Here is a 57,065-nt window from a genome sequence, read left to right as displayed (position 1 = left end):
AGTCGGGGCTGCTCGGCTCCCCGGGCGGCGAGTGGACGTGGCTGGTCGACCCGCTCGACGGCACCAACAACGTGGCCATCGGCCTGCCCGCCTACGTGGTCGGGCTGGCGCTGTGCCGGGAGGGCCGCCCGCTGGTCGGCGTGGTGCACGATCCGGTGACGGCGCGGACCTGGTCGGCGATCCGCGGGCGCGGCGCGCTCGCCTCGTCCGGGTCGCGGCTGTCGGCCGCCTACCGGCCCTCGCCGCACGGCCCGCTCCTGGCTTGGACCCAGGGGTATGCTGTGAGCAGGAAAGACGCGAAGGCGCGCCTGCTCAAGGCGGCCCTGGAGCTGAGCGCCAGGCGGGTGCTGCAGCTCTGGGCGCCACTGCTGCAGTGGGCGATGCTGGCGCGCGGCGACATCGACGGGATCGTCGGCTACCGCGCGGAGGCGGTCGACCTGCCGGCCGGGGCCCTGATCGCCCGGGAGGCGGGCATCGAGATCCGGGCGCTGGACGGCGGGCCGTTCGAGGAGACCATCGACGGCCCGGCCGAGAACCGCAGTTTCGTGGCCGCACACCCCAAGGCCCTGCCCGGACTGCTGGCACTCCTCGGGTGATCACCGGGAAAAATCTTGAAATTGCAAGTGGTTTCCGGCTATGACTTCCACCTACTGATGACGTCTATACAGAAGGTGCTTGGAAGCGGCACCGCAGGGAAAGGAGAGATCACCATGCTGACCGATGTGACCGTATGCGAGCCGGTGCGGGTGCTCTCCGCCCTTGCCGCGCAGCCCTCCGAGATTCTGATGAACACCCTGGCGGTCCCGGATACCGGCCGGGAAGAGCAGGCGGTGCCCGCATGACCGGCGAGCGCAAGGAGTGGGCGCATCCGTGGTTCGCTGCCGTGGTGGGGCCGCGGCCGTCTGAGGAGGTCCCGGAGGAGGACGAGCGCCGTAAGCGCCGCCGCCAGCCCCGGGTGCTGAAGGTCCGCCGCACCATGTGAGCGGGTGCCCGCCTCCTCGGCGGGCTATCCGAAGGTCACCAGCGCCCAGGTGGTGGTGACCAGACCGACGACGGCCAGGCCCGCCCCGGTGAGCAGGAAGCGGCGCATCGGCACCCGCACGCCGTGACGGCGGCACGACTCGAACCAGAGCAGGGTGGCCAGCGACGCCCACGGCGTGATCACCGGCCCCACGTTGGTGCCGACGAGCAGGGCGAGCAGCTGCCCGCGGTCGCCCGCGGGCACGACCTCCTCCACGGCTTTGTACGCGGGCAGGTTGTTGATGACGTTGGACAGGCCCGCGCCGACGGCGGCGGTCCGGTACGGGTCGCGATCGGTGCCGAGCAGCCAGTTCATCAGGTCGGCCAGCCCGTAGCGGCTGAGCGTGGGCACGACCAGGAACAGCCCGGTCACGAAGATCAGCAGCTGCCACGGGACCAGGTTCAGGCTGAGCCGGGTGCGGTCCCGTACGGCGAAGGCGGCCACCACGATCAGCGCCGCCGCGCAGGCGGCGACGCCCACCTCCACGCGGGCCAGCAGGGCCCCGATGAACAGCACGCAGGCGGCCGAGGCGGCGCCGAACAGCACGCGGTCGCCGACGGGCCGCAGCTCCGGCGGGGTGTAGCGCAGGTCGCGGCGCTCGCCGCGGCGCCAGAAGAACACCCACAGGAACGCCATCGTCACCAGGATCGAGACGAGCTGCGGCGCCCACATGCGGGCGGCGAACTCGACGGGTGACAGCCCGATCTCGCCCATCGCGAGCAGGTTCGTCAGGTTGGACACGGGCAGCAGCAGGCTGGCGGTGTTGGCGAACCAGATGGTGGTCATGGCCAGGGGCAGGGCGGCGATGCCTGCCCGGGCGGCCAGGGCGAGCATCACGGGGGTGAGGAGGACCGCCGTCGTGTCCAGATTCAGAAATATCGTGATAAACGACGCAAAACCCGTACAGAGCAGGAAGAGCGCGAAATAGTTGCCGCGGCCGAGCACCGCCATCCTGGCCGCGATCGCGTCGAAGACCTGGGCCTCCTTGGTCAGCTCGGCGAGCACGATGATGCCGACCAGGAACACCAGCAGCGGCCCGATCTCCGCCAGGCTCTCCGCGGCGTCGGCGAGCGGGAGCAGCCCGGTCGCCACGAAGAGCAGGCCGAGCACCAGCAGCCCGATCCTGATCCAGTCGAGCACGCCGAGTTGACGCAGCACGAGCACGATGATCGCACATGGGCTGCGAAAGCCCGACGCCGCACGGGATACTGGAGAGATGCGTGACGGCAGGCCGACCCAGATCTTCGTCAGCTACTCCCCCGCCGACACGGCCTGGGCGACCTGGATCGCCTGGGAGCTGGAGGCGGCCGGCTACCGCACGATGATCCAGGCGTGGGACTTCGTGCCCGGCACCAACTTCATCGACTTCATGGACCGCGGCGTCAGCGAGGCCCAGCTCGTCGTGGCCGTGCTGTCGCGCAACTACCTCGGCTCCCGCTATGGGCGGATGGAGTGGCAGGCGGCGCTGCGGGCCGACCCCGACAACCCGTCCAGCAGGCTGGTCACGATCCGGCTGGAGGACGTCCGGTTGGAGGGGCTGCTGTCCACGATCACCTGGGTCGACCTGCTGGGCGTCACCGACCCGGGGCAGGCCAGGGCGCTGCTGCTGGGCCGCGTCCGCGAGGCGCTGGCGGGCCGGGCCAAGCCGGAGGCCGCGCCCGCGTTCCCCGCCTCGGTCCCGGCGGCCGGTCCGCTGCCCTCGCTGCCGCCGCCCGGCGAGCGGTCGCGGGCGCGCCGCACCCCGGTCTCGCCGCCGGCGTTCCCCCCGGCCACCGGCCCCCGCCCGGCCCGCGAGTCCGTCACCGTGCTCCACATCGGCGGGCCGCGCTTCGGCCGGGCGCTGCCCGACCCCGGCGAGCCGTTCACGCCCGAGGACATGCAGGCGCGCATCTGGGCCGACCTGACCGCCATGTACGACCGGGGCATGCCGCGGCCCGACCTGATGGTGGTCGGCGGCGACCTGACGGAGTCGGGCAGCCTCGGCCAGTTCGGGCAGGCCACCCGGTTCGTCACCGACCTGCGGCTGCTGGTCGGGCTGGAGCCGCACCGGTTAGTGGTCGTGCCGGGCCCGCGTGACGTGACCAAGGCCGCGGCCGCCGCCTACTTCATGACCTGCGAGGCCGACGACGTGAGCCCGCAGCCCCCGTACTGGCCGAAGTGGCGCCACTTCGCCGGCCTGTTCGAGGAGGTCTACCAGGGGCTGGACGACCGGGTGTTCGACGGCGGGCAGCCGTGGACGCTGTTCGAGGTGCCGGACCTGAAGGTGGTGGTGGCCGGGCTCAACTCGACCATGGCCATGAGCCATCTGGAGCGCGACGCGTACCCGATGCTGGGCGAGGCGCAGGCGGCCTGGTTCGCCGAGCGGCTGCGCCCGTACGAGGAGCGGGCCTGGCTGCGGCTGGGCGTGCTGGGCCACCCGCCCGCCGCGCTGCACGACGCGGCCGCCTACGACCGGCTGCTGGCGCACCGGCTCAACCTGCTCTTCCACGGCGGCGCGGCGGGCGACGGGCCCGCCGTCGCGGCGCCGCGCTCCGGCCGCCACCAGGTCGTGGAGATCACCGCCCGAGGGACGCGGACGTGGCTGCCCGAGAGCGGCGAGCCGGAGCGGGCCGCGCGCGTCTGGCGGGCCGCCCGCGCCACCTTCTCCGGCGAGCCGGAGGCCGCGCCGCCCTCCGAGACCGACGGCGGCGGCCCCGGCGCGCGCCCGCCGAGCCCCGTGGACCTGCTGCTCGACCGGATCACCGAGGTGTGCGAGGCCAGGCACGAGCGGGCCAGGATCCGGCGGCTCCGCGACCACTTGGTGGTCACCCATCCCGAGGACGGGTTCGTCCGCCAGACGCTCATCGGCGCGCACGTCGGCGAGGTGACGGCGGAGGACGCGGCGGCCTTCGTGCGGCAGGCGCACGCCACCGAGCTGGCGGCCGAGCTGGTCTACCAGGGGCCTCCCCCTCCGCGCGGCCTGCGCGAGGACCTGATGCGGCGCGGCGTCCGGCTGCGCAGCTTCACCGAGTTCCAGGGGCTGCTCGACCTGTCCGGCTACGTGGCCGAGCAGACGGCCCGGCTGGCCGCCGACCGCCGCTACCCGCCCGAGCTGTACGTGCCGCAGCGCTACCGGGAGCTGGACCGGCCGGGCGGCCGGGTCCAGGACGGGCTGACCGACGAGCTGATGCGGCTGCTCTCCGCCGACCACGGCCGGTTCCTGCTGCTGCTCGGCGACTTCGGCCACGGCAAGACGTTCGCGCTGCGCGAGCTGGCCCGGCGCATCCCGGCCGAGCTGCCCCACCTGACGCCGATCTTCATCGAGCTGCGCGCCCTGGACAAGGCCCACTCGGTCGACGGGCTGGTGGCCGCCCACCTGGCCAACCACGGCGAGGAGCTCATCGACCTGAAGGCCTTCCGCTACCTGCTGCGCCAGGGGCGGATCGTGCTGCTGTTCGACGGGTTCGACGAGCTGGTCACCCGGCTCACCTACGACCGGGCCGCCGACCACCTGGCGACCCTGCTGGCCGCGGCGGAGGACAAGGCGAAGATCGTGGTCGCCAGCCGTACGCAGCACTTCAAGTCGCACAGCCAGGTGCTGACCTCGCTCGGCGAGATGGTCGGCGTGCTGCCGCAGCGGCGGGTGCTCGGCGTGGAGAACTTCACCCGCGACCAGATCCGCTCCTACCTGGCCAACCGGTTCGCCGCCGGGGACGAGGCCGCCGCCCGCATGTCGCTGATGGAGGGCCTCGAGGACCTGCTGGCGCTGGCCAGGAACCCGCGCATGCTGAGCTTCATCGCCGACCTGGACGCCGACCGGCTGCGCACGGTCGCCGACGCCCGCCACACGATCAGCCCCGCGCTGCTGTACGAGCAGATCCTGGAGACGTGGCTGGCCTTCGAGGAACGCCGGGCCGGGGTGCCCGGCTCGGCGGCGCCGCTGACCAAGGACGAGCTGTGGCAGGTGGTGACGGCGCTGGCGCTGCGGCTGTGGGAGACCGGCGAGTCGCTGCTCGGCGTCGACGAGCTGACCGAGATCGCCGGGACGCTGGCCGATCTGGCGGGCGGCCAGCTCTCCCCCGCGCACACCGCGTACACGATGGGGTCGGGCAGCCTCATGGTCCGCACCGAGGAGGGCATGTTCGGGTTCATCCACGCCTCGGTGATGGAGTGGCTGATCGCCCGGCACGTGGCGGCGACGATGGACGCGCCGGTGGCGCTGTCGCGGCGGCCGCTGTCGTCGCTGACCGTGGAGTTCCTGTGCGACCTGGCGGACGTGCGGGCGCTGCGCGCGTGGGTGGCCGACCCGCCCGAGGGCGACGTGGCACGCGCCAACGCCGTCAAGATCGCGGCCCGGCTGCGCACCCCGGCCCGGGCCGACCTGCGCGGCGCCAACCTCAAGGGCGAGGACCTGTCGGCCCGCGACCTGCGCGAGGTGGACCTGACCGGGGCCGACCTGACCGAGGCCACCCTGGTCGGCGCGAACCTGTCCCGCGCGGTGCTGCGCGACGCCCGCCTGACCGGCGCCCGGCTGGACGGCGCGGTGCTCGCCGGGGCCGACCTCACCGGCGCCGACCTGTCGGGCGCGCGGCTGGCCAGGGCCGACCTGAGCGACGCCGCCGCCTCCGGTGCCCGCTGGCACCGGGCCGCGCTGATCGACGTGCGCGGCACGCTGCCGCACCTGCCCGGCGCCGCCGTGGTGCCCGGCCAGCCGGTCGAGACCCAGCTGGCGCCGTCCGAGATCGGCGTCCCGTACGGCTTCCACTTCCAGACCAGCCGGCTGCCCGAGCCGATCGCCTACAGCCCCGACGGCGCGACGATCGCGATCGGCAACGAGGACGGCGGACTGCTGCTGTGCGCGGGCGGGCTGCCGGTGCGCACGCTGCAGGGGCACGCCGGGCGGGTGTACGCGGTCACCTTCGCCGGAGACCTGCTGGCGAGCGGCGCGAGCGACGGCACCGTGGTGCTGTGGGACGCGCTGACCGGCGCGCGGCTGCGCACGCTGCCCGGCCACCCCGACGGCGCCTGGCCGGTACGGTTCAGCCCGTCGGGCGAGCTGCTGGCGGCGGGCGGCGGCGACGGCGTGGTCCGGGTCTGGCACACCGCGACCGGCGAGCCGGTGCACGAGCTGGCCGGGCACCGGGCGCCGATCTACACCGCCTCCTTCGGCGGGCAGGCGCTGGTGACGGGCGACGCGGCCGGCGTCGTCCGGGTTTGGGACCTGGCGAGCGGGGAGATCGTCACCACGCTCGACGGGCACCGCGGCGCGGTCTACCGGGCGGTGCACGCCCCCGGCGGCGGCCTGCTGGCGACCGGCGACGAGGCGGGCACGCTGCGGCTCTGGGACACCCGCGGGTGGGAGCCGCGGCACGCGTTCACCGGCCACCGCGGCAGCATCTACTGCGTCACGTTCTCCCCTGACGGCTCGCTGGTGGCCACCGGCGACACCTCGGGCGACGTGCGGCTGTGGGAGACGTCCGGCGAGTTCCGCGGCCTGCACACCACCCACGCGGCGGCCGTCTACCAGGTGGCGTTCTCACCCGACGGGCGGACGCTGGCCACCGGCGACTCCGACGGCGTGGTGCGGCTGCAGCCGGTGGGCGGCACGCACCGCACCGAGCTGACCGGCCACCGCAGCTCGGTGTGGCCGTTCGCGTGGCGGCCCGACGGCGGGCAGCTCGCCACCAGCAGCAACGACGGCACGGTCCGGCTGTGGGACCCGGAGTCGGGCCAGTGCCAGCGGGTGCTGCGCGGCCACGGCAGGCGCATCACCTACGCACGGTTCAGCGCCGACGGCACGATGCTGGCGACCAGCGGCAACGACGGCGTGGTCCGCGTCTGGGAGCCGCGCACCGGGCGGAAACTGCGCGAGTTCACCGGCTCGTCCGACCGGCTCGTCTCCGCGCTGTTCTCCCCCGCCGCACCGCTGCTCGCCGCCGCCAGCAACGACGGCGGCGTGCACTTCTGGAACGTCACCACCGGAGAGTACGAGCGCGAGCTCAACACCGAGACCGACCACGTGTGGGCGGAGGCGTTCAGCCCCGACGGCACCATGCTGGCGACCGCCAACGACGACGACAGCGTGCGGATCTGGTGGCGCTCCACGGGCCGGCTGGTGGCCAACCTGGCCGACCACCGCGGCCGGGTCCGCTCCATCGCCTTCAGCCCCGACGGCCGCTACGTCGCGACCGGCTGCGACGACCGGCGGGTACGGATCTGGCACGTGGAGTCCGGCGGCCGGGTGGCCACCCTCGACGGGCACACCGACCGGGTGTACGCGGTGGCGTTCGCGCCCTCGGGCCGACTGCTGGCCAGCGCGGGCAACGACGGGCGGGCGCTGCTCTGGGAGCTGCGGCCGGGCCAGCCGTGGCACCCCGTGCTGAGACACACCCTCACCGGCGGGGCGGGCCGGCTGTGGAGCGTCGCCTTCGACGCGACCGGCGAGCGGGTGGCGACCGGCGGCGACGACCTGACCGTGCGCGTGTGGGACGCGGAGTCGGGGCGGCCGCTGCACCGGCTCGACGGGCACTCGCGGCGGGTCTGGTCGGTCGCCTACAGCCCCGTGGAGGACCTGCTGGCCACGGCCGGAGACGACGGGGTCGTCATCCTGTGGGAGGGCGGCAAGCGGCTGGTGACGCTGCTCGGGCTGCCCGAGGGGTGGGCGGCGCTCGCCCCGGACGGGCGCTACAAGGTGCAGGGCGACCCGGCGGGGCAGTTCTGGCACGTGGTCGGCATGGCGCGGTTCGAGCTGGGCGAGCTGGACGCCTACCTGCCGGGGGTGCGGCAGGTGCCGCTGGACGAGCCCTTCTAGCCGTGTTGTCCTGTATCTAACCTCTGTGGTCAGTACATCTAGCCGTGGGCCGCGCGCTTCAGCAGCTCGGCCCAGACCTCCTCGACACGGGCGTCGAGGTCGTCCAGCGACCCCTCGTTGGGGATCACGAGGTCGGCCACGGCCAGCCGCTCCTCGCGGCTCGCCTGGGCGGCGATGCGGGCCTTGGCGTCGGGCTCGGCCATGCCGCGGTGCTCGGCCAGCCGGGCGATGCGCACCTCGTCGGCCGCGTCGACCACGATGACGACGTCGTACATGGGGGCGAGGTTGTTCTCGGCCAGCAGCGGCACGTCGTAGACCACGATCGCGTCGCCGGGCGCCTCGCTCTGCAGCTGCGCGACCCGCTCCCCCACCAGGGGGTGGACGATCGCGTTGAGCTTGGCCAGCTGCTCCTGGTCGGCGAAGACGATCGCGCCGAGCTTCTCCCGGTCGAGGGAGCCGTCGGGGCGGATCACCTCCTCGCCGAAGGTCGCCTGGACGCGGGCCAGGCCGGGGGTGCCCGGTTCGACGACCTCGCGGGCGATCTTGTCGGCGTCGATGACCACGGCGCCCCTGGCCGACAGGCGCTTGGCCACCTCGCTCTTGCCCGAACCGATGCCGCCGGTGAGCCCAATCTTCAGCACAGCCCGCAGCCTACCCGGGGGTCAGTGGGACCTCCATCAGAGGGCGAGCACACGGGGGCGGCCAACGGTCAGTCAGGACGGCCTCCATAGAGGGCGAGCACGCGGGGATGGTCGGCGGTCAGCGGCGGAGGTGGACGAGGGTGAGGTGGTCGTCCATGCGCTCGCGCCGGGTCTCGCGGTAGCCCAGGCGGCGGCAGAGGCGCAGGTTGCCCTCCGACAGGTGGCCGGTGGACAGGTCGAACGCCGCCGCCTCCGGGACCTGCTCGTGCAGCGCCGTCAGCAGGGCGGTGCCGACCCCCCGCCCCTGCCGGTCGGGCGCCACGACGAGGCGGCCCACCAGGCAGGTGGCGCCGGACAGGGTGCCGCGCACCGAGCCGACGATCCGGCCGTCCTCGACCGCCTTGAGCGTGACGCCGGTCTCGATGGCCTTGCGGACCTGCTGGACGGACTCCACCAGCGGCGGGATGAACGGGTCGCCGTAGAGCTGGGCCTCGGCCACGTACGCCGCCCGCTGCAGGGTCAGGATCTCGCCGGCGTCGTCCGCCAGGGCCCGCTGGATCTCCACGCCGAGCACCCTACACGCGCCCCCAGCCGCCGTGACCGGCCTTCGGAGGGCGAACGGGGGTGAAGCATGCGTAAGGCCCCGCACGGTGCCGTGCGGGGCCTTACGGACGTGCTGGAGCCCGTTTTAGCTCTGGCCGCCCGCGAGCTTCTCGCGGAGGGCCGCCAGGGCCTCGTCGGAGGCGAGGGCGCCGCCGGCCGGGGCCGACTGGCCCTGCTGCTGCGACTCGCCGTAGGAGGTGGGAGCCGCCTCGCCGGCCTCCGCCTCGGCCTTGCGGGCCTCCTCGATCTGCTTGCGGTGGGCCTCGTAGCGCGCCTGGGCCTCGGCGTACTGCCGCTCCCACTCCTCACGCTGCTTGTCGAAGCCCTCGAGCCACTCCCCGGTCTCCGGGTCGAAGCCCTCGGGGTAGATGTAGTTGCCCTGCTCGTCGTAGGTGGCCGCCATGCCGTAGAGCGTCGGGTCGAACTCGACGTCGGCGCCCACGCCCTCGTTGGCCTGCTTCAGCGAGAGGCTGATGCGACGGCGGTCGAGGTCGATGTCGATGATCTTCACGAAGATCTCGTCGCCGACCTGGACGACCTGCTCCGGGATCTCCACGTGGCGCTCGGCCAGCTCGGAGATGTGGACCAGGCCCTCGATGCCCTCCTCGACCCGGACGAACGCGCCGAACGGCACCAGCTTGGTGACGCGGCCCGGCACGACCTGGCCGATCTGGTGGGTGCGGGCGAACTGCTGCCACGGGTCTTCCTGGGTCGCCTTGAGCGACAGGGAGACGCGCTCGCGCTCCATGTCGACGTCGAGGACCTCGACCGTGACCTCCTGGCCCACCTCGACGACCTCGGACGGGTGGTCGATGTGCTTCCAGGACAGCTCGGACACGTGGACCAGACCGTCGACGCCGCCGAGATCGACGAAGGCGCCGAAGTTGACGATCGAGGACACGACGCCCTTGCGGACCTGGCCCTTCTGGAGGGTGTTGAGGAAGGTCTGGCGGACCTCCGACTGCGTCTGCTCCAGCCAGGCACGGCGGGACAGGACCACGTTGTTGCGGTTCTTGTCGAGCTCGATGATCTTGGCTTCGAGCTCGCGGCCGACGTACGGCTGGAGATCGCGGACCCGGCGCATCTCGACCAGGGAGGCCGGCAGGAAGCCCCGCAGGCCGATGTCGAGGATGAGGCCGCCCTTGACGACCTCGATGACGGTGCCGGTGACGATGCCGTCCTCGTCCTTGATCTTCTCGATCGTGCCCCAGGCGCGCTCGTACTGGGCGCGCTTCTTGGACAGGATCAGACGGCCCTCCTTGTCCTCCTTCTGGAGGACGAGGGCTTCGACGTGTTCGCCGACTTCCACGACGTCAGCGGGGTCGACATCGTGCTTGATCGAAAGCTCACGCGAGGGGATGACACCCTCGGTCTTGTAGCCGATATCGAGAAGGACCTCGTCTCGATCGACCTTGACGACGGTGCCCTCGACGATGTCGCCGTCGTTGAAGTACTTGATGGTCTCGTCGATCGCGGCGAGGAAGGCTTCCTCGGACCCGATGTCGTTGACCGCTACCTGCGGGGTGCTCGAGGTGGCCTCAGTGCTGGACGTCATGTGTGGAATTGCTCCGAACGCGGACAGGATGTCGATGTGGCGGACGCGCGGCAGGCCCTCTTCCGCATCAAGCCGAGGAATTACGACATCGACGTGACCGAGCGCGAGCCCGCTCCGTCTGAGGCGCGCGCGGGCCCACAGCGCAGCGATCAGCATATGAGACCAACGCGCCGAGGTCAATCCGGCCGGCACATCCGTCACGGCTGGTAGGCGTTGACCTTCAGGCCTCGTTTCGATCCGATCTTACCCCTAAGCCGCGAGGGGATGGAGATCCGCCTCGGGTCGCCGTCGGATACGTAGCGCTCGCCGGGGTTCTTGTTGAGCCACTCCAGCCAGTACTGGGAGCACCATTTCCGGCATTCCCCCTTCTTGTCGTTGCTCTGGATCCGCTGGATCGCGCCGCGGTCGAATTTTTTCGCGTACGGCGAAACCGACGGCTCCGCGCCGGCCAGGAAGACCCCGTCGAAGTCGTACCGGGTGCCCTTCCACTCCCCCTTGCGGGCGGTCTTCTTCTGGCGGGGCATGGACCCGTACGGCAGCGCCATCGTCTTGGCCGGGCCGGCGCCGAGCCGGACGAGCAGGCGCTCCAGCCTCGCGATGTGCTCGCGGACGGACTTGGCGGGCAGCGCCCTCAGGTTGGGGTGCCCCCAGGTGTGGTTGGCCACCTCGAACCCGTTGGCGGTCAGCCAGCGCACCGCGGCGGCCTGCTCCGCCTCCGTCTGGAGCCCGAACGGCGTGTGGTTGATCCAGAACGTGGCGACGGGCCGGAAGTCCGGGTACTTGGCCGCGGTCTCCAGGATGATCGCCACCGCGGTGTCGGGCTTGACGTTGCCCTGGGCGTCCAGGCCGAAGTGGCTGGGGTGCCCGTCGTCGAAGGTCAGCACGACGGGGAACTTGCCGGGCGGCACCGGGATGTCGCCGGTGGCGAACTCCCGGGCGCTGATCGGCACGTACCCCTGCCGGGCCAGCTTCTCCAGCTCCTTGCGGAACTGGCCGGGGGTGCGATCGATGGAGGCCCGGCGCTTCTTCACGATCCGGTGGTACATGAGGACCGGGATCTTGCCGAGCTCGTTGGCCTTGACCTCGCGGGCGGACTCGGGGGTGGCGACGATCCCGGGCGGCCGCGCGGGCTCGGTGGCGGTCGGCTCCGGGGTGGCGGGCGGAGCCGAGGCGGCAGGCCTCCGGGGCGCCTCGGGCTCTCCCGGGATCACTAAGAGCCCGACCACCGCCACCACCACGACCAGGACGTTCGCGATGCCGATGATCCGCGCGAGGGTAGATGTGGACCGCACAACACTCCCGTGCAACTCATGGGACAAACCCACAGAGTAGTGCAGAACCACCCCAGTCCCTCGAACACCACCAGTGCCCAGGAACCCCCCGAAACAGGGCGGAGGTCAGTGACTCACTGCCTCCCCCGTACGGCCTGCCCCCAACGACACCCGCGGGTAACCGGCGGCGTTCACCCGAACACCACCCGGAACCGAGGTCAGTGACCCGCGTCCTCCCACGTGCGGCCCACCCCGACCGACACCTCCAGCGGCACCCGCAGGTGGTAGGCGGCGTTCATCTGGTCGGTGACGAGCTGCCGGAGCGCCTCCAGTTCGCCGGGCGCGACCTCGAACACCAGCTCGTCGTGGACCTGGAGCAGCATCCGCGAGGCCAGCCCCTCCTCGCGCAGCGCCTGCCGCACGTTGAGCATGGCGACCTTGATGATGTCGGCCGCCGACCCCTGGATGGGTGCGTTGAGCGCCATCCGCTCGGCCATCTCCCGGCGCTGGCGGTTGTCGCTGGTCAGGTCGGGCAGGTAGCGGCGGCGGCCCATCATGGTCTCGGTGTAGCCGTTGGCCCGCGCCTGCTGGACGATCTCCTGGAGGAAGTCGCGCACGCCGCCGAACTCCTGGAAGTACTCCTCCTTGAGCGCGCGGGCCTCGGCGACCGGGATGTTGAGCTGCCCGGAGAGCCCGAAGTCGGAGAGCCCGTAGGCCAGCCCGTAGTTCATCGCCTTGATCCGCGCCCGCAGCTCGCCGTCGATCTGCTCGGGCGGCAGGTCGAAGACCCGGGCCGCGGTCGCCTTGTGGAAGTCGTGGCCCGACTCGAAGGCGGCGATCAGCGACTCGTCGGCCGACAGGTGGGCCATGATGCGCAGCTCGATCTGGCTGTAGTCGGCAGTGAGCAGCGTCTCGTAGCCCTCGCCCACGACGAAGCCCTGCCGGATGCGGCGGCCCTCGGTGGTGCGGATCGGGATGTTCTGCAGGTTGGGCTTCTCGGACGACAGCCGCCCGGTGGCGGCGATGATCTGGTTGAACGTGGTGTGGATGCGGCCGTCGTCGGCGATCTCCTTGATCAGGCCCTCGACGGTGGTGCGGAGCTTGGTCTGGTCGCGGTGGCGCAGCATGATGACCGGCAGCTCGTGGTCGGTCTGGGTGGCCAGCCAGGCGAGCTGGTCGGCGTCGGTGCTGTAGCCCGTCTTGATCTTCTTGGTCTTGGGCAGGCCGAGCCGGTTGAACAGGATCTCCTGCAGCTGCTTGGGCGAGCCGAGGTTGAACTGCTCACCGACGACCCGGTGGGCCTCCTCGACGGCCTGCTTGACCGCCGCGCCGAACTCGGCCTCCAGGGAGGTGAAGTAGTCACGGTCGACGGCGATGCCTGCCCGCTCCATCTCGGCCAGCACGGTCAGCAGCGGCAGCTCGACGTCGGTGAGCAGGTGCGTGCCGCCGCGGCCGGACAGGAAGGCCTCCAGCGCCTCGGCCAGCTCGCGCACCACGTGGGCGCGGAGGGCCAGGTCCTTGGCGGGGGCGTCCTCGTCGTCGCCGAACAGCGCGGCCTGGCCGTTGGGCTCCTCCTCGGCCCGCAGCTCGCGGTGGAGGTAGCGCCGGGCCAGGTCTTCGAGGGCGAACGTGCGCTGGCCCGGCATCGCCAGGTAGGCCGCCAGCGCGGTGTCGCAGGTGAGGCCGCGCAGGTCGAGGCCCTGCGCCCAGAGGGCCAGGAGCGGGCCCTTGACGTCGTGGGCGGCCTTGGGCCTGGACTCGTCGGCCAGCCAGGCGCGCAGCGCCGCCTCGTCGGCCTCGGTCAGCTTGGCCGGGTCGAGGTGGGCGGCGGTGCCGTCGGGCGAGGCCACCGCGATGGCGTCGACGCGGCCGGTGCCGCTGCCGTAGGAGCCCCGGAAGGCCAGGCCCGCGCGGCCCTCGGGCATCACGGAAAGCCAGCCGGCCACCTGGTCGGGGCCGAGGATCACGGTCTCGACCTCGAAGCCCTGCTCGGGCTCCTGCTCGCCGCTGCCGAGGGTCTTGAAGACGCGCTCGCGCAGCTCGCCGCGGATCTGCAGGGTGTCGAAGAGCTTCTCGAGCTCCTCGCGGACCCACGCGCCCTGGCGCAGCTCGGCGGGCTCGGCCTCGATGGGCACGTCGCGCATCAGCTCGGTGAGCCTGCGGTTCATCAGCACCTGGGCGACGTGCTCGCGCAGCCGGTCGCCGACCTTGCCCCTGACCTCGTCGACCCGGTCGACCAGCTCGGTGAGCGAGCCGTACTCGCGCACCCACTTGGCGGCGGTCTTCTCGCCGACGCCGGGGATGCTGGCGAGGTTGTCGCTGGGGTCGCCGCGCAGGGCGGCGAAGTCGGGGTACTGGCGCGGGCTCAGGCCGTACTTCTCCTGCACCGCCTCGGGGGTGAAGCGGGTCATGTCGCTGATGCCGCGCCGGGTCATGAGCACGGTGACGTCGTCGTCGACGAGCTGCAGCGCGTCGCGGTCGCCGGTGACGATGAGCACGTCCATGCCCTCTGCCGAGGCGCGGGTGGCCAGGGTGGCGATGAGGTCGTCGGCCTCGAAGCCCGCCTTGGACAGCCGGGGGATGTGCAGGACGTCGAGCAGCTCGTAGATGAGCTGCATCTGGCCGCGGAAGTCCTCGGGCGTCTCGGCCCTGTTGGCCTTGTAGGCGGCGTACTCCTCGTGCCGGAACGTCGGCTCGGAGCGGTCGAAGGCCACCGCGATGTGCGTCGGCTGCTCGTCGCGCAGAATGTTGGTCAGCATGGACGTGAACCCGTAGACCGCCTCGGTGTGCTGACCGTCGGTGGTCATGAGGTTGGCGTCCTTGAGCGCGTAGAAGGCGCGGTAGGCCAGGGAATGCCCGTCGAGCAGCAGCAGGCGCGGGCGGCTGGGGGTCACTTCACTCTTCGGCACACACGCAGCCTAGTCTGCGTCTGCGACAGAAAACCCGAGCTGGAAAGAGTGGAGGCGTCACCTTGACGCAGATCGACCCCTCGGCCGACGCCGCGGCCCTCCTCGACCTGATCCAGGCCAACATCGGCGCGCTGCCCGAGCGGATGGGCATCGAGTTCGTCGAGGCGACGCCGGAGCGGGTCGTGGCCCGGATGCCGGTGGAGGGCAACACGCAGCCGTACGGGCTGCTGCACGGCGGCGCCTCGGTGGTGCTCGCCGAGACGATCGGCTCGACGGGAGCGGCGCTGCACGCCGGGCCCGGCAGGATCGCGGTCGGCGTGGAGATCAACGCCACCCACCACCGCTCGGCGACGTCGGGGTACGTCACGGGCGTGGCCACCCGCCTGCACGGCGGCAGGACGCTGGCCAGCTACGACATCGAGATCACCGACGACGAGGGGCGGCGGGTGTGCACCTCGCGCCTCACCTGCATGCTGCGCGACGCGTAAGCACCTTGTAAGTACCTCGGGTGACTTTGCCCGGCCCTTTGCGCATGCCCCCCACGGGTCGCTACCGTTGTCGGGTCGGAGCCCGCGGGGAGGCCGAGTAGATAACAGGTGAGGCCGGGGAAGCCTTGCATGGCCCCAAAGGCCCCCGCGGGCTCTTTCCTTCCCCTTTTTCGGTCGTTACCTGTCCGTGACCATCGGTTGCCAGGTGCATCCCCTCATTTAGCCCCTGACCTGCTGCTTGTTTGCTCACATGAGTGACACGCACGTGTCACTAAATGGTGACAAAGATTACTTAACCGGGCGTATGCGAAATAAGCTCCCGCCACAGCATCCCAGTTGTGCCTGCGATGCCCGCGTGTCGAGATGGAGGGGCACAACCCCGCCTTGACCTATCTGAGGGAGCACCATTGCGCAGAGCCGTGATCGCGTTCACGGCCTTCCTGGGTGGACTCATCCTGCTGCTCGCCGCTCCGGCCCTCGCGGCCGAACCGGAACAGAGCCTGAAGGGAACACTCACATTCCAAGGCCAGCCTGTGAACGGCGTCAAGATCGTGGTGACCACCGAGAACGGACAACCCGTTCAAGAGGTCACCAGTAGCGCTCAAGGCACGTGGGAAGTGCCGATCGACGAACCAGGCAAGTACAAGGTCACCCTGGACACCTCCACGCTCCCGCCGGACGTGGCCGTCAGAGGAGACAACAACGAGCGGACCCCGACGGTGTACGCGGGCAACCCCACCACCGTCCTGTTCGCCCTGACGACCAAGGCCGAGGACGGCACGGCCGCACCCCCCGAAGGAGGCGGCAGCAGCGCGTTCTGGCAACGCGCCGCGCAGCTCACCTTCGAAGGGTTCAACCTGGGGCTGATCATCGCCCTGGCGGCGCTCGGCCTGTCGCTCGTCTACGGCACCACCGGGCTGACCAACTTCGCCCACGGTGAGCTGGTCACCCTGGGAGCCCTGCTCGCCTATCTCATCAACGTCCCCTTCGGCCTGCACATCATCCCGGCCGCCGTCATCGCGGTCATCCTCGCGGGCGGGCTCGGGTACGCGCAGGACCGGTTCTTCTGGGGGCAGCTCCGCAAGCGCGGCACCGGCATCATCGCCGCGATGATCATCTCGATCGGCGTGGCGCTGTTCATGCGGTACCTGTTCCTCATCCTGTTCGGCGGCGAGACCGAGTCGTACGCCCAGTACAACGCCCAGGCGGGCATCCAGATCGGCCCCATCTTCGCCACCCCGAAGAACCTCATCTCGATGGCCATCGAGATCAGCGTGCTCATCGTGGTCGGCATCGCCTTGCTGCGCACCCGTACCGGCAAGGCCGCCCGGGCGGTCGCCGACAACCCGGCGCTGGCCGCCTCGTCCGGCATCAACGTGGACCGGATCATCCGCATCATCTGGACCGGCGGCGGCGCCATCGCCGCGCTGGCGGGCATCATGCTCGGCCTGTCGCAGAACCTGAAGTTCACGATGGGCCAGGAGGTCCTGCTGCTCATCTTCGCCGGCGTCACGCTCGGCGGACTCGGCACCGCCTTCGGCGCGCTCGTCGGATCGATCATCGTCGGCCTGTTCATCCAGGTCTCGACGCTGTGGGTGCCACCGGAGCTCAAGAACGTCGGCGCGCTGGGCGTGCTCATCCTCGTGCTCCTCTTCCGGCCGCAGGGCATCCTCGGCCGCCGAGAGCGGATCGGCTGACGGGGGAAACATGAACTGGGACATCATCCTCTCCACCACCCTCAAGTCCGCCGTCGGCGTCGAGACGGTGTGGTACGCGCTCGCCGCGATCGGCATCAACATCCACTTCGGCTACACCGGCCTGCTCAACTTCGGCCAGTCGGCCTTCCTGGCGGTCGCCGGCTACGGCCTGGCGGTCACCGTCACCGTGATCGGGCTGCCGTTCTGGATCGGCATCGCGGTCGGCCTGCTCGCCGCCGTCCTGCTCGCCCTCGTCCTGGGCATCCCCACGCTGCGGCTGCGCGCCGACTATCTGGCCATCGTGACCATCGCCGCGTCCGAGATCGTCAGGCTCATCTTCCGCTCCGTGGAGTTCAAGGACGTCTTCGGCGGCTCCGACGGCCAGCGCGGCTTCTCACAGGGCTTCTACGAGCTGAACCCCTACCCGCAGGGCAACTACGGGATCTGGCCGATGAGCTTCAACGAGCGCGAGATGTGGGTGCTCACCGTCGGCTGGATCATGATCGCCGTCGCCTGCGCGATCGTCTACCTGCTGATGAAGAGCCCGTGGGGCCGCGTGCTGCGGGCCATCCGCGAGGACGAGGACGCCGTGCGCAGCCTCGGCAAGAACGTGTTCTCCTACAAGATGCAGTCGCTCATCCTCGGTGGCGTGCTCGGCTGCCTCGGCGGCTTCATCTACGGGCTCGCCAACGGGTCCGTGCAGCCCGACATCTTCGGCACCGAGACCACGTTCTTCGCGTACACGATCGTCATCCTGGGCGGCGCCGCCCGCGTGTTCGGCCCGGTGGTCGGCGCGTCGATCTTCTGGGTGCTGCTGGTACTCGTCAACGGCCTCCTCAGCGGCGCGGTGCGCTCCGGTTTCATCCCCTTCATGGAGATCACGCAGGTCGGCCCGTTCCGCTTCCTGCTGGTCGGACTGGGGCTGATCCTCCTGCTCGTCTACCGCCCGCAAGGCATCTTCGGGGACAAGAGGGAGCTGGCCATCAATGCACGCTGAGCCCACCACCGACCGCAAGGCCGCCGCGCTCGCCGCGTTCAAGGACCTTCCCCGCGAGCCGGGCGTGGCCAAGCCCGACCCGATCCTCGTGGTCGACGACGTCGTGCGCCGCTTCGGCGGCCTGACCGCCGTCGACGTCAAGCACGTCGAGTTCCAGCGCGGCTCCATCACCGCGCTCATCGGCCCGAACGGCGCGGGCAAGACCACCTTCTTCAACCAGCTGACCGGTTTCGACACCGCCGACTCCGGCCAGTGGACGTTCAACGGGCGCAAGATGAACGGCGTGCCGGCGCACAAGGTCGCCCGCGCCGGCATGGTCCGCACCTTCCAGCTCACCAAGGCGCTGTCGCGGCTCACCGTGCTGGAGAACATGCGGCTCGGGGCGCAGGGCCAGTCGGGCGAGAGCTTCTGGCAGGCCATGCTGCCCTTCCTGTGGCGCTCCCAGGAGGACGAGATCACCGCCCGCGCCGACGAGCTGCTGACCCGGTTCAAGCTCGACGCCAAGCGCGAGGACTTCGCCGGCTCGCTCTCGGGCGGCCAGCGCAAGCTGCTGGAGATGGCCCGCGCCCTCATGGTCAAGCCCGAACTGGTGATGCTCGACGAGCCGATGGCCGGCGTCAACCCGGCCCTCACCCAGTCGCTGCTGGGGCACGTCAAGGACCTGCGCGAGCAGGGCATGACCGTGCTGTTCGTCGAGCACGACATGGACATGGTCCGCGACATCAGCGACTGGGTCGTCGTCATGGCACAGGGCGCCGTCATCGCCGAGGGCCCGCCGGAGACGATCATGTCCGACGAGCGGGTCGTCGACGCCTACCTGGGCGCCCACCACGACGCGCCGCTCACGGAGACCGAGCTGGAGGAGCAGCTCCATGAGGCCGAGGAGGCGCTCGAGGCCGAGATCCAGGAGGAGACCAAGTGAACGACGTCCCCGAGTCCACACCTGAATCCGCGCCCGAGACCGCGTCTGAGACTGCGTCTGACTCGAAGGCGGCCGTCAGGGACCGCAGCGCCCACCTCCAGGGCGCCGAGAACGCCGTGCTCCGCTGCGACGAGCTGATCGCCGGCTACCTGCCCGGGGTCAACATCCTCAACGGCTCCGACCTGTACGTCGGCGACGGCGAGCTGATCGGCATCATCGGCCCCAACGGCGCCGGCAAGTCGACCCTGCTCAAGGCCATGTTCGGGCTGGTCAACATCCGCAGCGGCACGGTGAAGCTCAAGGGTGAGGACATCACCAACATGAAGGCTCACCAGCTGGTCGCCCGCGGCGTCGGGTACGTCCCGCAGACCAACAACGTGTTCCCGAGCCTGACCATCGAGGAGAACCTCGAAATGGGCGCCTTCCAGGCGCCCGCCAAGTTCAAGGAACGCTTCGAGTTCGTCTGCGAGCTGTTCCCGGCCCTCAAGGAGCGGCGCAAGCAGCGCGCCGGCTCCCTGTCCGGCGGCGAGCGGCAGATGGTGGCGATGGCCAGGGCGCTCATGACCGAGCCGTCGGTGCTGCTGCTGGACGAGCCGTCGGCGGGCCTGTCGCCCAAGCTGCAGGACCTGGTGTTCATCCAGGCCCAGCAGATCAACAAGGCCGGCGTCACCATCATCATGGTGGAGCAGAACGCCCGGCGCTGCCTGCAGATCTGCCACCGCGGCTACGTGCTCGACCAGGGCCGCAACGCCTACACCGGCACCGGCCGCCAGCTCGCCAACGACCCCAAGGTCATCGAGCTGTACCTCGGAACCCTCGCCAAGGCATAGCCGGGCAAGCGAGAACGGAGAAGGGGCTCCCACCCGGGGCCCCTTCTCCGCGTTCCGGCCCCTGAAGATTCCTGCTGTCTCGCACGTACGAGTTCCTGTCGTTCTGTACGCGAGCCGCGGTCCCGGTCGCCTCTCCTGCTCTTTTCGTACGTACGAGAATCTCGCTTTTTCGTACGCACGAAACGCGCACATGAAAGGGCCCCGGTCCTCAGGGGGGAGGGGACCGGGGCCCTTGGGCTCATCGAGGGAGAGCGATCAGCCCTGGATGTCGCCGGTGCGGTACTCCAGCGCCTCGGTGGGGTAGGTGTTGTCCTCACCGAACTCGTAGATGCCGATGGTGGCGACGGCCGGGTCACCGGCGTCGTTGAACTCGACCGGACCGCTCACGCCGTCGTAGTCGATGTCCTTGCCGGCCTTGAGCAGCTCGACACAGGTCGGGAAGCTGTTGCACTTCTCGCCGCCCTTGCTGACCTCGGCCAGCTTGGCAGCGATGTCCTTGCCCGCGTCGCTCTTGGCGGCCTCGGCGGCCAGCGCGATGAGGTTGGCGGCGTCGTACGACTCAGGCGCGTAGGTGAAGTCCTTGAGGTCCTTGTTCACCTCGAGGAGCTTCTTCTTGAAGTCGTCCGGAGCCGCGGCGCCGGGGAAGGTTCCCTTGACGCCCTTCATCGTGCCCTTGGGGGTGCCGATGTAGTTCTCGTTGGACATGTTGCCGTCGACCATGTACCACTTGTGCTTGCTCGCCGGCAGGTCCTGCTTCACCAGCTCGTTGACGACCTTCAGGGTCTCCTCGAAGCCGATGAGCACGATGCCCGAGGGGTTCGCGGCCTTGATCTTGGCGATGTCCGCGGCGAAGTCGGCGGCCTTCGGGTCGTAGTCGACCCGGGCGACCACCTCGGCGCCGCCGTCGGTGACGGTCTTCTCGACCTGGTCGGCCAGGCCAGTGCCGTACGAGTCCTGCATGGCCATGATGGCGACCGTGGCGTTGCCGTCGGCGACGATCAGGTCACCGAGGACGCGGCCCTGCAGCTGGTCCGGCGGCGCGGTACGGAAGTACAGGCCCTGGTCGTTGATGGTGGTGAACTTGTCGGAGGTGTTCGCCGGGGAGAACATGACGACGCCCGCACCGGTGATCTTGTCGATCACGGTCTCCGACACCGCCGAGGAGGCGGCGCCGATGATGGCGTCGGCCTTCTGCGCCAGCAGGCTGTCGACCGACTGGGAGGCGATGTTGGTGTCGGTGTGGCCGGAGTCGGTGTGGATCACGGCGACTTCCTTGCCGAGGACACCGCCCGCCTCGTTGATCTCCTTGATCGCGAGGTCGACGCCCGCGAACTCGGGCGGGCCGAGGAACGCCAGCGCTCCCGTCTGCGGCAGGAGCGTACCGATCGTCAGGGTGCCGTCGCCCTGAGCCGCGGGGGCCGCGGAGGATGGTGCGGCCGAAGACGGTGTGGCTTCCGAGGCGGTGTCGCTGCCACCACCGCAAGCTGTCAGGGCAAGGCTGGTGGCAGCCACGACAGCCAGCACCCGTCCCACGGGAGCAATGCGGACCATGAAGTAATCTCCTTCATTCCAGGCCGGGATCCGTCAGCACCGCCGAGCGTTCCCGATCGAATGGTGGAAACGTACAAAATGCCTGCATGGTGACGCCAGGGCGGTGGGGCAACTGTCGGCACTTGGATGCGGAGTCGTAATCAGTCCTCAACTTACGCGGCGCGCGGCGCGCGTTTAGCCTCCGTGACGTGAGACGCTTCGCGGCCCTGTCGCTGCTGCTCGCCCTCGTCGCAGGTTGCGGGCATGACACCGCTCCCCCGCCAGGCGTTTCGGTCTCGCTGGCGCAGTGGCGGTCGGACGAGGCCGCGCGCCGGATCCAGCTGGCGGTGCGGATTTCCGCGGACGCTCCGGTGTACTTCGCGGACGTTCAGTTGGTGACGCCGTCGTTCGCCACCCTCGCCCCGGAGAAGGCCGACGTCACGCTCCAAAAAACGAAAAGAACGGACATTCCGCTACATTTCGGGAAAGCTGACTGTCCATCCTTCGGTCCCCCCGAAGTCCGGCCCGCCACCGTCGTCGCCCGCCTGCGGGTCGGCGAGGAGCCGCTGCGCAAGGTCGTCTTCGAGATCCCGCACCCCGACCCCCTCCTGGCCCGGCTGCTGCGCGAGGAGTGCGCCGAGCACGCGGTCAGGCAGGCGGCCCACATCGCCTTCGGCCCCGAGTGGACACGCGCCGGCGACGCCATGCGCGCCACCCTCACCCTGACCCGCCGCGGCCGCGGCACCGTCACCGTGCACGGCATCGACCGGACCAGCCACTACATCGCCGCCCCCGCCACCGGCGGAGACCCGCTCATCGTGCTCGACGCCGCCGCCGGCAGCGCCCGGGCCGCCGTCGAGATCACCCCCGGCCGCTGCGACCCGCACGCCTTCGCCGAAGCCAAGAAGGCGTTCCTGTTCCCCGTACGGGTGAGCGTCGACGGCGGCGAGCAGCACGTCGTCACCGTCACCCCGCCCGGGGACGTCCAGCACCGCCTGACCCGCTACGCCCTCGACGTGTGCGGCCTCTGAACGATCAGCCGCGTTCGGCGGCGTCGTCCAGGACGATCTGGGCGACCTCGCGCATGCTCAGCCGCCGGTCCATCGACGCCTTCTGGATCCAGCGGAACGCCTGCGGCTCGGTCCACCCGTGGTCGGTCATCAGCCGGCCCTTGGCCCGCTCGACCAGCTTCCGCGTCTCCAGCCGCTCCGTCAGCCCCGACACCTCGGCGGCCAGCGCCACCATCTCCTCGTGACGGCTCACCGCCATCTCGATCGCGGGCACCAGGTCGGCCTTGGTGAACGGCTTGACCAGATAGGCCATCGCCCCCGCGTCCCTGGCCCGCTCCACCAGGTCGCGCTGGGAGAAGGCGGTCAGGATGAGGCACGGCGCGATCCGGTCGGCCACGATGCGCTCGGCGGCGGAGATGCCGTCGAGCACCGGCATCTTGACATCCAGGATGACGAGCTCGGGCCGCAGCTCGGTGGCCAGCTGAATCGCCTGCTCCCCGTCACCGGCCTCCCCGACGACGACGTAGCCGTCCTCCTGGAGCATTTCCTTGAGATCGAGACGGATGAGAGCCTCGTCTTCCGCGATCACCACTCGCCGCTGCGTACTCACGAGCAGAAGAGTACCGATGTCCGGTAGATTAGATCCACGCCGGGCATCACCCATCAACCCGGCGCTGCCGCCCCGATAGACCAATCGGCAGAGTCAATGGATTCAAAATCCATTCAGTGTGGGTTCGAATCCCACTCGGGGCACTCTTCTGCCCGGCCCCGCCACAGCTGAACCCGCTGTCCGGAGGGGCCGGCGTCCGCCACCCCGCCGTCGGTGCCCGTGCCCCCGCCGCAGACACCCGCCACCCGGTCACCGGCGCCCATGACCCGCCGTCGGCAGATGAACCCGTGTGACGCGCCATCCAGCGCCCGTGACACCTTCGGGGCTGAGGCAGGCGCCACACGACTCAGCCACCAAGCGTGCAGGGCCTTCTGGCCGGGCCCGACGCCGACAGGCATTTGTCTGCGCGGCCGGTCAGGTCACGCTGCCGCGGTTCAGCATGCCGGTGGTGCCGGACACAGAGAGGCGAGACCACAATGGCGGAGCGCTGAGCACCCCAGTCAGCCGCTGACCATCCCAGGCATAGGCCGAGCCCGGCAGGCACCCCAGGCATAAGCCGGGCCTGCCAAGCACCCCAGCTATAGGACGAGCCCGCCAAGCACACCAGGCATAGGTCGGCGAAGATCGGTAATGAACCTTTTCGGAGGTGGGTGCCGTGGGGTTGAGCGTGCAGGAGCGGGCCAAGTTCCTGGCCGAGCCGCATGTGGCCAGTGTGGCGGTGGACGCGGGGCCGGATCGGGCGCCGCTGAGCGTGCCGGTCTGGTACGACTACGAGCCGGGCGGCGCCGTCGAGTTCCTGACCGGGCGGGATTCCCGGAAGGCCGCGCTGGTCGCCAAGGCGGGCCGGTTCTCGCTGCTGGTCCAGAGGACCAGCCCGACTTATCGGTACGTGTCGGTCGAGGGGCCGGTCGTGTGGTCGGGGCCGACGACGCTCGAACACCTCACCAGGATCGCCTCGCGCTATCTGCCGATCGAAGCGGTGCCGGGATATGTGGAGGGATCCGACCTGGGAGCGCTGGTGACCTTCCGGATGCGGCCCGAGCGCTGGCTCTCCGCCGACCTGGGGGCCATCTGACGAGGCACGTCACGGTATTTTGAGGCATGTGACTGCTATCGATCCCACCGTGACCGGCGCCTTCGGCATCGGCCTCGCGACCATAGCCGCCGACGGCACCGTACTCGACACCTGGTTCCCCGAGCCCGAGCTGGGCGAGCCGCCCGTGACGGGCACCGAACGGCTCTCCGCCGAGGAGGCCGGTGAGCTGGCCTCCCTGGTGGGCCCCGACCCGGCCCGCGGCGTGGAGGTGGTGGCGGTGCGCACCGGCATCGCCAAGCTCTCCGAGGCCCCCGCCGACGCCCACGACGCCTATCTGAGGCTCCACCTGCTGTCGGCGCGGCTGGTCCGGCCGCACGGGCTGAACCTCGACGGCGTCTTCGGCAAGCTGGCGAACGTGGTGTGGACCAACCACGGGCCGTGCGCGGTCGCGGGCTTCGAGGTGACGCGGGCCCGGCTGCGCGCCAAGGGGCCGGTGACGGTCTACGGGGTGGACAAGTTCCCGCGGATGGTCGACTACGTGGTCCCGTCGGGGGTCCGGATCGCCGACGCCGACCGGGTGCGCCTGGGCGCCCACCTGTCGAGCGGCACGACCGTGATGCACGAGGGCTTCGTCAACTTCAACGCCGGCACGCTGGGGGCCTCGATGGTCGAGGGCAGGATCTCGGCCGGGGTGGTCCTCGGCGAGGGCTCCGACCTGGGCGGCGGCGCGTCCATCATGGGCACGCTCTCCGGCGGCGGCAAGGAGGTCGTCTCGGTCGGCGAGCGCTGCCTGATCGGGGCGAACGCCGGCATCGGCATCTCGCTGGGCGACGACTGCGTCGTCGAGGCGGGCCTGTACGTGACGGCGGGCACGAAGGTGAGCCTGCCCGACGGGGCCGTGGTGAAGGCCAGGGAGCTGTCGGGGCGCAGCGGGCTGCTGTTCCGCCGTAACTCGCAGACCGGCGCGGTGGAGGCGGTGGCCCGCCAGGGCACCGGCATCGAGCTGAACGAGGCGCTGCACGCCAACTGACGCACACGCCGGCGGGGGCGGCGTTCCGCCCCCGCCGTGGCGGGGCCCTAGTTGGCGTGGGAGACGGCCGAGCCGATCGTGTGGACCCGCAGGGCGTTGGTGGAGCCGGGCGTGCCGGGAGGCGAGCCCGCGACGATGACCACCTTGTCGCCCTTCTCCAGCCGCCCGAGCGACAGCAGCGACGCCTCCACCTGCCTGACCATGTCGTCGGTGTGGTGCACGAACGGCACCTGGAAGGTCTCCACTCCCCAGGTGAGCGAGAGCTGGCCGCGCACGTGGGGGGCGGAGGTGAAGGCGAGCAGCGGGATCGGCGAGCGGTAGCGGGCCAGGCGGCGGGCCGTCTCGCCGGACATGGTGAAGGCCACCAGCGCCTTGGCCCCGACGATGGCGCCCACCTCGGCGGCGGCGCGGGCGATGGCGCCGCCGGTGGTCTCCGGCATGCGGTCCAGGGTGTGGGTGGCGTGCAGGCTCGTCGCCTCGGCCGCGCAGGCGATGCGGTCCATCGTGGAGACGGCCTCGATCGGGTAGTTGCCGACGGAGGTCTCGCCGGAGAGCATGACCGCGTCGGCGCCGTCCATCACGGCGTAGGCGACGTCGGAGGCCTCGGCCCGGGTGGGCCGGGGGGCGTTCATCATCGAGTCGAGCATCTGGGTGGCCACGATGACCGGGCGGGCCTTCTCGCGGCACAGCTCGATGATGCGCCTCTGGACGATCGGCACCTGCTCCAGCGGCAGCTCGACGCCGAGGTCGCCGCGGGCCACCATGATGCCGTCGAAGGCCTCCACTATCTCGGGGAGGCGCTCGACCGCCTGCGGCTTCTCGATCTTGGCGAGGAGCGGGAGGCGGACGGCCTCCTGCTCCATGATGTTCCGCACGACGTCGGCGTCGGAGGGGCGGCGTACGAACGACAGGGCGATCATGTCGAACCCGGTGCGCAGCGCCCAGCGCAGGTCGGTCTCGTCCTTGTCGGTGAGCGCGGGGGCGCTGACGTTGACGCCGGGGAGGTTGAGCCCCTTGTTGTCGGAGATCATGCCGCCGATGACGACGCGGGTGACGACCCGGTCGCCGTCGATCCGGGTGACCTCCAGCACGAGCCGGCCGTCGTCGACGAGGATGGTGTCGCCGGGATGGACGTCCCTGGCGAGACCCTTGTAGGTGGTGGAGACCTGCTCGCGGTCGCCGGGGACGTCTTCGGAGGTGATGGAGAAGACGTCGCCGAAGCCGAGCCGGACCGGGCCCTCCTCGAAGCGCCCGACCCGGATCTTGGGGCCTTGCAGGTCGGCTAGTACGCCTACACCGCGGCCGAGGTCGGCCGCCACCTCCCTGACGCGGTCGAAGACCTCTCTGTGCATGTCATGGTCGCCATGGCTGAGGTTGAACCGTGCAACGTCCATGCCGGCTGCGATGAGATCACGCAGTCGTTCGGGCGAGGACGTGGCGGGGCCGAGGGTGCAGACGATTTTCGCGCGACGTGTCACGAGTCCTACCTTAATTGGTACAGACCACTTGGCAGTCAAGGACGACGGATAACGTACCCCGCGAGGAAGAACGGCGTGACAACGGCGACCCGCGAAAGGGCCAAGTCCGGGTGTTGCCGCGGTAGGGCACCCTCAGGGCTGGAAGGTGGCCGCGGCCAGCGCGTTGACGATGCCGTGTCCGTAGAAGCCGTTCTTGTCCGGGTTCCCCTCGCACACGTGGGTGGTCTTCTCGCCGTACACGTCGTAGACGTACGCGCGCGGATCCGGGCAGGGCACCGGCGTGGCCGTCTCGTACAGATACTTCTCCACGGTGGCCGGGTCGAGGGTGAAGCCCTCCTTGCCGGGCTTGCCGAAGCGGCTGATGAGGATGGCGGCCACGCCGGCGGCGTGCGGGGCGGCCATCGAGGTGCCGTCGAGGTACTGGTAGTAGGCACAGGTGCCGCGGGCGCAGTCGCGGACGACGTCGGGGCCCTTGGGCTTGCCGTCGGCGCCGATGCGGCCCTTGGCGCGCAGCGCCTGCTCGGGGGCGGCGGCGAGGATGGAGCGGGTCACCGACGCGCCCCGGCCGTCGAGCGTGTCGCCGCCGGGCGCGGCGACGTCGGCCTGCTCGACGCCGTAGTCGCTGTAGATGGCCTTGCGGCCGGAGGGGCCGACCGAGGCGACGGAGATGACGCCGTCGGACTCGGCGGGGACGTTGAGGCAGCTGTTGTCGATCTTGCGGACCCGCGCGTCGCCGCGCGGGTAGCCGGGGCTGGCGCTGTCGGTCTTCGGCTTGCCGAGGTCGGTCGCCCCGTTGCCGAGCGCGGAGATGAGCGTGACGCCCCTGTCCCGGGCGTAGTCGAGCGCGCGCTGCATGCCGGTGATGATGGCGCGCTGTTCGAGCCGCTCCTTCTCGCTGTCGGACGGGTTGTCGCGGCAGTTGAACAGCCAGGGGTCGACGTAGTAGCTCATGTTGACCACGTCGACCCCGATGTCCCCGGCGTAGGTGAGGGCGTCGAGGCTGGCCTTGAGGAAGAAGAAGCCGGAGTCCTGACCGGCCCGGATGTTGACGAGCTGGACGTTGGGGGCGACGCCGGCGATGCCGATCCCGTTGATCGGGGCGGCGATGGTGCTGGCCACGTGGGTGCCGTGGCCGTCGTCGTCCCGGTCGACGGGGTCCTTGCAGGAGGGGACCTCGCAGGGTCCGTCGAGGTTCTCGCCCTTGTCGTCCTTGGGGCGGTCGGTGACGAAGTTACGGCTGAGCTCGCGGTTGAAGTTGGCCGCGATGTCGGGGTGGTTGCCGTCGATCCCGGTGTCGATGACGCCGACGAGGACGTCGCGTTTGCCGGGCTCCTTCTCGTTGGCCACGTCCGCGCCGATCATCCGCATGTCCCACTGGCGGCCGGAGAGCGGGTCGCCCTTCCTCGCCTCGAAGGCGGAGGCGTCGGGGAAGGCCCGCGCGGCGGGCCCGGCGACGCGGCGGCCGGCGGTGCGGCCGATGGCCCGGTCGGCGGCGACGCCGACGACGGCGGGGTCCTTGCCGACGGTCTCGGCGAAGCGGGCGCCGGAGCTCTGGACGATCAGGTAGCCGAGCTTGGTCTCGGTACGGGTGACGGTGCCGCCCGCCTTCTCCACGGCGGCGACGGCGGCGGAGCGGCCGTCGTCGGTGTGGAAGACCAGATACTCGGCGGACGCGGCGGCCACGGGACTGGCGGGGGTACAGGCGGTCAGTGCGGCGGCCGTGGCCAGCGCCGCGAGGACCCGGGCAGCTCGCCGCATTTCTCCCCTATCATCCGTACTTCTCCAGATTGTGCATCTTCCCGACCTGCGGCAACTGATGCAACCCAGCGGGTATGGCTCGCCCCCGGACAACGGAAACGCCCGCCCCGCGGGCGCGGGGCGGGCGTCCGGTGGACCGTCAGACCAGCGGCCGGGCCGTCGGCAGGATCGGGTACGGCAGCACCGTCTCGCCGGTCAGGTAGCGGTCGACGCCGCTGGCGGCGGCGCGGCCCTCGGCGATGGCCCAGACGATGAGCGACTGGCCGCGCCCCATGTCGCCGGCCACGAACACGCCGTCGACCTTGGACATGTAGGTCTTGTCGCGCGCGACGTTGCCGCGGGCGTCGAAGAAGCCGTCGCCGCCCAGCTCGGCCAGGTCCCGCAGCAGCGGGCCCTGCTCGGGGCCGAGGAAGCCCATCGCGAGGGTGACCAGCTCGGCCGGGATCTCCCGCTCGGTGCCCGGGATCGGCTTGAAGCCGTTCTGCGGCCCGTCCACCTCGACCAGGCGCAGCGCCCTGACGTTGCCTTCGGCGTCGCCCGCGAACTCGGTGGTCGACACCGCGTACACCCGCTCCCCGCCCCGGTCGGCGAGCTCCTCGTGGGCGCTCTCCATCTTGAACAGGATCGGGTACGTCGGCCACGGCTGCGCGGCCGGGCGGGCGGCGGGCGGGCGCGGCATGATCTCCAGCTGGGTGACGGAGGCGGCGCCCTGCCGGATGGCGGTGCCGACGCAGTCGGCGCCGGTGTCGCCGCCGCCGATGACCACCACGTGCTTGCCCTCGGCGGAGATCGGCGAGACCGCCAGGTCGCCCTCCTGCACCTTGTTGGCGAGCGGCAGATACTCCATCGCCTGGCAGACGCCCTTGAGGTCGCGGCCCGGCACCGGCAGGTCCCGCCAGCGGGTGGCGCCGCCGCACAGCACCACCGCGTCGTACTGGCGGCGCAGCTCCTCGGCGGTGATGTCGAGGCCGGCGTTGACGCCGGTGCGGAACTCGGTGCCCTCCGCCCGCATCTGCGCCAGCCGGCGGTCCAGGTGGCGCTTCTCCATCTTGAACTCGGGGATGCCGTAGCGCAGCAGGCCGCCGACGCGGTCGGCCCGCTCGTACACCACCACGTCGTGACCGGCGCGGGTGAGCTGCTGGGCGGCGGCCAGCCCGGACGGGCCGGAGCCGACCACGGCCACCCGCCTGCCGGTCTTGCGCTGCGGCGGCTGCGGGGTGACCCAGCCCTCGGCGAACGCCCGGTCGATGATCTCGACCTCGACCCGCTTGATCGTCACCGGGTCGGAGTTGATGCCGAGCACGCACGCCGCCTCGCACGGCGCGGGGCAGAGCCGGCCGGTGAACTCCGGGAAGTTGTTGGTGGCGTGCAGCCGCTCGATCGCCTCGCGCCAGTCGGCGCGGTGGACGAGGTCGTTCCACTCGGGGATGAGGTTGCCCAGCGGGCAGCCGTTGTGGCAGAACGGGATGCCGCAGTCCATGCAGCGCGAGGCCTGCCTGGTCAGCTTCTCGGGCGGGAAGTCCTGGTAGACCTCGCGCCAGTCGCCGATGCGGACGTCGATCGGGCGGCGCGCCGGCAGCTCCCGCTCGTGTGTGAGGAACCCCTTGGGGTCGGCCATCGGTTACGCCTCCCTTAACCCTGCACCGCGGCGGCCATGACCGCCTCGTCGATGTCCGTGCCTGCGACGCGGGCGGCCTCCGCGGCCTCCATGACCCGCCTGTAGTCGGTCGGCATGATCTTGCTGAACCGGGTGAGCGCGGCGTCCCAGTCGGCCAGCAGCTGCTTGGCGGCCGGGGAGCCGGTCTCGGCGAAGTGTCTCTCGACGGTCTCCTTGAGGAACTCGGCGTCCTGCCCGGTCAGCGCCTCGATGGCGACCATCTCGCGGTTGACCCGCTCGGCCTTGAGGTCGAGCAGGTAGGCGATGCCGCCGGACATGCCGGCCGCGAAGTTGCGCCCGGTGGGGCCGAGCACGACGACCTTGCCGCCGGTCATGTACTCGCAGCCGTGGTCGCCGACGCCTTCGACGACGGCGGTCGCGCCGGAGTTGCGGACGCAGAACCGCTCGCCGACGACGCCGCGGATGAACACTTCTCCGGACGTGGCACCGTACAGGGCGACATTTCCGGAAATGATGTGACCGTCGAGCGGCGCCTCCTCGTGCGGCCGGAGCGTGATGCGCCCGCCGGACAGGCCCTTGCCCAGGTAGTCGTTGGCATCGCCGGTCAGCCGGAGCGTGACGCCCCGGGGCACGAACGCGCCGAACGAGTTGCCCGCCGACCCGGTGAAGGAGATGTCGATGGTGTTGTCGGGCAGGCCCTCCCCGCCGTACCGCTTGGTGACCTGGTAGCCGAGCATGGTGCCGACCGTGCGGTTCACGTTGCGGATGGGCAGGTCGAGCGTGACCGGGGTGCCGTCGCGCAGCGCGCCCTCGGCGAGCTGGATGAGCGTGTTGTCCAGGGCGTGCCGCAGGCCGTGGTCCTGCCCGGTGGTCCGGTGCAGGGCGGCGCCCGCGGGCAGCTCCGGCCGGTGCAGGATCGGCGACAGGTCGAGCCCGCTCGCCTTCCAGTGCTCCTCGGCGGCGGCGGTGTCGAGCATCTCGACCCGCCCGATCGCCTCGTCGAGCGAGCGGAAGCCCAGCTCGGCGAGGTACTCGCGGATCTCCTCGGCGATGAACTCGAAGAAGTTGACCACGAACTCGGGCTTGCCGGCGAACCGCTTGCGCAGCTCCGGGTTCTGCGTGGCCACGCCCACCGGGCAGGTGTCGAGGTGGCACACGCGCATCATCACGCAGCCGCTGACCACCAGCGGAGCGGTCGCGAACCCGTACTCCTCGGCGCCCAGCAGGGCGGCGATGACCACGTCGCGGCCGGTCTTGAGCTGGCCGTCGACCTGCACCACGATGCGGTCGCGCAGGTCGTTGAGCAGCAGCGTCTGCTGGGTCTCGGCCAGCCCGAGCTCCCACGGCGCGCCCGCGTGCTTGAGGCTGGTGAGCGGGGAGGCGCCGGTGCCGCCGTCGTGGCCGGAGATGAGCACCACGTCGGCGTGCGCCTTGGACACCCCGGCCGCGACCGTGCCGACGCCGACCTCGGCGACCAGCTTCACGTGGACCCGCGACTCCGGGTTGGCGTTCTTCAGGTCGTGGATGAGCTGGGCCAGGTCCTCGATCGAGTAGATGTCGTGGTGCGGCGGCGGCGAGATGAGGCCGACGCCCGGCGTGGAGTGGCGGGTCTTGGCGATCCACGGGTAGACCTTGTGGCCGGGGAGCTGGCCGCCCTCGCCGGGCTTGGCGCCCTGGGCCATCTTGATCTGCAGGTCGTCGGCGTTCACCAGATACTCGGAGGTGACACCGAACCGGCCCGAGGCCACCTGCTTGATCGCCGACCGGCGGGCCGGGTCGTGCAGCCGCTCGGGGTCCTCGCCGCCCTCGCCGGTGTTGGACTTGCCGCCCAGCCGGTTCATCGCGACGGCGAGCGTCTCGTGCGCCTCCATCGAGATCGAGCCGTACGACATCGCGCCCGTGGAGAACCGCTTGACGATCTCCGAGACGGGCTCGACCTCCTCGATCGGGATCGGGTCGCCCTTGCGGAGCTTGAACAGGCCGCGCAGGGTCATCAGCCGCTCGGACTGGGAGTCGACCAGGCCGGTGTACTCCTTGAAGATCTCGTAGCGGCGGGTGCGGGTGGCGTGCTGCAGCTTGAAGACGGTCTCGGGGTTGAACAGGTGGGGCTCGCCCTCGCGCCGCCACTGGTACTCGCCGCCGACCTGGAGTCGCCGGTGCGCGTTGCCCGCCCTCGGGTACGCCTGACGGTGACGCTCGGCCGCCTCCCGGGCGAGCACGTCGAAGCCGACGCCGCCGAGGCGCGAGGTGGTGCCGGTGAAGCAGGAGTCGATGACCTCCTGGCTGAGGCCGAGCGCCTCGAAGATCTGCGCGCCGGTGTAGGAGGCCACGGTCGACACGCCCATCTTGGACATGATCTTGATGACGCCCTTGCCGTACGCCCTGATGAGGTTGCGCACAGCCTTGTGCCGGTCGACCTTGAGCGTGCCATCGTCGACCAGGTTCTCGACCGTCTCGATGGCGAGGTAGGGGTTGACCGCGCCGGCGCCGTAGCCGATGAGCAGCGCCATGTGGTGGCACTCACGGGCCTCGCCGGTCTCGATCACCAGGCCGATCTTCGTACGGGTCTTCTCCTGGATGAGGTGGTGGTGCACCGCGCCGGTGAGCAGCAGCGACGGGATCGGCGCGAGCGACTCGGTGGAGCCGCGGTCGGACAGCACGATGATCCGCGCGCCGTCGGCGATGGCCTGCGAGACCTCGATGCGGATGTCGTCCAGCCGGTGCAGCAGCGCCTCGCCGCCGCCCGCGACCTCGTACAGGCCGGAGACGACGTGCGGGTGGAAGCCCGGCAGGTCGTGCTCGTCGTTGATGTGAATGATCTTGGCGAGCTCGTCGTTGTCGATCACCGGGTAGGGCAGCACGAGCTGGCGGCAGGACGAGGGCCCGGGCGCGAGCAGGTTGCCCTCGGGGCCGAGCGTGCTGGCCAGGCTGGTCACCAGCTCCTCGCGGATGGCGTCCAGCGGCGGGTTCGTCACCTGCGCGAACAGCTGGCTGAAGTAGTCGAACAGCAGCCTGGGCTTCTCGCTGAGCACGGCCACGGGCGTGTCGGTGCCCATCGAGCCGATCGGCTCGACGCCGGTGCGGGCCATCGGGGCGAGGATGACGCGCAGCTCCTCCTCGGTGTAGCCGAAGGTCTGCTGCCGCCTGACCAGCCGCTCGGGGCCGTCGGACTCTCCCGTCTCGGAGGCGACCCAGCGCTCCCGCGCGGGCAGCTCCTCGAACCGGACCAGCCCCGCGTGCAGCCAGTCTCCGTACGGGTGAGCCGCGGCGAGCTCGGCCTTGATCTCGTCGTCCTCGATGATCTTGCCGCGGGCGGTGTCGATGAGGAACATCCGCCCCGGCTGCAGGCGGCCCTTGCGCACCACGTCGCCGGGCGGGATGTCGAGCACGCCCGCCTCGGAGGCGAGCACCACGAGCCCGTCGGCCGTCACCCAGAAGCGGCCCGGGCGCAGGCCGTTGCGGTCGAGCACGGCGCCGGCGAGCGTGCCGTCGGTGAACGTGATCGAGGCCGGGCCGTCCCACGCCTCCATCAGCGAGGAGTGGAACTCGTAGAAGGCGCGGCGCGCCGGATCCATCTCGGTGTGGTTCTCCCACGCCTCCGGGATCATCATGAGCACCGCGTGCGGCAGGCTCCGGCCGCCCAGGTGGAGCAGCTCCAGCACCTCGTCGAAGGAGGCGGTGTCGCTCGCGTCGGGGTCGCAGATCGGGAAGAGCCGCGCCAGGTCGCCCGGGATGAGCTCGCTGTCGAGCATGGCCTCGCGGGCGCGCATCCAGTTGCGGTTGCCCTTGACGGTGTTGATCTCGCCGTTGTGCGCGATGTAGCGGTACGGATGGGCGAGCGGCCAGCTCGGGAAGGTGTTGGTGGAGAACCGCGAGTGCACCAGCGCGATCGCGCTCTCGTAGCGCTCGTCCGACAGGTCGGGGAAGAACGGCTCGACCTGGTCGGGGGTGAGCATGCCCTTGTAGACGACCGTACGGGACGACAGGGACGGGAAGTAGACCTCCGTCTCGTGCTCGGCCCGCTTGCGCAGGCAGAACGCGAGCCTGTCGAGGTGGAGCCCGGCCTCGCCGCCGGGCGAGGACACGAAGAGCTGCTTGAAGTACGGCATGACCGCGCGGGCGCTCGGCCCGGGCAGAGAACGGTCGACCGGCACGTCACGCCAGCCGAGGACGGTGAGCCCTTCCTCGCCGGCGATCTCCTCGATCATGCGGATGGTGATGGCCCGCGCCTGCTCGTCGGCGGGCAGGAACGCGAGGCCGGTGGCGTACTGCCCGGCGATGGGCAGCGGGAAGTCGGTGACTGCTCGGTAGAAACTGTCGGGGATCTGCGTGAGGATTCCGGCTCCGTCGCCGGTGTCCGGCTCGCTACCCTTGGCCCCCCGATGGTCGAGATTGCAGAGCGCCGTCAGCGCCTTGACCACGATCCCGTGCCCCCTGCGCCCTGCGACGTCGGCGACCATGGCGACACCGCAGGCATCGTGCTCGTTGGCGGGGTGGTAGAGGCCCTGGGGCTCGGGGAACCCGAGGTGGGCAGCAGGCATGTAATCCCTCCCGTCGTCTTCGTCTGTCTTGGACTGGCCTACAGGCGGGGACGACGCTGGCCCTGCTGCATGTGGTGTGTAGAGGTTACATCACGGTGCCGCGATGGTGCCCGTCACGTCCGTATCACGAACTTGTCGCGCTTTTACGAGGTCAGCGGCTCGGATCTTCCTTTCCCGGATCGATAGGGTGACCGCATGAATCGTGACGGGGTGGAGCGCCTGCTCGGCGCGGCCGGTGTCGACGGCAGGCGGCTCAGGCACGCCCTGGCCCTGCTCTGCGACGGCCGCTGGTGGTCGCTGGCCGACCTGGTCAGGGAGACGGCGACGTCCCGGCGCACGATCGAGGAACTGCTGCGGGAGCTGGAGACGGAGCGGGAGGGCGGCCGGTTCCGGGTGCCGCCCGCGCACTGGCCCTCCTTCCAGGACCTGCTGGCGATGACGCCGCCCCCGGAGGACCCGGTCCACCACCTGCTCCCGCACTACCAGCCCGCGCTGGAGCGGCTGCGCGAGCTGATCGCCAAGGCGCCGCCGGCCCGCCAGGCGCTCGACCACGTGTCGGCCACGCCCGAGACCGTGCTGCGCCGGGCGCTGCTGCTCGGGGCGCGTTTCTGGCTGCCGGGCGGGCGGCTGCTCTGCGTCGGCGACCACGACCTGACCTCGCTCGCGGTCAAGCTGGTCCACCCGGAGGCCGAGGTGACCGTGGTCGACGTCGACGACCGCATCCTGGCCTACATCGACGAGCAGGACCTGGGGGTCCGCACCCGCTGGGCGGACCTGCGGCTGGGGCTGCCCGCGTCGGCCCGCGGCCACGACCTGGCCCTCACCGACCCCCCGTACACGCCGGAGGGCGTCGGCCTGTTCGTGGCCCGCGCGCTGGAGGGCGTGGGCGAGGACGGGCGCGTGCTGCTGGCGTACGGGGCGAGCGAGCGCACTCCGGCCCTGGCCCTGAAGGTCCAGAACGCCTTGTCGGCATTGAACGTCACATATGAAGCGATTTACCCCGATTTCAACCGATATTTCGGTGCAGAGGCGATCGGCTCCGCCGCCGACCTCTACATCCTGCGCCCCACCACCAGGACCGCCCCCGCCGTCCAGTCCCGCCTCTCCCAGCTCACCACGGCCATCTACACCCACGGCCCCCAATCGGTGGAGTCAGCCACCGGAGAGGCCGCCGAGGAGCGGCACCTCACGGCAGAGCCCGACCTCCTAGTCGGCGACTGGCCCGCCGACCTCCCCCAGCCCCGCGTCAAGCTCGGGACCTGGCTGGCCAAACCGTACGCAGCGTCGGTCGAGCGCGTCGCCATCGCCGTCCCTCCGGGCCTGGAGGCCGCACTCCCCCGCCTCCTCCTCGCCACCCGCGCCGCCCAGGTAGAGGTCCACCTGGAGGGCCCGTACGAAACTCCCTCAGCACTAGACCCCGTCTACACGTTCACCACATCCGAGACCCGATCCGGCCCGGTCCTGACCGCCACCCGCCGCCCCCGCCCCGAGACCCCGGCCGCCCAGATCCTCCGCCGCATCCTCGACACCGGCCACGCCAAACTGGCCAACACCTGGCGCGAAGCCCTCATCGCCGCCGCTGCGGCCCGCGACATCCGCCTCACCAAGAACGAGGCCCGCACCCTCATCCGCCAGGCGGCCCCTTGGTCCGCCGACCTGCCCCCCCTCGACACCCCCCTCCACCACCTCAAGGCCCTCCCCACCGCCATCGACGCCACCCTCAGCCCCCTCACCTGAGCGCCGAAAACGGCGAAAACCCACCAACCCAACCCCACGCGCCGAAATCCTGGCGCACAAAGCACCGCCCCCCCCTGAAACCCCTCGCCCACCAAACCCGCCCGCTGAACCCCTCGCCCGCCAAACCCCCGCCCACCAAACCCCCCGCTTACGGCGAGCACAGCGGGCCTCCGGCACGCTTAACGGCGCCCAGCCCGAGGGGTTTCCCAAAAGGCTCTTGACTTTCCTCCCCGCAACGGCGGGACCAGCGAACTCCAGGCCCCCCAGCCCGAGCAGTGCTCAAAAACGAGCGGTGCTCACAAAGCGGTTCTCACAAAGCGGTGCTCAAAGAAGTCGATCGCTTCACGTCGCGTCGAGAACGCGCGACTGGACCACAGAACTCAGCCCGTCGAGCGCGATAAGCGGCTCCACGAGATCGCCCCCCGCCGCACCCTCAACAGCACCCACCCAGCTCACGGCCACGTAATGCCCCAGCGCCCGCGCCTCGGCACGGCTGCGGGCGGGGTCGAACGGCACGGCCTGCCGCACGAACCCGTCAGAGCGCAAAGCCGTCAGGAGGCGGTCGGCGGCCCGCCCGTCGGGGAGGTTGAGGAGGACGAACTGCCCGGCGACCCCGTCCCCCCGGTAGGTGGCCCGCAGCGCCTGGGTGCACCCGGCGGCCTCGACCCCCTGGAGCGCGTCCCCGCAGTCGGCGAACTCCTCGACGGCGTCCCGCCGCAGGGCGCCCAGCGTCTGCGTGGACTCGGGGAAAACCTCGGCGGTGGTCATGGGCCTGGTGTCGGACTCCCGGCTGTCGACGAGCGCGTAGAGCGCGGTGGTGGGCTGGGTGCGCAGCACGGCGGGCCGGGGCGCCTCCCGCCCGAACCACAGCCACGCCCCCACGGCCGCGACGGCGACCGCGGCTGCTGTCAGCGCGATGACGAGTCGGAGCGGCATCTAGTCCCCCCTGTGACGCCTGCATACACGGACGAGCGGCTTCCCCGGTGGGCTCGGGGGCCGGTGGGAGATTACCTCCATCAGGACGCCGGCCCGGTGGGAGGTTACCTCCATCAGGACGCCGGGCCGGTGGGAGGTTACCCCCATCAGGACGCCGGCCCGGTGATCGCCACGACCCGCTGGTAGACGGGTTTCTCGGCGCCGCGCAGGGTCAGGGCGAGCGACACGTAGTCGTCCCTGGGTGCGGGCTCGGCGCCGTCGGTCCGGCCGATCCAGACCAGCCCGACGTAGTGGCCGAGCGCGTAGCCGCCCGCCTCGGTGTAGCCGCCGGTGGGGAAGGCGGCCTTCTCGCTCTCCAGGGGCAGCGTCCAGCCGCCACGGTAGAGGGTCTTGAGCGATTCGACCAGTTCGGCGGCGGCTTCCCCGTCGCGCAGGTTGAGCAGCGTGTACTGGCCGACGTAGCGGCCGTCGGCGCTGGTGTAGAGGGCGCGGGCGGCCTGGGTGCATTCGGCGTCGGCGGCCTGCTCGATCAGCGCCTCTCCCCACAGCGCCAGCGAGCAGTCGTCGTCCAGTTTGCTGGCGACGAGCTTGAGCCGGAGTTTCTTCTCGCCGGTGAGCGTCTTCTGGGCGAAGACCTCCTTGGCGGTGAGCGGTTTGGCGTCCTTGGCCCGGTCGGACACGGGCTCGAACAGCTTGGGCGAGGCCCACCCGTGGAAGGTCTGCGGCAGCGCGGAGTTGGCCTGGGCGATGGCGGCGCCGGTCCGGGCCTCGGGGGTGTAGGTGCCGAGGGAGGCGACCGCGATGACGAGCGCGGCGGCGAGCCCCGCCAGGCCGATGGCCGAGACGATGAGGACCAGGCGCTTCTGATGGTCGGGCCGCATCCCCCAGTCGGTGAGGAGCGGGAACTGCCAGTCGGAGCGGGGGGCCCGGCGGCGCCTGCGGGTGCGGGGCGGGCCGGTCATGGGGTCATTCCTCCGATCGCGTGGCCGAGGGCGAACGTCAGCGCGGCGGCGGTGCCGCCGACGAGGAGCTGGCGCAGCCCGGAGTACCACCAGGTGCGGGCGGTCACCGTGGAGACGAGCGCGCCGGCGCCGAACAGCGCCAGGCACGACACCAGCGCCGACACCCAGAGCTCGACGGCGCCGAACAGGTAGGGCAGCAGCGGGAGCACGGCCCCCGCCGCGAAGGCCAGGAAGGACGAGACGGCCGCCAGCTTGGGCCTGGGCAGGTCGTCGACGGTGACGCCGAGCTCGTTGCGGGTGTGGAGCTCCAGCGCCTGCTCGGGGTCGCGGGAGAGCTGCCGGGCCACCTCGGCGGCGAGCGCGGGCTCGACGCCCCGGTCGGTGAAGGACCGGGTCAGCTCGGCCAGCTCGTCGTCGGGGTGGCTGGCGAGCTCGTCCGCCTCCACCTTGATCTCCCTCAGGGCCAGCTCACGCTGGCTGGCGACGGAGACGTACTCGCCGCCCGCCATCGAGAACGCACCGGCCGCGAGCCCGGCGATGCCCGCGAGCAGGATCACCTGGCGGTCGCCGGTGCCGCCCGCGACGCCGGCGATGAGCGCGAAGTTGGACACCAGGCCGTCCATGGCGCCGAACACGGCCGGGCGGAGCCAGCCGCCGCTGACGTCGCGGTGCGGATGGTGCGCCTCCGCGCGCTCGGTCATCGGCTGTTTTTCTCCTCGGGCACGGGTTCGGCGTCCTGCCCGGAGGCCCGCTCGGCCTGTTCGGAGGCCGGCTCGGTCTCGGAGACGGACGCGTTCTCGCCCGGCTCGCCGGTCTGATCGGCCTGTCCGGCCCGATCGGTCTGGTCGGACTTGCCGCCCTCGTCGGTCTGGTCGGCCTTGTCGGACAGATCGGCCGGGTCAGGCTGGTCGGCCTGGTCGGCGCCGTGCGCCGGGTCGGCGTCGTCGTCGCTGTGGACGACGACCACCTCCTCGGAGGTCTTGTTCCTGGTGACCCAGAAGTAGACGAGGGCTCCGACGAACAGCGCGAGCGCGGTGTACTGGTTGATGCGCAGGCCGAGGAACTCGACCGCGTGGTCGATGCCGCCGACCGGGTCGATGCGCAGCCCCTCGATCCAGAACCTGCCCAGCGTGTAGCCGGCGACGTAGAGGGCGAACAGCCGCCCGTGGCGGAGCGAGAACCGCCTGCCCAGGTAGATCAGGGCGAAGCCGAGCGCGACGTTCCAGAGCGACTCGTACAGGAACGTCGGGTGATAGAGCACGCCGGGCTCGCCGCCGTGGGCCGGGTCGATCTCCAGGCCCCACGGCAGCGTGGTGGGCGAGCCGTACAGCTCCTGGTTGAACCAGTTGCCCCAGCGCCCGATCGCCTGGGCGAAGGCGATGCCGGGCGCGACCGTGTCGGCGACGGCGCTCAGCGACAGGCCGCGCCTGCGGCAGGCCCACCAGACGCCCACGGCGCCCAGGGCGATCGCGCCCCAGATGCCGAGCCCGCCTTCCCAGATGTAGAGCGCCTGGATCGGCTCCTTCAACGGGTTGTTGAAGTAGATCTGCCAGTCGGTGATGACGTGGTAGAGGCGTCCGCCGATCAGGCCGAAGATCACCGCCGGGACGGCGATGTCGATGATCGTGCCTTTCTCGCCGCCGCGAGCGCGCCATCGGCGCTCGCCCAGCCAGACGGCGACGATCACGCCGAGCACGATGCAGAGCGCGTACGCCCGGATCGGAATGAATCCGAGGTGCCAGACCCCCTCGGCGGGGCTGGGAATGGAGGCTAGGGGCATGTCGGTGAGAGTAGCGGACGTCACGCTACTTGGCGGCCTCGGTGATGGTTTCGCGCAGCTCCTGAGGCGTGAACGCGACGCTGTTGTCGAGGACGACGCCGTCGACCTTCACGGTCGGGGTGCCCTCGATCTTGTGCTCGTCGCCGATCTTCTTGCTGTAGTCGGCCTGCGCCTTGGCGTAGGTCTGGGAGGTCACGCAGTTCTCGAAGCCGGGGTCGGTGATGCCGACGTCCTTGCCGAGCTTGACCAGCTCGTCGACCTTGAAGCCCTCGCCGGACTCGCTGGGCTGGTGCTCGAAGAGCGCGTCGTTGAAGGCCATCCACTTCGGCCCGTCGGTGACGCAGCGGGAGGCGGCCCCCGCCCGCACCGAGTTGGAGTGCAGCGGCTCCTGAGAGAAGATCGTTATCGGGTGGTAGACGACCTTGGCCACGCCCTCGGCGGCGAGGTTCTTGAAGGTGGCGCCGCTGACCCGCTCCAGCTCGCGGCAGGCGGGACACTGGTAGTCGACGTAGATGTCGACCACGGGCTTGGTCACGCCCTCCTTGGCCATCACCACGTCGCCCTCGGGGTTCACGGTGATCGGCGCCAGCGTCTCCGCGGCCTGCTCCGCCTGCGATCTGCTCGCGGCGTACCACCAGCCGGCGCCCACGGCCGCCAGCGCGACGGCACCGGCCGTCACGTAGGTGACGAGCTTCTTGCGCCGCTCCCGCGCTTGGTCGGCGGCACGCTGCTGCGCGATCTTCTCACGCGCCGACTTCGCCCGGTCGCCCTTGCCCATCGCCGTTCTCCTCTTCTCCGATCGGATGGTCCAGCCCCGCCAGGCCCAGCGGCCGGTCGAGCGCGTAGCGCCCGGGCGGGAATCGCACGATCCAGGCGCCCAGCAGCACGAAGCCGAAGTCGCGCAGGATGTCCACGAGGTACGTCGGCTCCTGCCCGGCACCCAGCTGACCGCCGCCGCCGAAGCAGCCGCAGTCGATGCGCAGCCCGTTGGCCCACGCCCAGGCGATGCCGAAGACGAAGGCGAGCATGAGCAGGGCGGCGACCACGGCGGCCACTCTGGTCATCAGGCCGATGATCAGCAGCAGGCCGACCACGACCTCCACGATCGGCAGGCCGTAGCCGACCGTCGTGGCCACCGCGTCGGGCAGCAGTTCGTACGCCCTGACCGCCACGACCGACTCGGACGGATTGCCGATCTTGAGGCCACCGGCCACGATCAGCACCCCGCCGAGCACCAGCCGGGCGGCGGTCGTCACCCAGGGTATCGCCCAACGAGCGTTGCGTGACGCCTCCGACGCGTTCACGGGCCATCTCCTCTTCCTGTGTACCGGGAAAGCGCACAGTACCCAAATCCATAAGATCACGTCGCCGATAAGACTCGGCTAAGCGTGGATTGCCGCAGGTGACACCGGACATGGCGACGCCCCCCGGGGCGGCTCCCAGGGGGCGGGCGGAACCCGGCTCAGGCGCGCGTGCGGACCCCCTGGGCCATGTCGCGGGCCAGCTCCTGGATGGAGGCGCGGCCCGCGGCCTCGTCGGGCGCGTCGAGCAGACGGCGGATGAAGGCGGAGCCGACGATCACGCCGTCGGCGTAACGGGCGACCTCGGCCGCCTGCGCGCCGGTGCCGACGCCGAGGCCGACGCAGACGGGCAGATCGGTGTGCTCGCGAGTCCGCTTCACCAGACCCTCGGCGGCGCTGTTGACGGTCTCCCTGGCCCCTGTGACGCCCATGAGCGAGGCCGCGTAGACGAACCCGGTGCAGCAGTCGGTGACCGCCGCGAGGCGCTCGTCGGTCGAGCTGGGCGCGACCAGGAACACCGTGTCGATGCCGGCCTCGGCCGACGCCGCCCGCCAGGGCCCCGACTCCTCGGGGGTCAGGTCGGGCGTGATGGTGCCGACGCCGCCGGCGTTCGCCAGGTCGCGGGCGAACCGCTCGGCGCCGTAGCGGTCGATCGGGTTCCAGTACGTCATCACGAGCGTGGCCGCGCCGGTGGCCGCCACGCCCTCGACGGTGCGGAGCACGTCGGCGATCCGGGTGCCGTTGACCAGGGAGCGGTGGACGGCGTCCTGGATGGTGGGGCCGTCCATCAGCGGGTCGGAGTAGGGCAGGCCGATCTCGATGACGTCGCAGCCGGCCTCGACCAGGGCCGCGGCGGCGGCGATGGCGCCGTCCTTGGTCGGGAAGCCCGCGGGCAGGTAGGCGACGAGGGCGGCCCGGTTGTCCGCCTTGGCCTTGGCGAACACCGTCTGAAGAGTCGTCATTGGTGGTCCCGGTCGTCAGAGGTTGAAGTACTTCATGGCGGTGCCCATGTCCTTGTCGCCCCGCCCGGACAGGTTGACCAGGATGGTCGCCCCCGAGCCCAGCTCGTGGCCGAGCTCCAGCGCGCCGGCCAGCGCGTGGGCGGACTCGATGGCCGGGATGATGCCCTCGGTCCTGGCCAGCAGCGCGAAGGCCGACATGGCCGCGTCGTCGGTGATGCCGTGGTAGGCGGCGCGGCCGGTGTCCTTGAGCCAGGCGTGCTCGGGGCCGACGCCGGGATAGTCGAGACCGGCCGAGATCGAGTGGGAGTCGATGGTCTGGCCCTCGTCGTCCTGCAGCACGTAGGTGCGCGAACCGTGGAGCACGCCGACCGAGCCGGAGGTGAGGGTGAGGGCGTGCTCGCCGCTCTCCAGGCCCCGGCCCGCGGCCTCGTAGCCGTGGAGCTGGACGTCCTCGTCGCCGATGAAGGCGTGGAAGGCGCCGATGGCGTTGCTGCCGCCGCCGACGGCGGCGCACACGGCGGTGGGCAGCGCGCCGGTCAGCTCCAGCATCTGGCGGCGGGCCTCGACGCCGATGATCCGCGCGAAGTCGCGCACGATCTCCGGGAACGGGTGCGGGCCCGCGACGGTGCCGAACAGGTAGTGGGTGGTGTCGACGTTGGTGACCCAGTCGCGGAACGCCTCGTTGATGGCGTCCTTGAGGGTCTTGGAGCCGTTGTGGACCGGCACGACCGTGGCGCCGAGCAGCTTCATCCGGGCGACGTTGAGCGCCTGGCGCTCGCAGTCGACGGCGCCCATGTAGATGACGCACTCGAGGCCGAGCAGCGCGGCGGCGGTGGCGGTGGCCACGCCGTGCTGGCCCGCGCCGGTCTCGGCGATGACGCGCTTCTTACCGAGCCGCCGGGTCAGCAGGGCCTGGCCCAGCACGTTGTTGATCTTGTGGGCGCCGGTGTGGGTGAGGTCCTCGCGCTTGAGGATGATGCGCGCGCCGCCGGCGTGCTCGCTGAAGCGCGGCACGTCGGTGAGCGCGGTCGGCCTGCCCGCGTACGTGCGCAGCAGGTGGTCGAACTCGCGCAGGAACTCCGGGTCCTTCTTGGCCTCGGCGTAGGTGACGGCCACCTCGTCGAGTGCCGGGATGAGCGCCTCGGGCACGAACCGTCCGCCGAAGATGCCGAACTTGCCGTGCACGTCGGGATCGTCGCCGCGAGCGCCGTTGCCGGCGAGATCGGCCGCGGTGAGGATCGTGCCTTGGTCTGCCACTGCTATCCCTCTGCTCCGTGGTCGGGGCGGGTCGCGGGGTGGGCGCCGGCGGTCACCAGGGCTTCCACGGCCTTGCGCGGATCCCTGCCGGTCACCAGGCTCTCACCCACCAGCACCGCGTCGGCGCCCCATCTGGCGTAGGCGAGCAGGTCGTGCGGGCCCCGCACACCCGACTCTGCGATCTTGATGACATTATCGGGGATCTTCGGCGCCAGTTTGCTGAAGACGTCGCGATCGACTTCGAGTGTTTTGAGGTTGCGGGCGTTCACGCCGATGACGCGGGCGCCGGCGGCGACGGCCCGGTCGAGCTCCTCCTCGGTGTGGACCTCCACGAGCGGGGTGAGCCCGATGGACTCGGCCCGCTCGATCAGCGAGACCAGCGCCTCCTGCTCCAGGCAGACGGCCATGAGCAGCGCCAGGTCGGCGCCGTAGGCCCGGGCCTCCCAGAGCTGGTAGGAGGTGAGGATGAAGTCCTTGCGCAGGATGGGGATGTCGACCCGGGCGCGCACGGCGGCCAGGTCGTCGAGGCTGCCGGCGAACTTGCGCCGCTCGGTCAGCACGCTGATCACATGGGCGCCGCCGGCTTCGTAGTCGGAAGCCAGCGCCGCGGGGTCGGCGATCGCGGCCAGCGCGCCCTTGGACGGGCTGGATCGCTTGACCTCGGCGATCACCGAGACCCGGTCGCCGGCGAGCGCGGCGATGGCGTCGCGGGGCGCAGGCGCCCGCTCGGCCCGCTGCTTGAGCTCGTCTAGCGAGACGGCCTGCTGGCGTCCGGCGAGATCGGCACGCACCCCGTCGAGGATGTCGTCGAGGACACTGGGCCCTTCGGTCCGCTCACTCACGCGCTTCAGGTCCCTCCGGTCGGCAGTGGGGGTGGAGGCGGGCGGTTCGCTTGGCGTTCGCCCCCGGCTCCGTCTCTGCGATGGTATCGGCCCCGGCGAGGTCGGGCTGCCATAGGGGGGCCGACTAGGGCGCGAGGAACGCCCCAAATGGGAGATTCCGGACAACCCAGTACACGGCTACGACCGCCAGGAAGGCCCACAAGTACGCGGGATGGGCGAGCGTGGTCCGCCGGGGCCGGCCCCGCCAGGCGTTCACCAGCCACCTCCCCCACCAGAACAGCAGGAAAGGGACCATCGCCAGGGCCAGCGGGTTCAGCCCGAGCGCCGCCACCGGATCGAGGTGGGCCAGCGCGTGGATGGTGCGCAGGGTGCCGCAGCCCGGGCAGTAGAGCCCCGTCGCCCACAGGAACGGGCAAGTCGGGTAGTTGCCGGGCTCGTTAGGGTCGATCATGCCGACGACCGCGAAGACGGCCCCGGCCGCCGCGGCGACGCCGAGCGGCGCGAGCACTGCCTTGAGACGGTCAGCGCCGCGCCAGCCGAGGTTCGCGTGGTTCATCGGCGATCAGAACGACGAGGTCTGATAGAGCGTGGCCGAGATCATGATCAGGACGACCGTGCCGACGATGCTGAGGACGGCCATCACGATGCCGGCGATCAGCGAGCGCTTCCACCAGGTCTTGGCCTCCTCCGAGGCCGCCATCGCGCCCTGGTAGTCGCCGACCTGCCACCTCTGGTTGACCTGAGTCGACTTGACGATCGAGACGACGCCGAAGGGAAGGCAGCAGAACAGGGTCGTCAGGATGGCGGGAACCAAGTGGTTGTCCGGCGGCGTGCCGTAGTCACCGTAGCCGGGAGGCTGGGCACCGTAGCCGCCGTAACCTCCGTAGCCGCCACCGGGGGGCTGCTGGCCGTAGCCACCGTCGCCAGGAGGCTGCTGCCCGTATCCGCCCTCGCTCGGGGGCTGCTGCCCGTATCCGCCCTCGCTCGGGGGCTGCTGACCGTAGCCGCCGCCACTCGGGGGCTGCTGGCCGTAACCGCCGCCGGGAGGCTGGGAGCCGTAGCCCCCTTCGCCCTGGTTCTCGTAACTCATACCGTCTCGGCTCCTCATGTCGGGGATTCATCACGAGCTGCGCGCACAGCTCGGCGATAAACCCTAAGCGACATGAATAACGTTCACCTTGCGGACGGCTTGCACTCCGTCTACATCCCTCCGGAACCCGCCGACGCCGCGCCCGCGACACCGAGAATGGCCAGCCAGAAACCGCCGAAGAGGATCCACAGCAGCAGCCACATCACGATCGTGATGTACGAGGTGACCAGACCGGCCATGGCCATGCCCTGGCCTTCCTCGCCGTTCTTCTTGATCCTGGACATCGCGAGGTGGCCGCAGATGGCGCCCGGGATGCTGGTGAGGCCGCACGCCACCAGGCCGACGATGCCGAGCACCAGCGAGGCCACCGCCATGCCGTTGGTGGAGTTCCGCGGCTGACCGTACCCGCCGGGAGGCTGCTGGCCGTAGTAACCGCCGCTGGGCGGCAGCTGACCGTAGGCGTAGTCGCCGCTCGGGGGCTGCTGACCGTAGCCCCCACTGGGGTTCTGCTGCCCGTAGCCGCCGCTCGGCGGCTGCTGCTGGCCGTAACCCGGCTGACCGTAGCCACCGCCGCCCGGCGGCTGCTGACCGTAGCCTCCGCCGCTCGGGGGCTGCTGGCCGTAGCCTCCGCCGCTGGGCGGCTGCTGACCGTAACCGCCGCCGGTAGGAGGCTGCTGACCGTAGCCCGGCTGTCCGTAGCCGCCGCCACTCGGCGGCTGCTCGCCGTAGCCCCCGCCGGGTGGCTGGGCGCCGTACCCGCCCTGGTCCCCATAGCTCATGTGTCAGCTCCTCATGACGGTCGTGCGGCGGCGACCGCACGAAGACAGACCGAACCGGGCGTCCGGAAGAATGGTGGAAGACCCGTACGCGAACCTAGCGCGAATCGGTGGGATCGTCGCCCCGGTCGAGCGCATCCCACAGCGCCCGGTCACCGTCCGGCTGCGCACGGGGACGGTCGGCGGCCCGCTCGTAGCGGTCGGACATGCCCGCCCACCTGCCGCCGCGGGCGACGGCGAGGACCCCGCCGGCCAGCATCAGCAGCGCGCCGAGCCCGGCGGCGAGTGGCCAGGCGAGCACGAGGTCCCACTCCGGCGGGCCCGCCGCGGCGAGCACGTTGTGCTCGCGCAGCCAGGTCTCGATCCCGGACTCCCCCGCTGCTCCCCACACCGCGGCGGCCGCGCCCGCCCCGCACAGCGCCAGCAGAACGCCGACGACGCGGCGCCCGGCGCCCCTGGTGGCCAGCACGGCGACCGCTCCGGCCAGCCCGGCCAGCGCGAGCGGCGTCAGCACGGGGCTCAGGTCGCCGCCCGTGGGCACGGCCGACTCGCCGCTCCCCTCCACCCAGGGACGTCCGGCGGCGAGCAGCACGAGAAGGCAGCCCGCCGCGGTGAGCGCCAGCCACAGCCAGAGCTCACGACGGCCCGCGCCCTGCCCGGAGCCCATCTACGGCTCCGCGGGCGCCGCGGCGGCGCCCTGGACGGCGGGCAGCCGGTCGGCGTCGAAGCAGGTGCGGTCGCCGGTGTGGCAGGCCGCGCCGACCTGGTCGACCCGGAGCAGCAGGGTGTCGCCGTCGCAGTCGAGCGCGACTTCTCGCACGTACTGGAAATGTCCTGAAGTGTCGCCCTTGACCCAGTATTCCTGGCGGCTGCGGGACCAGTACGTGGCCCTGCCGGTGGTGAGCGTGCGGTGCAGCGCCTCGTCGTCCATCCAGGCGAGCATGAGAACCTCGCCCGTGTCGTGCTGCTGGACGATCGCGGGCACCAGGCCGTCGCCGTCGCGCTTCAGCCTCGCGGCGATCTCGGGATCAAGCGGCATGACGCCATTCAACCAGCTTCGCCGCCCGGGTCAGTCGAGGGCCTGGGAGAGGGTGTCGTAGATGGGGAAGAGCGGCGCCAGGTTGGTGCGGCGCAGCCGGCGCAGCACCTGGCCGTCGGGCGCCACCAGCGCCATCGTGCCGTCGCGTTCGCGCAGGTCGGCGAGCTGACGCACCAGCACGCCCAGGCCCGTGGTGTCGATGAAGGTCAGCCCGGTCAGATCGACGACCAAGCGCGGCCCGTGCGCCCGCACCGCGTCGGCGAGGCACTGGCGCACCCGCGACACGTTGTCCGCGTCGACCTCGCCCGCCAGACTGACCACGATCCGCTCACCATGCTGCCGGCGAGTCATCTGCAGCAGTTCCAACGCCATGCTCCTCACGCCCTGTGACAAGGCGGCCCGCGTTCGAAGCTACACCTTTCTCCGATTCGTCACTGACTGTTTTACGGAGAACGCGGTGCGTGATATTGCTTCGCGTGTAGTTTCTGGGTGACGGCGGGACGGCGCTTTCCGGGCGCCGCCACGGGAGGAGCGGATGGACCTCGTGACCGACGCCGCAGAGCGCCCGCCCGGCCGGTGATGTGCGGGCCGGTGCTCTCTGCGACCTTCGCGCGCGGCCGGATCTCGCGGCTGCGCCGGGCCGTCGCCGCCCGTGCCGCCGATGAAGGGCTGGCGGGGCGGGCGCTGGAGGACTTCGTGGTGGCGGTCAACGAGATCATCACGAACGCGGTCCTGCACGGCGGGGGCGGCGGGCGGCTGCGGCTGTGGCGGGAACAGGACCGGCTGTGGTGCGAGGTCTCCGACGACGGCCCGGGGCTGGCGCCCGGCTGGACGCCCGCGCCGCCGCCCACCGCGTTCGCGGCGGGCGGGCGCGGGCTGTGGCTGGCCCGGCTGCTCTGCGACCGGTTCACGATCGTTACGGGGCCGGAAGGGACCACGGTGACCCTCGCGGCCCCTGTACGAGACCGACCCGGCCATGGGGAAACCGACCACGGTGACCCGCTGCGACAGCAGCCCGGCCACGGAGAAGCGAGCCCGAGGGGACCACGGTGACCTGCGCGGCCCCTCTGCGAGATCGGCCCGGCTGGAGAGAGCCGGAGGGGCCGCCCGGGGGTCAGGAACGGGCCGCGGAGATCCAGGAGGCGTGCAGGTCGGCGTAGACGCCCGGCTCGCGCACCAGCTCGGCGTGCGGGCCGCGCTGGACGAGCCGGCCGCCGTCGAACACCAGGACCTCGTCGGCGTTCTCCGCTGTCGACAGGCGGTGCGCGATGGAGACGGCGGTGCGGCCCCGGGTGACGCCCTCCAGGGCGCGGGCCAGCCGGACCTCGGTGGCCGGGTCGACGGCCGAGGTGGCCTCGTCGAGCAGGAGCAGGTCGGGGTCCGCCAGGTAGGCGCGGGCCAGCGCGACGAGCTGGCGCTCCCCCGCCGACAGCGACTCGCCGCGCTGGCCCACCGGCGTGTCGAGCCCGGCGGGCAGGCCTTCGAGCCAGTCGGCCAGGCCCAGCTCGGTGAGAGCCTGCGTGATCTCCTCGGCGGTGGCCGACGGCTTGCCGTACCGGATGTTCTCCTGGAGCGTGCCGTCGAACAGGAACCCGTCCTGCGGCACCATGACGATCCGCTCGCGCAGCGAGGAGAAGCGGATGTCGCGCAGGTCGTGACCGTCGACGAGGACCCGCCCCGACACCGGGTCCATGAGCCGGGTGAGCAGCTTGGCGAAGGTGGTCTTGCCGGACCCGGTCTCGCCGACGACGGCGACGCGGGAGCGCGGCGGGATGTCCACGGTGACCTCGCGCAGCACGGGCGGGCCGCCCGGGTAGGCGAAGGCGACGTCCTCGAAGGCGACGGAGATGGGCCCGCGCGGCGGCGCCGCCCCCTCCTCGCCGGGGTCGGCCACGTCGGCGGGGGTGTCGAGGACGCCGAGCACCCGCCGCCAGCCCGCGATGGCGTTCTGCGCCTCGTTCAGCACCTCGGTCGCCGTCTGCATCGGGGCGATGAACAGCGTGACGAGGAAGAGGAACGCGACCAGCTCCCCGGCCGTGATGTCGCCCGACAGCCCGAGCCGCACGCCCAGCAGCACGATCCCGGTGATGGCCACGGCCGCCACGATCTCGGTCAGCGGGAACACGAACCCGACGATGGTCTGCGCCCGGACCTGGGCGGCCTTGTTGGCGTCCACGGCCCGGTCGATGCGCTCGGCGGTGCGCCGCTCGGTGGCGTAGGCGCGGATGACGGCGGCGCCGACGACCGACTCGCTGACCGCGGCCAGCATGTCGCCGGTACGTTCCCGTACCCGGGTGTAGGCCGCCGACAGCCAGCGCTGGAAACGCGGCAGCGCGATCATCAGCGGCACGAAGCAGAGCCACACCAGCAGCGTGAGCTGCCAGGAGTAGACGATCATGAGCGCCGTGGCGATGAGCAGCTGCCCGAACGCCATGATGACCATCAGCCCGCCCCACTGCATGAACGTGCTGATCTGGTCGATGTCGTTGGTGACGCGGGAGACAAGGGCGCCGCGCCGCTCGGTGTTCTGGGTGAGCACGGACAGGTCGTGCACGTGCCGGAAGCCGCGCACCCGCAGCGTCGCCAGCGACGACTCGGTGGCCTTGTAGAGCCGGACGTTCATCAGGTATCCGGCCAGCGCGGTCAGCACCACCGCGACGGCGCAGACCGCGATCATACGGGTGATGTACGGCAGATCGGGGTTGCCGGTGGCGATGCCGGTGTCGATGGTCTGCTGTACCGCCAGCGGCACGATGATCTTGCCGCTGGTGGCGATCACGGCCAGCAGCAGCGTGACGGCCAGGCCCTGGCGGAACTCGGGGGTGAGCGACAGGCCGTGCCGGACCACGCCCCAGGCCGACCTCCCGGCGCCGGCGCCGATGCGCCCGGTCTCGACGGTCATGCGCTGACCTCTTCCTCTTCGAGGCCGCCCGGCCTGTCCTCGTCCGTGCCCGTGACGGTTTCCAGCTCCTCGCTGAGCCCGCGCGCGGAGCGCTCCAGTTCCTCGCGCTCGTAGGCGGTCACCAGGTCGCGGTAGCCGGGGCAGCGGGCCAGCAGCTCCTCGTGGGTGCCGCGGTCGGCGACCCGGCCCCGGTCCAGGAAGACCACCTCGTCGGCGAGGGCGATCGTGGCCATCCGGTAGGCGACGACCACGACGGTCGAGGCCTGTGCCCGGTCGCGCAGCCCGTACAGGATCCTGGCCTCCACCTGCGGGTCGACGCTGGAGGTGGCGTCGTCGAGGATGAGCAGGCGGGGTTCGCGCACGACGGCGCGGGCCAGCGCGAGGCGCTGGCGCTGGCCGCCGGACAGGGTGGTGCCGCGCTCGCCGACGCGGGTGTCGAGGCCGTCGCCAAGGCTGGCGACGAAGCCGTCGGCCTGCGCCACGCGCAGCGCCTGCCACACCTGCTCGTCCGGCACGGGCAGGTCGAGCGCGACGTTGCCGCGTACGGTGTCGTCGAACAGGAACGTCTGCTGCGGGACCAGCGCCACCGACTCGGCGATCGCGCCGTAGGGCAGCTCACGCAGGTCGACCCCGTCGAGCCGGACCTGGCCGGAGCCGGGGTCGACCAGGCGGGCCAGGAGCTGCACCAGCGTGGACTTGCCGGCGCCGGTGGGCCCGACCAGGGCGACGGTGCGCCCGGCGGGCACGTCGAAGGTGACGTCGTGCAGCACCTCGGCGTCGCCGTAGGCGTAGGAGACGCCCTTGACCTCCAGCGAGGCGGGGCCGTCCGCGCGGGACTCGGTCTCGCCGTACGTCATCGAGCCCTCGGCGTCGAGCACCGCCTGCACCCGGGTCCAGCCGACGACGCTGCGCGGCAGTTCGGCGAGCACCCAGCCGAGCGCCCTGATCGGGAACGACAGCAGCGTGAACAGGTAGGCGACCTGGACGAGCTGCCCGGAGTCGATCGAGCCGCCGGACAGGCGCAGCGCGCCGACGGCCAGGACGGCGAGCACGCCGAGCGTCGGCAGCGCCTCCAGCAGCGGGTCGAACAGGCCGCGCACCTTGCCGACCGCGATGTTGGCGTCGCGCAGCTCGTGGGCGCGCCGGCGGAACCGGTCGGTCTCCAGCTCCTCCCGGCCGAGCGTCTTGATGACGAGCGCGCCGTCGAAGCTCTCGTGGGCGATCTCGCTCACCTCGGCGCGGAGCTGCTGGGCGCGGGTCACCAGCGGGCTGAGCCGGCGCTGGTAGACGAAGTTCAGCAGCGCGATGGCCGGGAAGATCAGGAAGCCGACCAGGGCGAGCACGATGTCGGTGAGCAGGATGCCGACCGCCGCGGTGAACAGCATGACGACCACGCCGACGGCCATCGGCAGCGGCGCGAGCGGCGCCCAGGCGGCCTCGGCGTCGGAGCTGGCGTTCGACAGCAGCTGGCCGGTGGGGTGGCGGTGGTGCCAGGAGAGCGGCAGGCGCAGGTACTGCTTGGTGACGTCGCGGCGGGAGCGGGCCTGCATGCGGTACTGCATCAGCCCGGCCAGGATGCGCCGCCCCGCCACCCCCAGCGCCTTCAGCAGGGCGGTGCCCAGGATGAGCAGCGCGCCCGTCCAGAGCGCGCCCGCCGCGGTCTCACCCCGCTCGAAGGAGTCGAGCACGACGTGCTGGGTCGCCCAGCCGAGCGCCCACGCCGAGGCGACGGTCATCCCGCCGTAGACGGCACTCGCCAGCACGGCGAAGGTGAACACCAGTTTCTCGGTGCGAATGGCCACCCCAAGGACGCGCAGTCCTTGACGCATGACGGCCGAGGTGACCTTGTTCGCCACTCAGTGAAGTCCTTCCAGCCCCGATGTCACTACCTATGTCACTATCACTTCTGATCGCCCCGTTATTCCCACCGGTAGGGTTGACCTGTGACTCACGCCCGTAGCGAACGCTCCGCACTCTGCGACCTGCTGGACCGCCTCGGCCCCGGCGCGCCGACGCTCTGCGCGGGCTGGGACACCTACGATCTCGCCGCCCACCTGGTGCTGCGCGAGCGCCGGCTCGACGCCATGCCGGGCATCGGGCTGTCCGCGCTGGCCGGTTACACCGCCTCGGTGCAGCGCCGGCTGAAGGCCAAGCACCCCTTCCCCGAGCTGGTCGCCCTGGTGCGCAAGCCCGGCGGGGTGTACGGGCTGCTGCCGTTCCTGGACTCGGCCGTCAACACGCTGGAGTTCTTCGTCCACCACGAGGACGTGCGGCGCGCGCAGCCGGAGTGGGAGCCGCGTGAGCTGCCTCCCGATTTCGAGGACCTGATCTGGAAGCGGCTGTCGGCCATGGCCAAGCTGATGCTGCGCCGCTCCCCCGTCGGCGTGGTGCTCCACCGCCGGGGCGGCGGCGCGGGCAGGCCCGCCGTGCTGGGCGGCGCCCGGCAGGGTCCCCGGGTCGAGGTGAGCGGCCGGGCGAGCGAGCTGCTGCTGTTCTGCTTCGGCCGCCAGGCGCATGCCCGGGTGGAGCTGTCCGGCGACGCGGAGGCGGCCGAGCGGCTGAGGAGCGCCCGCCTGGGCGTCTGAGCCGGGGGGGTGACCAGGGTCACGATGGCCCTCACCTGCGAAGAGCGAAAACCCTTGCTGCGAAGGCGCTCCCGCGACGCCGGCACGCCGTACCATGGGCTTGGAAGAAGCCCCCGGTTAGGATCATGAACATCTTCACAGAAGATGCTAGGTGATCGCCCAGATCCGGGTATATACGGCTGGGAACGGACTGCAGGAGGCCCCCCATGCAGGTCAAGAAGGTGCTCACGTACGCACTGGTCGCGTTCGTGGTCTTCTACCTGTTCACCCGGCCGGCCGACGCCGCCGCCGCGGTCAACGGTGTATTCGACGGAATCATCAACGGAGCCAATCAGCTCGCTGTCTTCTTTACCAACGTCTTGACCTGATAGTCGATCCTGTCTGCGGTTGACGCTTCCCCGCGCCGCCGAGACATGTTACGCAGGCAGGATGACAGATCGTCCAGGCGCCACCACGCTTCATCAGCCCGACCCCGCGGTCAGGCGCATCCTTGAGCGAGCGGAGCTCGAGGGCGTGGAGCTGATCCGCTTTCTCTACGCCGACCACGGCGGCGTCACCCGCGGGAAGGCCGCTTCGCGGTCCCGGCTGGCGGAGCGGCTCACCTCGGGCATCGGGCACACGGTGGCCATGATGGCGATGAACATGCTCGACCAGTTGCAGGAGGTCGAGCAGCTGGGTCCGGTCGGCGAGGTGCGCATCGTCCCCGACCCCTCCACCTATGTCACTCTCCCCTACGCGCCCGGCGCCGCCGCGATGCTCTCCGATCTGCGCCGGCAGGACGGCTCGGCCTGGGAGGCCTGCCCGCGCTCCTTCCTCAAGGACGCGGTGGCCGCGCTCGCGGCGGAGGGCTACCTGCTGCTGGCGGCGTTCGAGCCGGAGTTCACGCTCGGCCGCCGGGTTCCCGACCCGTCCGGCGGTCCCGACCGGCTGGTCCCGCTGGACGACTCGCTCTGCTACGCGGGCACCGGCTTCGACACCGCCCACGACTTCACGATCAAGCTGATCCGCGCCCTGGAGACGCAGGGGCTGCGGGTGGAGCACTGCCATCCCGAGCTCGGCCCCGGCCAGCAGGAGATGTCGGTGCGGCACGCGCCCGCGCTGCGCGCCGCCGACAACCACGTGCTCTACCGCGAGACCGTGCGCGGGGTGGCGATGCGCATGGCGATGTGGGCCTCGCTCGCTCCCAAGCCGCTGGCCGACCAGGCGGGCAACGGCGCCCACCTGCACCTGTCGCTCTGGCGCGACGGCGCGAACGTGTTCGCCGAGGAAGGCGGCGACGTGCGCGCCTGGTTCATCGGCGGCCTGCTCGCCCACCTGCCCGCGCTGACCGCGCTCACCTGCGGCAGCGTCAACAGCTTCCGCCGCCTGGCGCCCCGCATGTGGGCGAGCGCGTACGCGGTGTACGGGCCCGACAACAGGGAGGCGGCGGTCCGGGTCTGCTCCCCGCTGGGCGAGCTGGGCGAGCCCAACCTGGAGCTGAAGCCGTCCGACTCCTCCGCCAACCCCTACCTGTCGCTCGGCGCGGTCATCCACGCCGGGCTCGACGGCATCCGCCGCAGGCTCGACCCGGGCGAGCCGGTGGACGTCGACCCCGACACCCGGCCCGGCCGCTACCCGCGCCTGCCCGCGTCGCTGGAGGAGGCGCTGGACGCGCTGGAGGCGGACGAGGTGCTGATGGAGGCGCTGGGCCCGCTGCGGCGCGACGCCTACCTGGCGGTCAAGCGCTCGGAGGCGGCCGCGTTCGCCGGGCGGGACGCCGCCTACGAGTGCTTCCAGCACGTCCGCGCGTTTTAGCCGTTACCGGACGGGGTGGCCCGCCTGGCGCAGGGTCTCCTTCACGTCGGCGATCTTCAGCGTGCCGAAGTGGAACACGCTGGCGGCCAGCACCGCGTCCGCGCCGGCCGCCACGGCGGGCGGGAAGTGCTCCAGCCGTCCGGCGCCGCCGCTGGCGATCACCGGCACCCGCACCGCGGCCCGGACCGCCCGGAGCATCTCCAGGTCGTAGCCGTCGAGGGTGCCGTCGCCGTCCATCGAGTTGAGCAGGATCTCACCCACGCCCAGCTCCTCGCCCCGGGCCGCCCACTCCACCGCGTCGATGCCGGTGCCGCGCCGGCCGCCGTGGGTGGTGACCTCGAAGCCGCTCGGCGTGCCCGGGGCCCGGCGGGCGTCCACCGACAGCACCACGCACTGGGCGCCGAACCGGCGCGACGCCTCGGTCAGCAGCTCCGGCCGGGCGATCGCGGCGGTGTTGAGCGAGACCTTGTCGGCGCCCGCGCGCAGCAGCCGGTCGACGTCGTCGACGGACCGGACGCCGCCGCCCACGGTGAGCGGGATGAACACCTGCTCGGCCGTCCTGCGCACCACGTCCAGCATGGTCTCGCGCTCCCCGGAGGAGGCGGTGATGTCGAGGAAGGTGAGCTCGTCGGCGCCTTCCTCGTTGTAGCGCCTGGCCAGTTCGACCGGGTCGCCGGCGTCGCGCAGGTTCTCGAAGTTGACGCCCTTGACCACCCGGCCGGCGTCGACGTCCAGGCAGGGGATCACCCTGACGGCTACGGTCATGCTCTCTGTGCCTCTATCTCGATCTCTACCAGCATCCTGGGGTCGACCAGGCCGGCCACCCGCACTCCCGTGCAGGCCGGGCGGACGGTGCCGAACACCTCCGCGATCGCCTTGCCGACCAGGTCGAAGTGGCGCTGCTCCACCACGTAGTAACGCACCATGACCACGTCGTCCCGGGACAGCCCGCCCTTGGCCACGGCCTCCAGCGCGATCTCCATCGCGGTGAGCGCCTGACGGTAGGGGTCGCCCACGTGGCGCACCTCGCCGTCGAGGGTGGAGGTGCAGCCCGAGACGATGACCCGGTTGCCGGCGACGACTGCTCGTGCGTATCCGTACTTCTCCTCCCAGATGCCGCCCGAGAACACCCGCATGCCGGCGTTTTCCATGCTCATGGCGCTCATCACGCCCCCTCCCGACGGGGATCTAACTCCGGACCGTGGCCAGTGCGCTCTCCAGCGTGAACGCCTGTGCGTACAGGGCTCTTCCCACGATCGCCCCTTCCACGCCGTCGGGCACGAGAGAAGCGAGTGCGGCCAGGTCGTCGAGGGAGGAGATGCCGCCGCTGGCCACGACCGGCCGGTCGGTACGGGCGCAGACCTGCTTGAGCAGCTCCAGGTTGGGGCCCTTGAGGGTGCCGTCCTTGGTGACGTCGGTGACCACGTAGCGGGGGCAGCCGTCGGCCTCCAGCCGGTCGAGGACCTCCCACAGGTCGCCGGCGTCCTGGGTCCAGCCGCGGGAGGCGAGGGTGGTGCCGCGGACGTCCAGGCCCACGGCGATCTTGTCGCCGTGCTCGGCGATGATCTTGCGGCACCACTCGGGGTTCTCCAGCGCGGCGGTGCCGATGTTGACCCGGCGGCAGCCGGTGGCCAGCGCGGCGGCAAGCGACTCGTCGTCGCGGATGCCGCCCGACAACTCGACGTTCACGTCCAGGCGGCCGATCATCTCGGTGATCAGCTCGCGGTTGGAGCCGCGGCCGAAGGCCGCGTCCAGGTCGACCAGGTGGATCCACTCCGCGCCCGCCTCCTGCCAGGCCAGCGCGGCGGCCAGCGGCTCGCCGTAGCCGGTCTCGGTCCCGGCCTCACCCTGGACGAGCCGTACGGCCTGGCCGTACGCGACGTCCACGGCGGGGAGCAAAACGAGCGACATCAGGTCCTCCGGTCGAATGCGAGAGTCATCAGTACGGGCATCAGAAGAATCGAGAAGACGAGCACGCCGGCGCTCACCACCGGCGACGCCCACAGCAGCCAGGCCGCCGCCTGCGTGAGGACGAAGCCGAGCGCGGCCAGGGCGTTGCGGGTGCGGCGGCGGCGGGCCAGCAGCCCGCCCTGCCGCGCCACCCGGACCGGGCGCGGCGCCAGGGCGGTCAGCGCCGCCCGGCGGCGGGCGGCGCGGGCCTGCCGTTCCTCGTTGCGGCGGGCGGCCCGGGCCCGCGCGGCCTCGCGCTCGGCGCGGCGGCGCGCCCGCTCCTTACTCAAGGGTGCCGAGCCAGTTGCTCAGCAGCGCGGCGCCGGCGTCGCCGGACTTCTCCGGGTGGAACTGGGTGGCCATGAGCGGGCCGTTCTCGACCGCGGCCACGAACGGCACGCCGTGCTCGGCCCAGGTGACCACCGGTTCGGCGAAGCCCTCGCCGGGGCGCAGCTCCCACTCGCGCACCCCGTAGGAGTGGACGAAGTAGAAGCGGGTGTCGGGGGCGAGGCCGGCGAAGAGCACGCTGCCCGCCGGGGCCTTGACGGTGTTCCAGCCCATGTGGGGCAGCACCGGCGCGTCGAGCCGCTCGACGGTGCCGGGCCACTCGGCGCAGCCGCCGGTCTCGGTGCCGTGCTCGACGCCGCGGGCGAACAGGATCTGCATGCCGACGCAGATGCCCAGCACCGGCCGGCCGCCGGACAACCGCCTGCCGATGATCTGGTCGCCGCGCACGCTCTTGAGACCGGCCATGCACGCGGCGAACGCGCCGACGCCCGGCACCACCAGGCCGTCGCACTCGGCCGCGGTCTCGAAG

The 57,065-nt window shown here is 71.2% G+C and carries 51 protein-coding genes and 1 tRNA gene (2 of these 52 running past the window's edge); 18 read left to right on the top strand and 34 right to left on the bottom strand.

Features of this window, described 5'->3' with window-relative positions:
* The 3 genes in view from AB0J42_RS09650 to AB0J42_RS09640 are tightly spaced (at most 15 nt apart) and all read left to right on the top strand, a layout consistent with a single transcriptional unit that may run on beyond the window.
* Positions 1-596 carry the 3' portion of an inositol monophosphatase family protein gene (locus AB0J42_RS09650; protein WP_364290806.1) on the top strand. It extends 205 nt beyond the left edge of the window, so only the last 596 of its 801 coding nucleotides appear in the window; its start codon lies off the left edge, out of view; it ends in the stop codon at positions 594-596.
* A gap of 15 nt (positions 597-611) precedes the next feature.
* A complete protein-coding gene (locus AB0J42_RS09645) occupies positions 612-842 on the top strand; it encodes a hypothetical protein (RefSeq protein WP_364290804.1) in 231 nt (76 codons plus the stop codon).
* Positions 839-982, top strand: a complete 144-nt coding sequence (locus AB0J42_RS09640) for a hypothetical protein (RefSeq protein ID WP_364290802.1) — start codon at positions 839-841, stop codon at positions 980-982. Before AB0J42_RS09645 ends, AB0J42_RS09640 begins: the two co-directional genes overlap by 4 nt.
* A gap of 24 nt (positions 983-1,006) precedes the next feature.
* Here AB0J42_RS09640 and AB0J42_RS09635 read toward each other — a convergent pair whose 3' ends face one another.
* A complete protein-coding gene (locus AB0J42_RS09635) occupies positions 1,007-2,179 on the bottom strand; it encodes an SLC13 family permease (RefSeq protein WP_364290800.1) in 1,173 nt (390 codons plus the stop codon).
* A gap of 58 nt (positions 2,180-2,237) precedes the next feature.
* Here AB0J42_RS09635 and AB0J42_RS09630 point away from each other — a divergent pair, with 58 nt between their 5' ends.
* The gene (locus tag AB0J42_RS09630; RefSeq protein WP_364290798.1) at positions 2,238-7,811 is read left to right on the top strand and encodes a TIR domain-containing protein; all 5,574 of its coding nucleotides are present in this window, start codon (positions 2,238-2,240) and stop codon (positions 7,809-7,811) included.
* 38 nt (positions 7,812-7,849) lie between these two features.
* Here AB0J42_RS09630 and coaE read toward each other — a convergent pair whose 3' ends face one another.
* The 5 genes from coaE to polA form a co-directional block, all read right to left on the bottom strand.
* Positions 7,850-8,452, bottom strand: a complete 603-nt coding sequence (gene coaE / locus AB0J42_RS09625; RefSeq protein ID WP_364290796.1) for a dephospho-CoA kinase — start codon at positions 8,450-8,452, stop codon at positions 7,850-7,852.
* Between the two features lie 118 nt (positions 8,453-8,570).
* Complete coding sequence (locus AB0J42_RS09620) at positions 8,571-9,017, bottom strand: GNAT family N-acetyltransferase (RefSeq protein ID WP_364290794.1); 447 nt, start codon at positions 9,015-9,017, stop codon at positions 8,571-8,573.
* 123 nt (positions 9,018-9,140) lie between these two features.
* A complete protein-coding gene (gene rpsA, locus AB0J42_RS09615; RefSeq protein WP_364290792.1) occupies positions 9,141-10,610 on the bottom strand; it encodes a 30S ribosomal protein S1 in 1,470 nt (489 codons plus the stop codon).
* A 197-nt stretch (positions 10,611-10,807) separates the two neighbouring features.
* A complete protein-coding gene (locus AB0J42_RS09610) occupies positions 10,808-11,902 on the bottom strand; it encodes a polysaccharide deacetylase family protein (RefSeq protein ID WP_364290790.1) in 1,095 nt (364 codons plus the stop codon).
* Positions 11,903-12,099: 197 nt separating this feature from the next.
* Entirely contained in the window at positions 12,100-14,790 is a 2,691-nt protein-coding gene (gene polA / locus AB0J42_RS09605) for a DNA polymerase I (protein WP_364290788.1), read from the bottom strand.
* A gap of 107 nt (positions 14,791-14,897) precedes the next feature.
* Here polA and AB0J42_RS09600 point away from each other — a divergent pair, with 107 nt between their 5' ends.
* From AB0J42_RS09600 to AB0J42_RS09580, 5 genes are all read left to right on the top strand, one after another.
* Positions 14,898-15,278 (top strand): hotdog fold thioesterase, encoded by a 381-nt coding sequence (locus AB0J42_RS09600; protein WP_364291118.1) that lies wholly within the window; start codon positions 14,898-14,900, stop codon positions 15,276-15,278.
* 407 nt (positions 15,279-15,685) lie between these two features.
* A complete protein-coding gene (locus AB0J42_RS09595) occupies positions 15,686-16,975 on the top strand; it encodes a branched-chain amino acid ABC transporter permease (RefSeq protein WP_364290786.1) in 1,290 nt (429 codons plus the stop codon).
* Between the two features lie 10 nt (positions 16,976-16,985).
* Complete coding sequence (locus AB0J42_RS09590) at positions 16,986-17,972, top strand: branched-chain amino acid ABC transporter permease (protein WP_364290784.1); 987 nt, start codon at positions 16,986-16,988, stop codon at positions 17,970-17,972.
* Positions 17,962-18,894: an ABC transporter ATP-binding protein gene (locus AB0J42_RS09585; protein WP_364290782.1), complete on the top strand. Its 933-nt coding sequence runs from the start codon at positions 17,962-17,964 to the stop codon at positions 18,892-18,894. The genes AB0J42_RS09590 and AB0J42_RS09585 overlap by 11 nt, the downstream gene beginning before the upstream one ends.
* Positions 18,891-19,724, top strand: coding sequence for an ABC transporter ATP-binding protein (locus AB0J42_RS09580; RefSeq protein WP_364290780.1), 834 nt, complete (start codon positions 18,891-18,893; stop codon positions 19,722-19,724). Before AB0J42_RS09585 ends, AB0J42_RS09580 begins: the two co-directional genes overlap by 4 nt.
* Positions 19,725-19,979: 255 nt before the next feature.
* Here the strand turns inward: AB0J42_RS09580 and AB0J42_RS09575 are convergent, their stop codons facing one another.
* The gene (locus AB0J42_RS09575; protein WP_364290778.1) at positions 19,980-21,275 is read right to left on the bottom strand and encodes an ABC transporter substrate-binding protein; all 1,296 of its coding nucleotides are present in this window, start codon (positions 21,273-21,275) and stop codon (positions 19,980-19,982) included.
* A 188-nt stretch (positions 21,276-21,463) separates the two neighbouring features.
* Here AB0J42_RS09575 and AB0J42_RS09570 point away from each other — a divergent pair, with 188 nt between their 5' ends.
* Positions 21,464-22,285: a hypothetical protein gene (locus AB0J42_RS09570; RefSeq protein ID WP_364290776.1), complete on the top strand. Its 822-nt coding sequence runs from the start codon at positions 21,464-21,466 to the stop codon at positions 22,283-22,285.
* A 4-nt stretch (positions 22,286-22,289) separates the two neighbouring features.
* Here the strand turns inward: AB0J42_RS09570 and AB0J42_RS09565 are convergent, their stop codons facing one another.
* A complete protein-coding gene (locus AB0J42_RS09565; RefSeq protein ID WP_364290774.1) occupies positions 22,290-22,928 on the bottom strand; it encodes a response regulator in 639 nt (212 codons plus the stop codon).
* Between the two features lie 15 nt (positions 22,929-22,943).
* On the opposite strand from AB0J42_RS09565, the gene AB0J42_RS09560 reads away from it, so the two are divergent.
* From AB0J42_RS09560 to dapD, 3 genes are all read left to right on the top strand, one after another.
* Positions 22,944-23,017, top strand: a tRNA-Leu gene (locus tag AB0J42_RS09560).
* Positions 23,018-23,529: 512 nt separating this feature from the next.
* Positions 23,530-23,949 carry a pyridoxamine 5'-phosphate oxidase family protein gene (locus AB0J42_RS09555; protein ID WP_364290772.1) on the top strand — a complete coding sequence of 140 codons (420 nt, stop codon included), beginning with the start codon at positions 23,530-23,532 and terminating at the stop codon, positions 23,947-23,949.
* Positions 23,950-23,977: 28 nt separating this feature from the next.
* Positions 23,978-24,940, top strand: coding sequence for a 2,3,4,5-tetrahydropyridine-2,6-dicarboxylate N-succinyltransferase (gene dapD / locus AB0J42_RS09550; protein WP_364290770.1), 963 nt, complete (start codon positions 23,978-23,980; stop codon positions 24,938-24,940).
* Positions 24,941-24,987: 47 nt separating this feature from the next.
* Here the strand turns inward: dapD and pyk are convergent, their stop codons facing one another.
* The 4 genes from pyk to gltB form a co-directional block, all read right to left on the bottom strand.
* Positions 24,988-26,418, bottom strand: a complete 1,431-nt coding sequence (pyk, locus tag AB0J42_RS09545; RefSeq protein WP_364290768.1) for a pyruvate kinase — start codon at positions 26,416-26,418, stop codon at positions 24,988-24,990.
* 132 nt (positions 26,419-26,550) lie between these two features.
* A complete protein-coding gene (locus AB0J42_RS09540; protein WP_364290766.1) occupies positions 26,551-28,176 on the bottom strand; it encodes a S8 family serine peptidase in 1,626 nt (541 codons plus the stop codon).
* Positions 28,177-28,315: 139 nt separating this feature from the next.
* The gene (locus tag AB0J42_RS09535) at positions 28,316-29,794 is read right to left on the bottom strand and encodes a glutamate synthase subunit beta (RefSeq protein ID WP_364290764.1); all 1,479 of its coding nucleotides are present in this window, start codon (positions 29,792-29,794) and stop codon (positions 28,316-28,318) included.
* Between the two features lie 14 nt (positions 29,795-29,808).
* Positions 29,809-34,335 (bottom strand): glutamate synthase large subunit, encoded by a 4,527-nt coding sequence (gltB, locus tag AB0J42_RS09530; RefSeq protein ID WP_364290762.1) that lies wholly within the window; start codon positions 34,333-34,335, stop codon positions 29,809-29,811.
* 195 nt (positions 34,336-34,530) lie between these two features.
* Here gltB and AB0J42_RS09525 point away from each other — a divergent pair, with 195 nt between their 5' ends.
* The gene (locus AB0J42_RS09525; RefSeq protein ID WP_364290760.1) at positions 34,531-36,072 is read left to right on the top strand and encodes a bis-aminopropyl spermidine synthase family protein; all 1,542 of its coding nucleotides are present in this window, start codon (positions 34,531-34,533) and stop codon (positions 36,070-36,072) included.
* Between the two features lie 342 nt (positions 36,073-36,414).
* On the opposite strand, the gene AB0J42_RS09520 is transcribed toward AB0J42_RS09525, so the two are convergent.
* From AB0J42_RS09520 to AB0J42_RS09450, 15 genes are all read right to left on the bottom strand, one after another.
* The gene (locus tag AB0J42_RS09520; RefSeq protein ID WP_364290758.1) at positions 36,415-37,008 is read right to left on the bottom strand and encodes a hypothetical protein; all 594 of its coding nucleotides are present in this window, start codon (positions 37,006-37,008) and stop codon (positions 36,415-36,417) included.
* A 146-nt stretch (positions 37,009-37,154) separates the two neighbouring features.
* Positions 37,155-37,970, bottom strand: a complete 816-nt coding sequence (locus tag AB0J42_RS09515) for a hypothetical protein (protein WP_364290756.1) — start codon at positions 37,968-37,970, stop codon at positions 37,155-37,157.
* Complete coding sequence (locus tag AB0J42_RS09510) at positions 37,967-38,671, bottom strand: VIT1/CCC1 transporter family protein (RefSeq protein WP_364290754.1); 705 nt, start codon at positions 38,669-38,671, stop codon at positions 37,967-37,969. Before AB0J42_RS09510 ends, AB0J42_RS09515 begins: the two co-directional genes overlap by 4 nt.
* The gene (lgt, locus tag AB0J42_RS09505) at positions 38,668-39,750 is read right to left on the bottom strand and encodes a prolipoprotein diacylglyceryl transferase (RefSeq protein ID WP_364290752.1); all 1,083 of its coding nucleotides are present in this window, start codon (positions 39,748-39,750) and stop codon (positions 38,668-38,670) included. Before lgt ends, AB0J42_RS09510 begins: the two co-directional genes overlap by 4 nt.
* 25 nt (positions 39,751-39,775) lie before the next feature.
* Positions 39,776-40,528, bottom strand: a complete 753-nt coding sequence (locus AB0J42_RS09500) for a thioredoxin domain-containing protein (RefSeq protein ID WP_364290750.1) — start codon at positions 40,526-40,528, stop codon at positions 39,776-39,778.
* Positions 40,494-41,054 carry a DoxX family protein gene (locus tag AB0J42_RS09495; RefSeq protein WP_364290748.1) on the bottom strand — a complete coding sequence of 187 codons (561 nt, stop codon included), beginning with the start codon at positions 41,052-41,054 and terminating at the stop codon, positions 40,494-40,496. Before AB0J42_RS09495 ends, AB0J42_RS09500 begins: the two co-directional genes overlap by 35 nt.
* Before the next feature lie 158 nt (positions 41,055-41,212).
* Entirely contained in the window at positions 41,213-42,013 is an 801-nt protein-coding gene (trpA, locus tag AB0J42_RS09490; RefSeq protein WP_364290746.1) for a tryptophan synthase subunit alpha, read from the bottom strand.
* A gap of 15 nt (positions 42,014-42,028) precedes the next feature.
* On the bottom strand, positions 42,029-43,252 hold the full coding sequence (trpB, locus tag AB0J42_RS09485) for a tryptophan synthase subunit beta (protein ID WP_364291116.1): 1,224 nt from the start codon (positions 43,250-43,252) through the stop codon (positions 42,029-42,031).
* Positions 43,253-43,272: 20 nt separating this feature from the next.
* Positions 43,273-44,112, bottom strand: a complete 840-nt coding sequence (gene trpC, locus AB0J42_RS09480; protein WP_364290744.1) for an indole-3-glycerol phosphate synthase TrpC — start codon at positions 44,110-44,112, stop codon at positions 43,273-43,275.
* Between the two features lie 124 nt (positions 44,113-44,236).
* Positions 44,237-44,668, bottom strand: a complete 432-nt coding sequence (locus tag AB0J42_RS09475) for a DUF2752 domain-containing protein (protein ID WP_364290742.1) — start codon at positions 44,666-44,668, stop codon at positions 44,237-44,239.
* 6 nt (positions 44,669-44,674) lie between these two features.
* Positions 44,675-45,202, bottom strand: coding sequence for a CD225/dispanin family protein (locus tag AB0J42_RS09470; protein WP_364290740.1), 528 nt, complete (start codon positions 45,200-45,202; stop codon positions 44,675-44,677).
* Between the two features lie 110 nt (positions 45,203-45,312).
* The gene (locus AB0J42_RS09465; protein ID WP_364290738.1) at positions 45,313-45,981 is read right to left on the bottom strand and encodes a DUF4190 domain-containing protein; all 669 of its coding nucleotides are present in this window, start codon (positions 45,979-45,981) and stop codon (positions 45,313-45,315) included.
* A 94-nt stretch (positions 45,982-46,075) separates the two neighbouring features.
* On the bottom strand, positions 46,076-46,645 hold the full coding sequence (locus tag AB0J42_RS09460; protein WP_364290736.1) for a Trp biosynthesis-associated membrane protein: 570 nt from the start codon (positions 46,643-46,645) through the stop codon (positions 46,076-46,078).
* On the bottom strand, positions 46,646-47,017 hold the full coding sequence (hisI, locus tag AB0J42_RS09455) for a phosphoribosyl-AMP cyclohydrolase (RefSeq protein WP_364290734.1): 372 nt from the start codon (positions 47,015-47,017) through the stop codon (positions 46,646-46,648). It abuts the gene before it with no gap.
* A 30-nt stretch (positions 47,018-47,047) separates the two neighbouring features.
* Positions 47,048-47,389 (bottom strand): STAS domain-containing protein, encoded by a 342-nt coding sequence (locus AB0J42_RS09450; protein WP_364290732.1) that lies wholly within the window; start codon positions 47,387-47,389, stop codon positions 47,048-47,050.
* A 219-nt stretch (positions 47,390-47,608) separates the two neighbouring features.
* Here AB0J42_RS09450 and AB0J42_RS09445 point away from each other — a divergent pair, with 219 nt between their 5' ends.
* Positions 47,609-48,070 (top strand): ATP-binding protein, encoded by a 462-nt coding sequence (locus AB0J42_RS09445; protein ID WP_364290730.1) that lies wholly within the window; start codon positions 47,609-47,611, stop codon positions 48,068-48,070.
* 61 nt (positions 48,071-48,131) lie between these two features.
* Here AB0J42_RS09445 and AB0J42_RS09440 read toward each other — a convergent pair whose 3' ends face one another.
* Together AB0J42_RS09440 and AB0J42_RS09435 are read right to left on the bottom strand one after the other, a co-directional pair.
* Positions 48,132-49,919: an ABC transporter ATP-binding protein gene (locus AB0J42_RS09440; RefSeq protein ID WP_364290728.1), complete on the bottom strand. Its 1,788-nt coding sequence runs from the start codon at positions 49,917-49,919 to the stop codon at positions 48,132-48,134.
* Positions 49,916-51,748 (bottom strand): ABC transporter ATP-binding protein, encoded by a 1,833-nt coding sequence (locus AB0J42_RS09435; protein ID WP_364291114.1) that lies wholly within the window; start codon positions 51,746-51,748, stop codon positions 49,916-49,918. The genes AB0J42_RS09440 and AB0J42_RS09435 overlap by 4 nt, the downstream gene beginning before the upstream one ends.
* Before the next feature lie 114 nt (positions 51,749-51,862).
* Between AB0J42_RS09435 and AB0J42_RS09430 the strand changes: the two genes are divergently transcribed.
* The 3 genes from AB0J42_RS09430 (at position 51,863) to AB0J42_RS09420 (ending at position 54,298) form a co-directional block, all read left to right on the top strand.
* Entirely contained in the window at positions 51,863-52,504 is a 642-nt protein-coding gene (locus AB0J42_RS09430) for a TIGR03085 family metal-binding protein (protein WP_364290726.1), read from the top strand.
* A gap of 206 nt (positions 52,505-52,710) precedes the next feature.
* Positions 52,711-52,872 carry a hypothetical protein gene (locus AB0J42_RS09425; RefSeq protein ID WP_364290724.1) on the top strand — a complete coding sequence of 54 codons (162 nt, stop codon included), beginning with the start codon at positions 52,711-52,713 and terminating at the stop codon, positions 52,870-52,872.
* Positions 52,873-52,933: 61 nt separating this feature from the next.
* Positions 52,934-54,298 carry a glutamine synthetase family protein gene (locus tag AB0J42_RS09420; RefSeq protein ID WP_364290722.1) on the top strand — a complete coding sequence of 455 codons (1,365 nt, stop codon included), beginning with the start codon at positions 52,934-52,936 and terminating at the stop codon, positions 54,296-54,298.
* A 3-nt stretch (positions 54,299-54,301) separates the two neighbouring features.
* Here the strand turns inward: AB0J42_RS09420 and hisF are convergent, their stop codons facing one another.
* The 5 genes in view from hisF to hisH are tightly spaced (at most 31 nt apart) and all read right to left on the bottom strand, a layout consistent with a single transcriptional unit that may run on beyond the window.
* Positions 54,302-55,063 carry an imidazole glycerol phosphate synthase subunit HisF gene (gene hisF / locus AB0J42_RS09415; RefSeq protein WP_364290720.1) on the bottom strand — a complete coding sequence of 254 codons (762 nt, stop codon included), beginning with the start codon at positions 55,061-55,063 and terminating at the stop codon, positions 54,302-54,304.
* On the bottom strand, positions 55,060-55,455 hold the full coding sequence (locus AB0J42_RS09410) for a Rid family hydrolase (RefSeq protein WP_364290717.1): 396 nt from the start codon (positions 55,453-55,455) through the stop codon (positions 55,060-55,062). Before AB0J42_RS09410 ends, hisF begins: the two co-directional genes overlap by 4 nt.
* Before the next feature lie 31 nt (positions 55,456-55,486).
* Positions 55,487-56,209, bottom strand: a complete 723-nt coding sequence (gene priA, locus AB0J42_RS09405) for a bifunctional 1-(5-phosphoribosyl)-5-((5-phosphoribosylamino)methylideneamino)imidazole-4-carboxamide isomerase/phosphoribosylanthranilate isomerase PriA (RefSeq protein WP_364290715.1) — start codon at positions 56,207-56,209, stop codon at positions 55,487-55,489.
* Positions 56,209-56,538, bottom strand: a complete 330-nt coding sequence (locus tag AB0J42_RS09400) for a hypothetical protein (protein WP_364290713.1) — start codon at positions 56,536-56,538, stop codon at positions 56,209-56,211. Before AB0J42_RS09400 ends, priA begins: the two co-directional genes overlap by 1 nt.
* Positions 56,531-57,065: the 3' portion of an imidazole glycerol phosphate synthase subunit HisH gene (gene hisH / locus AB0J42_RS09395; protein ID WP_364290711.1), read on the bottom strand. 101 nt of this gene lie beyond the right edge of the window; the window shows 535 of its 636 coding nt (coding positions 102-636); the start codon falls outside the window, past its right edge; the stop codon is at positions 56,531-56,533. The genes AB0J42_RS09400 and hisH overlap by 8 nt, the downstream gene beginning before the upstream one ends.

The sequence above is a fragment of the Nonomuraea sp. NPDC049649 genome (assembly GCF_040675175.1).
In the GTDB taxonomy this organism is placed as follows: domain Bacteria; phylum Actinomycetota; class Actinomycetes; order Streptosporangiales; family Streptosporangiaceae; genus Nonomuraea.
Note: the sequence above shows the minus strand (reverse complement) of the source record. Positions and strands in the feature narration are given on the sequence as shown.

Coding starts and splice junctions, on each gene's coding strand:
- AB0J42_RS09640 (WP_364290802.1), top strand. CDS start 839: ATGACCGGCGAGCGCAAGGAGTGGGCGCATCCGTGGTTCGCTGCCGTG.
- AB0J42_RS09630 (WP_364290798.1), top strand. CDS start 2,238: ATGCGTGACGGCAGGCCGACCCAGATCTTCGTCAGCTACTCCCCCGCC.
- rpsA (WP_364290792.1), bottom strand. CDS start 10,610: ATGACGTCCAGCACTGAGGCCACCTCGAGCACCCCGCAGGTAGCGGTC.
- AB0J42_RS09590 (WP_364290784.1), top strand. CDS start 16,986: ATGAACTGGGACATCATCCTCTCCACCACCCTCAAGTCCGCCGTCGGC.
- AB0J42_RS09585 (WP_364290782.1), top strand. CDS start 17,962: ATGCACGCTGAGCCCACCACCGACCGCAAGGCCGCCGCGCTCGCCGCG.
- AB0J42_RS09575 (WP_364290778.1), bottom strand. CDS start 21,275: ATGGTCCGCATTGCTCCCGTGGGACGGGTGCTGGCTGTCGTGGCTGCC.
- AB0J42_RS09565 (WP_364290774.1), bottom strand. CDS start 22,928: ATGGGTGATGCCCGGCGTGGATCTAATCTACCGGACATCGGTACTCTT.
- AB0J42_RS09540 (WP_364290766.1), bottom strand. CDS start 28,176: ATGCGGCGAGCTGCCCGGGTCCTCGCGGCGCTGGCCACGGCCGCCGCA.
- AB0J42_RS09535 (WP_364290764.1), bottom strand. CDS start 29,794: ATGGCCGACCCCAAGGGGTTCCTCACACACGAGCGGGAGCTGCCGGCG.
- gltB (WP_364290762.1), bottom strand. CDS start 34,335: ATGCCTGCTGCCCACCTCGGGTTCCCCGAGCCCCAGGGCCTCTACCAC.
- AB0J42_RS09525 (WP_364290760.1), top strand. CDS start 34,531: ATGAATCGTGACGGGGTGGAGCGCCTGCTCGGCGCGGCCGGTGTCGAC.
- AB0J42_RS09520 (WP_364290758.1), bottom strand. CDS start 37,008: ATGCCGCTCCGACTCGTCATCGCGCTGACAGCAGCCGCGGTCGCCGTC.
- AB0J42_RS09515 (WP_364290756.1), bottom strand. CDS start 37,970: ATGACCGGCCCGCCCCGCACCCGCAGGCGCCGCCGGGCCCCCCGCTCC.
- AB0J42_RS09510 (WP_364290754.1), bottom strand. CDS start 38,671: ATGACCGAGCGCGCGGAGGCGCACCATCCGCACCGCGACGTCAGCGGC.
- lgt (WP_364290752.1), bottom strand. CDS start 39,750: ATGCCCCTAGCCTCCATTCCCAGCCCCGCCGAGGGGGTCTGGCACCTC.
- AB0J42_RS09500 (WP_364290750.1), bottom strand. CDS start 40,528: ATGGGCAAGGGCGACCGGGCGAAGTCGGCGCGTGAGAAGATCGCGCAG.
- trpA (WP_364290746.1), bottom strand. CDS start 42,013: ATGACGACTCTTCAGACGGTGTTCGCCAAGGCCAAGGCGGACAACCGG.
- AB0J42_RS09475 (WP_364290742.1), bottom strand. CDS start 44,668: ATGAACCACGCGAACCTCGGCTGGCGCGGCGCTGACCGTCTCAAGGCA.
- AB0J42_RS09470 (WP_364290740.1), bottom strand. CDS start 45,202: ATGAGTTACGAGAACCAGGGCGAAGGGGGCTACGGCTCCCAGCCTCCC.
- AB0J42_RS09465 (WP_364290738.1), bottom strand. CDS start 45,981: ATGAGCTATGGGGACCAGGGCGGGTACGGCGCCCAGCCACCCGGCGGG.
- AB0J42_RS09460 (WP_364290736.1), bottom strand. CDS start 46,645: ATGGGCTCCGGGCAGGGCGCGGGCCGTCGTGAGCTCTGGCTGTGGCTG.
- hisI (WP_364290734.1), bottom strand. CDS start 47,017: ATGCCGCTTGATCCCGAGATCGCCGCGAGGCTGAAGCGCGACGGCGAC.
- AB0J42_RS09450 (WP_364290732.1), bottom strand. CDS start 47,389: ATGGCGTTGGAACTGCTGCAGATGACTCGCCGGCAGCATGGTGAGCGG.
- AB0J42_RS09440 (WP_364290728.1), bottom strand. CDS start 49,919: ATGACCGTCGAGACCGGGCGCATCGGCGCCGGCGCCGGGAGGTCGGCC.
- AB0J42_RS09435 (WP_364291114.1), bottom strand. CDS start 51,748: ATGCGTCAAGGACTGCGCGTCCTTGGGGTGGCCATTCGCACCGAGAAA.
- AB0J42_RS09425 (WP_364290724.1), top strand. CDS start 52,711: ATGCAGGTCAAGAAGGTGCTCACGTACGCACTGGTCGCGTTCGTGGTC.
- AB0J42_RS09420 (WP_364290722.1), top strand. CDS start 52,934: ATGACAGATCGTCCAGGCGCCACCACGCTTCATCAGCCCGACCCCGCG.
- hisF (WP_364290720.1), bottom strand. CDS start 55,063: ATGACCGTAGCCGTCAGGGTGATCCCCTGCCTGGACGTCGACGCCGGC.
- AB0J42_RS09410 (WP_364290717.1), bottom strand. CDS start 55,455: ATGAGCATGGAAAACGCCGGCATGCGGGTGTTCTCGGGCGGCATCTGG.
- priA (WP_364290715.1), bottom strand. CDS start 56,209: ATGTCGCTCGTTTTGCTCCCCGCCGTGGACGTCGCGTACGGCCAGGCC.